The organism is Microbispora rosea (genome assembly GCF_900156315.1).
GTDB lineage: Bacteria > Actinomycetota > Actinomycetes > Streptosporangiales > Streptosporangiaceae > Microbispora > Microbispora rosea.
In genome coordinates this window covers 1-54,662 of the sequence record NZ_FTNI01000020.1, presented here as the reverse complement: position 1 = coordinate 54,662, position 54,662 = coordinate 1, and the positions used below count along the sequence as shown (strand labels likewise).

Genomic DNA, 54,662 nt, shown 5'->3' with positions numbered 1-54,662 from the left:
CGCCGTCCAGGTCCAGGCGCGGGAAGATCTCGTCGGTCGCGGTCGGCGTCCCGCTCCACGTCTCGACGAGCACACCGAACTCGGAGCGGGAGATGCGGCCGTCCCCGTTGAGGTCGACGGCCTCGAACATCGCGTCGGCGGTGGCGGAGACGGCGTCCGCCCGGTCGCCGAGGCCGTCCACGACGAGGAGCACCTCGTCGAGAGTGACGGCGTCGTCGCCGTCGGGGCCGGAGGCGGACCGGAGCACCGGCCACCAGCCGGTCATGACGGAGGCGAGTCGCGCCGGATCGACCGATCCGGCGACGGCCGTCCAGCGACGGGCGAGCGCCTGGAAATCGGCCTCGGTCAGCCGGCCGTCTCCGTCCACGTCCATCGCCCGGAACACTCCGCCGACTTTCTTCCGCTGGAACTCACTGGCCACATCCGTCTCCGCTCTTCGGGAAGACTCCATGCTGCCAAGGGGTCACTTTGGGTGACCATATACAGATGGTGACTACCCTGTTACGGCAACAGCGCCCGCGGCCGAAGCCGCGGGCGCCGTGCGTTCCGCGGTCACCGTCACCGGCGTCCGCGGCCTGAGGATCTAGCCCTTCTGGCCCGGCGCCGGGGAGGCCGGTGACTGCTCGTGGGGCAGCAGGTACCGCCAGGAGAGCACGTAGGTCGTCCCCGAGCCGGTCCTGAAGAGCGGCCGGCCGTACTGCTGGCCGGGGGGAACCGCCTTGGTGATCGCGCTCGCCGCCGCCCCCTCGACATCCTCCTGCCAGACAGGATCCACCACGCCAGAAGGCTCGGGAACGCCCTCGGGCCAGGGCGACGGCTTGCCCTCCGCCGACTCGGCCCCTTCGGCGACCACCCGGACGCGGTCGGAGACGTAGCCGGCGCCCTCCGCGGCGGCCCGGTTCGCCAGGCCCTCCATCAGCTCCTTCGCGTCCACCAGCTGCCTCGGGTAGAAGTCCGCAAGCTGTTGCAAGGCCGGGACCCGGACCTCCAGCATCTTCCCGTCCTTGCCCCGTACGCCGAGGACGGTGTCCGGCAGGTCCGTCACTTGCGGAGCACCCGGCTTCGGCGTCGCGGTCGGCGGTTGCCCGGTCAGGTCCTTCTCCATCCGCGCGACCACCTCGCCCGCCTCGGCATCGCTCAGCGTCAGCTGCCTGCTCGCATCGACGATCACCAGGCCATCGCCGTACAGCACCACCCTCGGCGGACGCAGCACGTTCATGGTCGCGGTCACGAACCCGCCTTCCGCGCCCCACACGGCGACCGGCTGCGCCGGCCCGTCGTCGGCCGCGGCCGCCGACGTGTCCGATTCCCCTCCCCCACAGGCCGCGGTCAGCGCCATCACCGCCATGAGCAGGATCATTCGTAGTCTCATGCTCCCCACCACGTAAGCGCCCTCACCTTGGTTCATCCTCGCGCGGCTCCGTTCGGACATGGGCCTTCGAGGGACGCGTACGGGGTTTCGCGGGGGAGTGGTGCGGGGACGGCGTCGCGGCGTGTAGTGTTCAGAGAAACAGGTTGTGTCGAAGTCCCAGTTTGCCTAACAGCGCCTGCGGAGTTATGACAGCGGGCGTTACCGTGCGGAGCAGAGGCTTTCCCAAGGCGGTCGGTCGCAGCAGCCCGGGGATCACATCCGTGGCCCTCGAGATCGTCTAATCAAGGAGAAAGCATCATGGCTCAGGGAACCGTCAAGTGGTTCAACGCTGAAAAGGGCTTCGGCTTCATCGCCCCCGACGACGGCTCTGCGGACGTCTTCGTCCACTACTCGGCCATCGACGCCGGCGGCTACCGTTCGCTGGACGAGAACCAGCGCGTCGAGTACACCGCGGGCCAGGGCGCCAAGGGCCCGCAGGCCGAGCAGGTCCGCCCGCTCTAAGCAACGCTTCACCGCCGATGCCGGGCACACCGAGAGGTGGCCCGTCATCCGACGGCATTCGGCCCCGGGCTCCTCACGGAGTCCGGGGCTTCGTCATGCGGGCGCACGATCTCCAGCGCCCGAGGCCGGCTGGGGACGATCCGCGCGTCCGCCGGGTCGCGCCGGTCGTCCGGGGCGGCAGACCTCCACTGACGCCTCGCCCCGCCAAGGCCCGGCGGAGCGGGTCAGCGGATGAGGGCGCGGGTGAGGAGCCGCTGCAGGACGTCCCGCTCTTCGGGGGCCAGTGGGGCCAGGGGGGAGTTTTCTGAGAGCAACTCGATGAGGCGTTCGCGGAGCTCGGTGCCCTTGGGGGTCAGGACGAGCTGCTTGGCGCGACGGTCGTCGGGGTGTGGATGGCGTTCGAGGTAGCCCTGATCTTCGAGGCGATCGGCGACGAAGGTGGCGTTGGAGGGCTCGCAGCCCATCCGTTCGGCGAGTTCGCGCAGGGTCATGGGGCGGGTCAGCTCGGACAGCGCGGTGCCCTGTGAGGTGGTCAGGCCGAGCGTGGCCGCCCGGACCCGGATGTTGGCTTCGATCTGATTGGCCAGGCCCTTGACCAGCCCGCACAGCACGCGGTCGGTCTGGACTTGGGTCTCGCGCTCGGTTGCCATCGCACAAGTCTACTAAAACTCAAATAGTTGCAGTTATAGCTATTCTAGCTGTAACTTCTGGTTCGTAGCGCCACCCCGGCGACGCCTCTTCACGCACGAGGTAGGACCACATGGCCACGACGACCGATTTCGACCGCGCACGGCTGACCAGCGCACCGCGCGTTCGTTCGCTCCGCCTGGGCGAACTGAAGATCACCTTTGTTCCGGACGGGCTGTGCCTGTGCAAACCGCGCGGCTGGCTGACCGGCGCCACCGACGCGGACTGGGCGGCCAACCGCGATCATCTCGACGACGGCGGCTTCCTGCCCGCAGCCATCGGCGGGCTGCTGGTCGAGCGCCGCCCGGACGGCCGGTTCACCTGGCTCCCCGTCGCCTGACCGTCCGCCACCCGGTGGTGCGATCCCGGGAACGGGCCGCGCCACCGCGCGCCGAGGCCGTCATGACCACGGCCGGGCACCGCAGCATCCACCTTGTCCTCCGGACTCGCCAAACGCCTGGCCGCGCGGCGGAGCCGTTCGCAGGACCCAGCAAGTCGCACAAACCGCTAGAGAAACAGAGAACTGGCATGAAGCACATCAAGCTGGGAGGCCTGGACGTCTCCCGTATCGGTCTGGGCTTGGTATCGATGTCGTACGCCTACACCGGAGCCGGCACGGACGACGCCGAGTCGATCCGCGCCATCCACCGGGCCCTGGAGCTGGGTGTCACCTTCCTCGACACCGCCGAGGTCTACGGGCCGTACGTCAACGAGGAACTTCTCGGCAGGGCGCTCAAGGGCCGCCGCGACCAGGCCGTGGTGGCGACGAAGTTCGGCATGATCTCCCATGCGCACGGCGGGCCAGGACATCTCGACAGCAGCCCGGCCAACATCCGCACCGCCGTCGAGGGCTCGCTCAAGCGGCTGGGCACCGACTACATCGACCTGTACTACCAGCACCGGGTCGACCCGAACACGCCCATCGAGGACACCGTAGGGACGCTGGCCGAACTGGTCACCGAGGGCAAGGTCCGCCACATCGGCCTGTCCGAGGCCGGGCCGGAGACGATCCGCCGCGCCCACGCCGTGCACCCCATCGCGGCCGTCCAGTCGGAGTACTCCCTGTGGACTCGGGTACCGGAGGCACGGGTGCTGCCGCTGCTGCGCGAGCTGAACATCGGCTTCGTGCCCTACTCGCCGCTGGGCCGCGGCTTCCTCACCGGGAAGATCCGCTCCACCGGCGGCTTCGACGACACCGACATGCGCAGCACAATGCCCCGCTTCACCGGCGAGAACTTCCAGCACAACCTGCGCATCGCCGACGAGGTCCAGGCCATCGCCGCCGACGCGGGTGCCACCGCGGCACAGATCGCCCTGGCCTGGCTGCTGACCCGGGGCGACGACATCGCCCCCATCCCCGGCACCAAGCGCGTGGCACGCGTCGAGGAGAACTCCGCCGCCGACGCCGTGGAGCTGACCGCCGAACAGATCGAGAAGCTCAACGACCTTCCCCCGGCCATCGGCGACACCCACGACGAAGCCGGCATGCGTACGCTGGAGCGTTGACCCGGCCCCGTTGCACGAACACGCCCTTGCCGTTCGCGCACGGACGGCATCACCCCCCACGAACTCCGACCGACACCGTTCCTCCCCGAGCTGAGGATTTCGTCATGCCAACTGATTTCCGCTGTGCCGTGCTGGACGACTACCAGAGGGTGGCACTCGGGCTGGCGGACTGGTCCCGGGTCCGGGCCACCGGCTTCCACGAGCACTTCACGAGCACCGACGAGCTCGTCGCGGCCATCCACGACTGCGAGATCGTGGTCGCCATGCGGGAGCGCACGCCGTTCCCCGCCGAGGTGTTCGACCGCCTGCCCCACCTGCGGCTGCTCGTCACCACCGGCATGCGCAACGCCGCCATCGACCTGGAGGCGGCGCGGGCGCACGGCGTCACGGTGTGCGGCACGGGCGGCGGCTCGACCTCGACGGTCGAGCTGACATGGGCGCTGATCCTCGGCCTGGCCCGCCACCTGCTGCCCGAGGCGACCGCGCTGCGCACCGGCGGCCCCTGGCAGCACACCCTCGGCACCGACCTGCACGGACGCACTCTCGGGCTGCTCGGCCTCGGCCGGATCGGGTCTCAGGTGGCGGCGATCGGGCGGGCGTTCGGCATGGACGTGCTGGCCTGGAGCCAGAACCTGACGCGCGAGCGGGCCGAGGAGTGCGGCGCGCGGCCGGCCCCCGGCCTGGACGCCCTGCTCGCCGGCTCCGACGTCTTCTCCATCCACCTCGTGCTCGGCGACCGGACGCACGGGCTCGTCGGCGCGCGGGAACTGGCGCTGATGAAACCCACCGCCTACCTGGTCAACACCTCGCGGGCGGCGATCGTCGACCAGACCGCCCTGGCGTCCGCGCTGCGCGAGGGGCGCATCGCGGGAGCCGGTCTCGACGTGTTCGAGGAGGAGCCGCTGCCCATGGGACACGAGTTCCGTACGCTGCCGAACGTGCTGGCCACGCCGCACCTCGGCTACGTCAGCGAGCTGAACTACGCGACGTTCTTCCGTGACGCCGTGGACGACATCGGCGCCTACCTCGACGGCACCCCGATCCGGGTGCTGACCTGACCCACTCGGCTGCGCAGGGCCGACACGCTCGTTCAGCCCTGTACGTGCCCGACGGCGTCGAGGACGGCCGCGGCCACCGCGTCGGGCTGGGACGCCCCGACGGCGTGAGAGGCGCCCGCGATCTCACGGGTTCCGCGCGAGCCGGCGCGTTCGGCCATGAACCTCAGTGCCGTGGCCGGGATGTTGAGGTCGCTGTCGCCGTGCACGAACCAGGACGGCGTGGTACGCCAGCCCGGCTCGCTGACCGTCAGCCCCTCGGCGAGCGCCTGCTCGGTGACCGGGCGCTGGGTCGCCGCCATCAGGGCGGCCTCATCGGCGTCGAGGTCGGCGCAGAACTGGTGGTGGAACTTGTCCTCGGCGATCCGGAACTCGTCGCCGCCGGAGGAGACCGGGTAGGCCACCAGCGCACCGCCCAGGGTGCTGCCCTCGAACCTGCCGGTCAGCGCCAGCGCGCTCTCTCCGGGCTCGGGGGCGAAGGCGGCGACGTACACGAGGGCCTGCACGGCGTCGTTGCCGGCCGCCACCTGTGTGATCACCATGCCGCCATAGGAGTGGCCGACCAGGACGACCGGCCGTCCGATGCCGGCGATGACGTCGCGCACGTAGGCGGCGTCGCCCTCCACGCTCCGCAACGGGTTGGCCGCCGCGACGGCGGTCAGCCCGCGGCCGTGCAGGCGCTGGATGACGCGGTTCCAGCTCGCCGACTCGGCGAAGGCGCCGTGGACGAGTACGACGACGGGTTGTTCTGCGGTGGTCATGGATTCGCCTTTCCTGAGATCGGGACGGCCTCGATCACCTCGATGGCCGGGGTGACGGCGGCGTCGCGCGGCACGTCGTTCTCGGCGACGGCGAACGCGGGCGGCAGTCCTTCGAGGGCGTCCAGGGCGGCGGGCAGCGGTGGGACGGTGTCTCCGCGCGGAGCCTCACGGCGCGTGTCCGCCCGCCCACGAGCTCACCGGCGAGGTGACCGCCGCCGTCCGCCCTGGTCACAGAGTATCGATCAGGCCGCCGTCGATGACGAAGTCCGCGCCGGTGACGTTGCCGGCGCGCTCGCCCGCGAGCAGGACGACGAGGTCGGCGACCTCGTCCGGGCGGGTGAACCGGCCGGTGACCGAGTCGGCGGCGGCCTGCTTCGCGACCGCCTGCGACTCGCCGCCGTCGCGGCGGGCGAGCGTGGCGGCGACGCCGTCCGGGCCGAGCCACAGGTCGGTGGAGACCGGCCCGGGGCTGACCGTATTGACCCGGATCCCGTGTGGGCCCAGCTCCTTCGACAGGGACTTGCTGAAACTTGCCAGGGCCGCCTTCGCGGCGCTGTAGTCGATCACCAACGGGTCCGGCAGCGACGCGTTGACCGAGCTGACGGACACGATCGCGCCGCCGCCGCGGCCGAGCATGAGCGGCAGCGCCTCGCGGGTGGTGCGCACCGCGGACAGGAAGTTGACGTTCAGGGTGGCGAGCCAGTCCGCGTCGGTGACGGACGCGAAGCCGCCGGTGCGCGGGCGTACCGCGCCGACGTTGTTGACCAGGATGTCCAGGCCGCCGAAGGCCGCGCCGGCGGCCTCGACCAGTTTGGCCGGGCCGTCCACGGTGGCGAGGTCCACCGCGACCGGGCGTACGCGGCCCTCCGCCGCCAGCGCGGACAGCTCGGCGCTGATGTGCCGCGCTCCGGCGGTCACGCTGACGCCCTCCGCGGCGAGCGCCCGGGTGATCGCCAGCCCGATGCCCTTGCTCGCGCCGGTGACCACGGCGGTCTTGCCTGACAGATGCAGCTCCACGACGGGCCCTTTCTTCGGGACGCGGCCCGCCCCCGGGGGCCGCGCGCGGGTTCAGCGGACGGACCTGGCGGCGGCGACGATGACGTCCACCACGGCCTGCGGCCGGGACAGCATCGACAGGTGCGACGCGGCGACCTCGGTGACATGGCTGTGCGCCCGATTCGCCATGGTGGCCTGCAGAGACGGCGGCAGGATGCCATCCTTCGTGCCGATCAGGTACCAACTCGGCAGCTTCTTCCAGGCGGGCGGCCCGGACGGCTCCTGCAGCGCGCTCAGCGCGATCGGGCGTTGCTCGGCGGCCAGCCGGACGGCCGTGGCGGCCGGCAGATCACCGGCGAACGCCTGCGGGAACACCGCCGGCTTGATGTAGAGGTCGACGTCTCCGGACGGCGCCCCGGGGTAGGCCACGACGTCGAACAGCGCGCTGGGGTCGCCGCCGCCCTGCAGCCCGAGAATCGTCTCGCCCTCGTCGGGCGCGAACGCGTCGACGTAGACGAGCGCCTTCACGTCGGGGTCTGTGCCGGCCGCGTTGGTCACGACCGCGCCGCCGTAGGAGTGGCCGACCAGGACGACCGGGCCGCCGGTCCGCTGCGCGAGGAACGCCGACAGGTAGGCGGCGTCGCCGCCGAGCCCGCGCAGCGGGTTGGGCGCGGCGAGCACGGTGTACCCGAGCCGTTGCAGCCGGCCGGTCACGTCCGACCAGCTCGACGCGTCGGCCCAGGCGCCGTGCACGAGAACGATGGTCGGCTTGGGCTGATCGGGACGGCCGGCGGCCGACGCCGGGGCGGCGAGCGTGAACACGGCGAGGGCGGCCAGCGCGATCATCGCACCGCGCCGGCGGAGGGGTCGGTTCGTCATCGTTGGATACCGCTCTCAGTCGAGGAAGGCGAGCAGGTGGCGAGTGAGTTCGGCCGGATGTCCCGCGAGATCCAGTGGCCGGAGGCCGCGATCACGTCGCCCTGACCGGTCGTCCTCATGGAACCGCGCCGGGGCAGGTCGCCGAATCAGGGAAAAACCCCAGTGTGTCCACAGGCTCGGGGGTCGGATCACCGGCGCAGTCATGATGGTCTCCGTGCCTCCCAGCGCAACACCGTACGGAGGGTTCAGGCTGGTCTGGACGCACCCTGGAGGAGCGGAGCGAGTTTGCGGCGGGAGGTGATGTCGAGCTTTCTGAAGATCTTGTTGAGGTGGTATTCGATGGTCGAGGTGCTGAGGAACAGGCGGGCGGCGATCTCGCTGTTGGTGGCTCCGGACGCGGCGAAGATCGCGATCTGCTTTTCGCGGGGGGTCAGGGCATCGGCGTCGGGGGCGGTTCGCTTGCGGGGGTGCTCGCCGGTCGCCGACAGTTCGGCTCGGGCTCGTTCGGCGAACGCCGCGGCGCCCATTTCTGTGAACATCTCGTAGGCCGTTCGGAGCTCGAAGCGCGCGTCGCTGCGGCGCTTGTGCCGCAGGAGCCATTCGCCGAACAGGAGGTGGCTTCGCGCGACTTCGGTCGTGATCCGCGTGTGGCCCAGCAGCTCGATCGACTCGCGGTAGAGCCGCTCGGCGTGCTCGTCGTCGACCATCAGCGCCCTGCAGCGGGTGAGCAGGCCGAGGCCCCAGGCGGTGCCGGCGGCCAGGGCGCGCTCCTCCAGACGGGTGAGGGCCGCCTTCGCGGCGACGTGGTCGCCGCTCCTTACTCCTGCCTCGACGATCTCGTGCAACGATCTGGTGCCCGTGCCCGGCCTGTCGGCTTCAAACGACGGAAGGACGCAGGCCAGTGCTTCGGCGTAGCGGCCGAGGCTCAGCTCCAGCACCGCCAGGCTGTTCCCGGCGAAGTCGGCGAGGCCGGCGGTCGAGCCGGTCCGCGCGGCGGCCGCCAGCGCCCGTGTCTCGGCCTCTCTTCCGCTCCATGCCAGGAGCTCGATCCGCTGGATGTCTCCGGAGGACGGTTGCCCGATCATGCCGGCCAGATCGGCGAGCTCGTCCTGGAGCGCACCCGCCGCTGAGAACCGGCCCGCGCGCAGTTCCCACATGGATCCGACCATGAGTGTGGTCCGCAGAGCACCCAGCGCGCCGTTCTCGCGGTCGAAGGCTTCGAGCCGCTTCCACGCCCGCCATCCTCCCTCGTCGTCCCACAGGTCTTCGGACGCGAACATGCTGACGACCGCCAGCGGCAGACCGTCCTCGGTGAGGCTTTCGTCCGTGTGCAGGGCCTCCAGCGCGCCGCGCAGCAACGGCACGGCGGGCCGGTGGCCGACGGCGATGCGTGTGGCATAGGCGTTGAGCAGCAGGTCGGAGAAGGTCGGTTCCGTCGACTCCATCGCCGGTGAGGCCAGCACCGCGCGCGCGAGGCCCTGCGGGGTGACTCCGACGGAGCGGTCGTACGTGATCAGAGCCACCTGGAGTGCTTCGAACATCATTTTTCGCGACAGACGGGGATCCTGGTCGGCGATCGACTCAGCGGCCTCCAGGAGAATCGCGGGGGTGGCGGCGACCTGGCCGAGGTACAGCTCGGCCGTCGCCCTTATCTGCCGCGCGCGGGCGCGCAGCACCGGACGGTCCAGGCCGGGCTCGGCACGGCCGAGCATCTTCCGCGCCGCGGCCGAGTCCCCGACCATGACGTAGGCCTGTGCCGCCGCGACGAGCCGTGCGGCCTGATCGCGGACATCGGGAGTGAGCTCCGCCGCCCGGGACAGGAAGGCGGCCTGTTCCGCGTGGCCGCCGCGGGAACGTGCGTGCTCGGAGGCTCTTTCGAGCTCCGCCGCGACCTCTTCGTCGAGGCCGATGGTGGCGTGCGCGCGATGCCACGCGCGGCGGTCCCGGTCGCGATCCGGATCGCTCACGGCGGCGAGGGCGGCGTGGACGCTGCGCAGCTCCACCGCGTCGGCGCCGCGGTAGACGGCGGAGCGGATCAACGGATGCCGGAAGTCCAGGGAGCCATGGTGGGTGAGAACGCCCGCGGACAGCGCGGTGTCCGCCGCGCTCGCGGCGATCCCCAGGTGACCGGCGGCCCGCCAGAGCAGCGACTGGTCTCCTGGCGGCGCGGCGGCGACGACGAGGAGCAGGGTCCGGGTGGCCGCGGGGAGGGCCTGGATCTGCTGCAGGAAATGCGTTTCGAGGAGCCGGCCGACCGGGAGAGGGCTGGGCAGGGGGGCACGGCCCGACAGCTGCTCAGGGGTGAGCGTGCGGGCGAGCTCGATCAACGCCAGCGGGTTGCCGCCGGTGCCCGTGACGATCTTCGCGGCCACCGCGTCGTCGAGACGCCCGGCAGCGCTCGTCGACAGCAGCCTGCCGGCATCGCGCTCGGGCAGCCCGGAGACCGTCATGACGGGCAGCCCGTCGAAGAGGGCCAGACCGTCGGAGCGCGGGCGGGCGGCGAACAGGAGCCCCACGGCTTCGGCATGGAGCCGGCGAGCGACGAACGCCAGGGCTTCGGCCGATTCCCGGTCCAGCCATTGCACGTCCTCCACCACGCACAACAGGGGCTGGACCGAGGCGGCGTCCGCGAGAAGCGTGAGGGCCGCCATGCCGACGAGGTACCGGTCCGGGGCGACTCCGGCCAGCTGGCCGAACGCCGAGCGCAACGCGTCGCGCTGCGGGGCGGGAAGGCTCTCGATACGCGGCGACCACGGGCGCAGCAGGCGGTGCAGCGCGGCGAAGCCGAGATGTGCCTCGGACTCCACACCGACGATCCTGGCGACGCGCACATCCGGGCATCCCGTCGCGGCCTGGGCAAGGAGCCGGGTCTTGCCGGTCCCGGGCTCGCCCACCAGCATCAGCACGCCGCTCAACCCTTCCTGGACGCCGGCCACAAGACCGGCCAGGACGCGTTGTTCCTCGATGCGGCCGATGAGCGGCCGGTCGCCGGCGCGGCCCGACGGGCCCTCCGTGCGAAGCGCGCGCACGTCGCGCGTGACGGCCGTCATCGGACGGCCGCCTGGCGGATGAGCTGGGCGACCGCGGCGGGCTGGGAGACGTGGACGGCGTGGCTGCCGATCGCCTCCACGACGAACGACCCGGCGCGTTCGGCCATGGCACGCTGGGCCGGCGGCGGGATCATCCGGTCCTCGGTGGCGACGAGATACCAGCTGGGCCTGTGCCGCCAGGCCGGCTCGGTGACCGCCCCGGCGAGGGCTCCCACACCCCAGGGGACCTGCGCGTCGGCCATGAACGCCGCCGACCGCGCGGACACGTCGGCGGCGAACGCGCCGTGGAACTTGTCCCGGTCGAGACGGAGGAATCCCTCGTGCGCAGGCAGGATCGGCGGCACCGGCGCCCCGGGCGGCGGATCGGCGATGAGCGTGCCGGCCGACTCGCCTCTGTCGGGGGCGAAAGCGGCGACATACACCAGTGCCGCCGCGTTGGGGTGCGTGCCGATCTCACTGATGACGACCCCGCCATAGGAGTGGCCGACCAGGACGGCCGGACCGTCGAGCGCGTCCAGGACCCGGCGGGTCGCGGCGACGTCGTCGCCGAGCGACACCGTCGGGTTCTGCACGATCCGGACCCGGAAACCGTCCCTCACGAGGTCGTCGTAGACGCCGTGCCAGCCGGATCCGTCCACGAAGGCGCCGTGCACCAGCACGACGTTCTCGGTTGTCGTCATGGTCGCTCCTGACCTGGATGGACGGACAGGCGCGACGCCTGTCCCGTGCCTTCGATCCAAGTCGCGCGGAAGGAACCAGACCACGCACAACAGCACGAAGAAGTTCACGCACAACCCGCTCTCGGCGGCTACGAAGAAGCGGCCGCAAGCTCGCGGCAGCGGCTGCTCGCCTCGGCGTCGCCGATGGCCTCGTACACCTCGGCCGCCCGTGCGAAGGCATTGCGGCTCTCGCCGGTCCGGCCCTCGTCGGCCAGCAGGCCCGCCAGTGTCTTCAGGGAGCGTGCCTGCGGGACGGGCAGCTCTGCCTGCTCCATGAGGCCGATCGCATCGGTGAGCTTGGTGATCGCTTCGGCCCGGTGGCCGAGCAGTCCCAGACATTCGCCGATGCGGGCGAGCGCGATCGGCCGGTTGAACGACGCGACGCTCGGCGTTATCCCCGAGCGGTCGTCGTTCATCAGGTCCAGCACGTCGAGGTACTGCTCCAGTGCCTTGGCGTGTTCTCCGGCGTCGAGGAGGCAGGTGCCGAGGCTGGCGAGACAGTGGCAGTACCGGTCCATGTCGCCGTTGGCCTTGTGGATCCGCGCCGCCTGGGTTTCCGCCGCGATGGCCTCATCGAGCCGCCCGAGCCGCCGGAGCGCCCCTCCCGCGTGGTGGTGGGCCGAGGCGATCTGCGTCGTGGCGCCACTGCGGGTAGCCAGGTCGATCGCCCGGGCTGTGTACCACAGGGCGGCCTCCGGGTCATCTCGCGGCACCAGATGGACCCAGGCCAGCAAGTTCATCTGCGTGGCCTGGCGGGCCGGATCGCCCAGGGTGGCGGCGGCCTCCGCGCCGAGAGTGAACACCTCGTACCAGTGCGGCGCGTGCATCCACCGGTCGGAGAACCAGTACATCGACTCGGCGCAGTCGAGGACGGCCGAGTGCAGGCCGCCGCTCGCCGCGTGGCGCAGCGCGCCCAGCCAGTTGTCCACGTTCACGCGCAGCCAGCGGTCGGCCTGTTCCGGGGAGGACAGGTCGGCGAGGTCGGCGTCGGGCCGGGCCGGACGCCCGAAGGCGGGTTCGAACCACCGCCCGGCAGTGGTGGCCGTCCGCAGCAGCCACGACGTCACCGTCTCGATCCGAGCGTCGCGCTCGGCCGCGGTCTCCTCCGCGTGAAGCCTGTCGCGGGCGAACAGCCGGACCAGGTCGTGGAAGCGGTACCGGCCCGACGCGCCGTCCTGCAGCAGACCGAGGTCGACGAGCTCGTCGAGGGCGTCCCAGGCGTCCTCGACCGAGATCCCGCCGACGACCGCGGCCAGAGCGGCGTCGAAGTCCCGGCCCGGCACCAGGGCGAGCCGCCGGAAGACCCGTCGCGCGGACACCGCGAGCTGCTCATACGACATCCCGAACGCATTGGCGATCTTGAGGTCACCGGCACTGAGCTGCTCAAGCCGGCGTTCCTCGTTCGCCAGCCGGGCGGCGAGCTCGGCGGCGCTCCAGCCGGGACGGCTGACCAACCGGTTCCCGATGATCCGCAACGCGAGAGGCAGGCCGCCGCACAGCCGCGCGAGCTGCGTCAGCGCCGGTTCGCCGTCCGATGCGGAGCGATCGCCCACAATCCCGGTCAGCAGTTCGGTGGCCTCCGCCACGGGCAGGGGTCCCAGGCTGAGCCTGCGCACCCCCTCCAGGCCGGCCAGCAGCCGGCGGCTGGTGATCAGGACCCGGCCGTGGCCACCGCTCGGCAACAACGGCCGGATCTGCTCCTCGGAGGCGGCGTTGTCGAGCACGACCAGAACACGCTTCCCCTCGAGCAACGACCGGTACAAGGAGGCACGATCGGGGACGTCATTGGGTACTTCGTGATCCGCGACGCCGAGCGCACGAAGCAGCAGCGCCAGAGCCTCCCCCGCGGCGACGGGGTGCGGGGACATGCCGAACAGATCGAGGAAGAACACCCCGTCCGGAAAGTCGGCCCGCAGGGCATGGGCGGCGCGAACGGCGAACGTGGTCTTCCCCAGACCGGCGGGGCCGGTGATCAGGCCGATGCCGGCCGCCCCCGGCGAGGCACCGGCGTGCACCAGATCGTTCGTCCAGGCCAGTTCGGCGGCCCGGCCGGTGAAGTCGCCGACGGATCGCGGGAGCGCGCACAGACCGGTCGGGCGGGTCCAGTGATCCCGCAGGCGGCCGTCCCGCGCCAGTTCGACGAGCTGCTTGCGGGCGCTCTCATCGAGAGCGAGCGCGTCCGCGAGGGCGGTGACGGTCCGGTGCTGAGGTCCTCTGCTGCGTCCCCGTTCCATGTTGGACAGGCTTCGGGCGCTCACCCCCGAGGCCTCGGCGAGCTGTTCCAGCGTGAGACGCGCCGCGTGCCGATGGCGGCGCAGCACCTCCGCGAAGCTGAGTGGATCGGCGATGGAGACCACTCCTTCTCAGCGGTGGGTCCACGACCCGCGACGGCCGTCACGGAGGCTCGATCAACCGCGCGCTTGAGGGGCACCACTCTGAGGCCGCTGAGGCGGTGATCTCCTCGACCAAGGGAAGCACTCGGCGCCCGACCGGGACACTGGGGACGGCCCCTAGTCGTCGATCCCAGGGTCGGTCCGGGCGAGGCTCACGCGGAGCGAAGGGCCTCGGCGAGCTGGCGGCGGGAGGAGATGCCGAGCTTGGCGTAGATGCGGGACAGGTGGTATTCGACGGTCTTCTGGCTGACGTAGAGCTCCGCCGCGGCTGCCTGGTTCGTCCGTCCGCTCGCGATGAGGTGTGCCACGGACAGCTCGCGTTCCGTCAGCGCCGACAGCCGGCCGGGATCCTTCTCGAAGGCCGTGAGCCCGCTCGCGGACAGATCGGCCTCGCACCGCCGGGCGAACGGCACGGCGCGCAGCGTGCTGAAACGGCCGTGCGCCTTGTGGAGCCACGCTGCCGCCTCCCGCCGCGACGTGGAACCGGTGGCCAGGAGAAGCCTTCCGTAGGCCTGTTCCACGATGGCCAGGTGAAGGGGCCCGGTGTCACCGTCCGCGTCGGCGGCGACGGCCTGCTCATAGATCGCGAGGGCGTCGTGCGGACGGCCCTGGGCTTCGGCGAGCCGACCGCCGAGTCCGGCGATGACGACCCCGAGATACCCGTTGCCGTCGTAGGCCGAACGCAGTTCACGCAGTGCCACCGCTGCGGCGTCCACCCGTCCGGTGCCGGTCAGCGCCTCGACGAGCAGCGACTGCTGCCACAGCCAGAAGGGCTTGTACAGCAGGCGGAACCGACCGTCTTCGGCCCTCCCGTCGAGCATCGGCCGGAGCGAGCGCAGCATGGCCGTGTGGTCGCCCCTGGCCTGTGCCACGGTCGCGGCCGCCAGGGCCGAGTAGACGATCTCGGCTGCCGAGTCGAGGGACTGCGCGATCCGCGCCAGGTCGTCGAGGTGTCGCTGTGCGATGTCCCACTCGCCCCGGCCGGCCTTGACGCAGATGGCCGCGAAACGGGCCGGGGCCTCACCCGCGAGCTGGTCCTGGGACGACGCGACGGCCAGGGCCCGCTCCGCGGTGGACTCGCTCTCGTCCCAGTCGCCGGCGACGTAGTGGACGACGGACAGAAGGGAGATCGTCAGGGGGCCGAACTTGGATCCGGCCCCCTGCTGGTCGCGTTGCGCCACGATCTGAAGGTCAGTGCGCGCCGCGGAGAGCTCGCCCAGGAACAGACGCAGGACGCCGCGCGTGGCCAGCGTGTCGAGATTGTGGTTGCCCACCATGGTGCCCTGGACCGGCAGATGCGCGACGTCTCGCAAGGCCGCGCGCGGACCTTCGTGCCAGAGCCGGCCGGTCGCCAGGGCCGCGCGGGTGAAGTCGGTCGTCGCCGGGTCGAGATCGCCTATGGCCAGGGTGCGGCGGGCGATCTCCACCGTCTCGGCGCCCCGCCCGCGCCAGAGCATGATGTTGGTCAGGAAGGTGCCGGCCAGTACGGCGACCCAGCCGGGCTTCGGGAGCGACAGGGCCTCCTGCCATGCCTGGGTGAGGTGCGCCTCGGCGGTGGCGAACCGGCCCGCCATCATGTCCAGGGTCCCCAGGACGCAGCTGCGCAGCGGCCCCGGCGAGCAGTCCTCCACCTGCTGCCGCAGGTTCGCGGCCCAGCCGGGCTGCATGGTGAGCAGCGACTGGGCACAGGCGGTGAGGAGCCGTCGTTCGCGATCCGCGCGGTCGGCCGACAGAGACGAGGCCCAGAGGAGGCGGGTGGCGGCCACGGCGTTGCGTCCGCTCGCCGCCTCTTCCATTCCGGACCGGTCGAGCTCGTCGGAGAGCCCGGCGTCGGCGGTCGCGGCAGCGGCGACCCGATGGGCCCAGCCGGCGGCCGTGCCCACGAGCGCAGCCGCGCCGGCGTGCAGGAGGCGACGCCGGTCGGGGGTGAGCGAGTCATAGATCGTGTCGCGCTGGAGCGCGTGCACCAGGGCGACGGGGCTCTGAGGTTCCTTGGGCCACCACAGCGCGAGCCCGGCGGCCAGAGCAGGCCCGAGTGCCCGCGCCGGGTCCGGGAGGCCGGCGAGCCGGCCGGCCGCCGACAGCGGAACCTGCGCGTCCAGCACCGCCATCGCCTCCAGGAGGTCGCGGGACTCCTGTGGGAGACGGTCCAGTTGCGCCCTGATCCCGACCTGAAGCGATCGCGGGACGGGCCAGCGCTCCAACATGCCGTCTCGCAGCACCTCGGCGGGAATCTCCGCCAGCACGGTCCGGACGTACAGCGGGTGGCCCCGGGTGTAGGCGTGCAGCCGGTCGGCCAGGCCCGGCGCCAACCGGCCTTCGATCAGGGCCTGCGCCAGCTGCGCGATCTCGTCACGGCCGAGCCCGCCCAGATCGACCTTCACCGTCCGCTCCGACGACCGCAGCAGCCTCTCCAGCGTTTCGCCGGACGCTTCCGCTTCCGGCCGGGTGACCAGAATCGCCAGGACCCGGTCCGCCCAGAGACGGCGCAGGACGAAGCCCAGCATCTGGACCGACAACCGGTCCGCCCACTGGACGTCGTCCACGATCACGGCGACGGGGTTCCCTGACTCCTGCAACGCGCCCAGCAGGAGCAGCAACTGCCCGCCGACCACGTGCGGATTCGTGCCCGCGGGCGGGCTCTCGGCCAGCAAGGGGAACTGTTTCAGCACCGCTCGGTCCACATGCCGGGCCAGCTGTCCGATCACGCCGTACGGCAGGTCGGCCTCCGACGGGTCGCCGATCGCCCGGAGGACCGTGAAGTCGTCCAGCGACGCGGCGAACCTGCGCACGAGGGCACTCTTGCCGATCCCGGCCTCACCCTCGATGACGGCCAGCCAGGAGTCACCTTCCCTGACCTTGTCCGCACAGTACCGAAGCCGGTCGGACTCACGCGCTCGGCCGACGAACGACTCGTCCGCCACATCAGGGTCCACGTCCCGAACCCTCCCAGTGCCAGTCGTGACGGAGCGCCGCTTATCACCTCCGACATGAACATTGTCGCCGGAAAACGAGCGGAAGGTCTCATGTGCTCCGAAGTCGGGAAAACCACACCGCCTGTGGCATGCGACGCGGGGGGACTGTGGACTTTCCCTGTTACGAAGCCCCCGGTGCCGGTGTTCTCCTGCTGCGCAGACAAGAACACATGTGGAGGCACCGTGACGACACCGATCCCCGTCATCTTCATTCACGGCCTGTGGCTGCACGCCACGTCGTGGACCCCCTGGATCGAGCTGTTCGGCGACGCGGGCTACGCGCCGTCCGCCCCCGGCTGGCCGGGTGACCCCGACACCGTGGCCGAGGCGCGTGAGAACCCCGAAAGCATCGCCGACCATGGCATCGACGACGTCGTGGAGCACTTCGCCGGGATCATCCGCACCCTGGACACCCCGCCGATCCTCGTCGGCCACTCCTTCGGCGGAATGATCGCGCAGAAGCTGCTCGGGCAGGACCTGGCCCGCGCCGCCGTCGCGATCGACGCCGCGCAGATCAAGGGCGTCCTGCCGCTCCCGCTGTCCGCGCTGCGCGCCACGCTGCCGGTGTTCAAGAACCCCGCCAACAAGCACCGTGCGGTCTCGCTGACCGCCGAGCAGTTCCGGTTCGCGTTCGGCAACGCCATCTCCGAGGCCGAGTCGGACGCGCTGTATGAGAGATGGACGATCCCCGCACCTGGCAAGCCGCTGTTCGAGGCGGCCGCCGCCAACTTCAACCCGCACTCACCGGCCAAGGTCGACACCGCCAACCAGGCACGCGGCCCGCTGCTGCTGATGAGCGGCGGCAAGGACCACACCGTCCCGGAGACCGTCGTCCGCGCGACGCTCAAGCAGTACCGGCACTCTGACGCCGTCACCGACATCACCGCGTTCCCCGACCGGGGCCACTCGCTGACCATCGACGCCGGCTGGCGAGAGGTCGCCGACACCGCGCTGACCTGGCTGCGCCGACAGTCCCTGTAGCCACTCTTCACCCTGGAGCCATCAATGCGACCTTCCCTCAGCTTGTCCAAACCGCGGCGTCTGGCGCTGCTCGCCGTAACCGTGGCCGCGGCCGTCGGACTGACGTCCGTCGTCGTCACCGGACCGGTGAGCGCCGCTTCGCCGACGACCGCCCACTCCGTGAAAGAGGAGATGCCCGCCGGATTCTCCGAACACAAGGTGCAGGCCGGCTCGCTCGGCATCAACTACGTGATCGGCGGCCACGGACCGACTCTGGTCCTGATCCACGGATACCCGCAGACCTGGTACGAGTGGCGGCACATCATGCCGGCGCTGGCCGAGCATTACACGGTCATCGCCCCCGACCTGCCCGGCGCCGGACGCAGCGACGCCCCGGCGGCCGGCTACGACAAGAAGACGATGGCCGCGGAGCTGCACGCGCTGCTCGTGCGACTCGGACGCGACAAGGATCTCCGCATCGTCGGGCACGACATCGGCACCATGGTCGCGTACTCGTATGCCGCCGCGCACCCGGCGGACGTGCGGAAACTGGTGCTCAGCGAGGCGCCGATCCCCGACCCCGGCATCTACTCCTACCCGTCACTGACCGCGGACGGTCCCGGCTTGTGGCACTTCGGCTTCTTCGCGCTCACCAACGGCCTGCCCGAAGACCTCATCACCGGTCGCGAGACGTCGTGGACCGGCAAATTCATCGAGAACCTCGAGGTCAAGCGGGGCGCCGTCACTCCGGACGAAATTTCGGTCTTCGCCGGCTACCTGCGGGACAAGGCGCACCTCGAAGCGAGCTTCGCGTGGTTCCGCACACTGCCGCAGGACATTAAGGACAACGCCGTCTACCGCAAGCACAAGCTCACCATGCCCGTCCTCGCGATCGGCGCTTCCGCGAGCCTCGGCTCCGCCGTGGCGGACCAGGTGAAGCGGTACGCGAAGAACGTCACCGGCGTCGTCGTCCCCGATTCCGGCCACTGGATCTACGAAGAGCATCCCGACGAGATGACCCAGCGCCTGCTCGCCTTCTTGAAGTAGCCGCCGATCGCCAGTCGTCGAAAGAGGCGCGATCAGCCGGGCGCGACGGTCCGGCGGTCCGGCACCACCCAGAAAGGCCACTCTCCTATGAGTACGCAATTGTCCATTGGCGACCTTCGAGCGAAGGTGACCGGCCTCGTCCTCCTGCCGGAGGACGAGGGCTATGCGGAGGAGCTCCGCACCTACAACCTGACGGTGGTGCACGCGCCGTCCGTCGTGGTCGGCGCCGAGAACGCGGCCGACGTTCAGGCCGCGGTGGAGTTCGCCGCGGCTCGTGACCTGCCGGTCGCGGTGCTGGGCGCGGGTCACGGCAGTTCCGTGCCGTCGACGGGCTCGGTCCTGATCACGACGCGGCGCCTGACCGGGCTGGCGATCGACGAGGGCGCCCGCACGGCCCGGGTCGAGGCGGGCGTCCGGTGGGCCGACTTCATCGAGCAGGCGGCCACGGTGGGTCTCGCGGGTCTGAACGGCTCGTCGCCCACGGTGACGGTCGTCTCCTACACACTGGGCGGAGGTCTCGGGCCGTTCGGCCGCAAACACGGGTACGCCGCCGACCACGTCACCGCTGTGGAAGTGGTGACCGCGGACGGGCGGTTGCGACGCGTCACCGCGGAATCCGAGCCCGACCTGTTCTGGGCGCTGCGCGGCGGGAAAGGCAACTTCGGGGTCGTGGTGGCGATCGAGTTCGGCCTGTTCCCGATCCGCGGCTTCTACGGCGGCGGCATCTTCTTCCCGGGCGAGCTGTCCGGGAAGGTGCTGCACCTGTTCCGCGAGTGGACGGCCGGCGTGCCGGAGGAGATGTCAGGCTCGGTCGGGTTGTTGCACCTCCCCGCGTTGCCGTTCGTGCCGGAACCGCTGCGCGACCGGCTGGTGGCCCATCTGCGCATCACGTACCTCGGAGACCCGGCCGAAGGCGAACGGCTGGTCGCGCCGTTCCGGGCGCTGGGCGAGCCGATCATCGACGCGGTCGGTGAGATGCCGTACTCGGCGGTCGCGGAGGTGCACAACGACCCGATCGACCCGCTGCCGTTGTTCGAGCACGGTGCCCTCCTGAGCGAGTTGCCGTCCAAGGCGGTGGACGAGTTCCTCCGGCTGGCCGGCCCGGACGCGGCCTCGCCGCTGGTTCTGGCGGAGATCCGGCACATGGGCGGGGCGCTGGCCCGGCCGCCGGCGGTGCCGAACGCGGTCGGAAACCGCGACGCGACGCTCTACAACGTCTTCCTCGTGGCGGCGGGCGGCCCGCCCGACGCCAAGGCCCTGCACGACTACGAGCAGACGCTGATCGACGCCCTGGCACCGTGGTCGACCGGCCGCCGGTATCTGAACTTCATGTTCGGAGGGGACGCGGACCCGCAGACCGCCGCGCTGGCCTGGTCGGAGGAGGCGTACCCGCGGCTACGCGAGATCAAGCGGCGGTACGACCCGGCGAACCTGTTCCGGATCAACCACAACATCCCGCCCATGAACTGACGAGAGCTACGGATGTAGCGGCGGGAAGGCGGTGCCGGTTGCCCGCCTTCGAGGCCGCCTGTCCTCCACGACGGTACGCCTGAACTGATCCTCCGGCATCGTCCCCGTCTCACGGTCCCATGGGCGGGGACGGGGCCGGTGATCAGTTGTGCAGCGGAGGGCGGCTTGGAATCACTTCTTACCCACGACCCGAAGGGTCGCGGACGCACTGCGCGTCTCGTAGACCTTGCCGTCGATCGTGTTGGAGTAGACCGCGCGGTACTGCGTCCCGTCGACGGACTTCGACGCGGCGACCTCGAGGACGTCGGAGGCCGCGCCGCGGATCGGCGTCCACTTGTCGTTGCCCGGGGCCCGCTTGCGCATCTCCCAGGTCACCGTCGCGGCGGGCATGCCGTGTCCGCTCACGTCGAAGGTCGCAGTCTCGCCCGCGAATGCGATCAGCGCGACCGGGGACTGGTCGATGCGCGGCGCCTGCTGACGGCCTACGGCGATCAGCGCGGCGGCGTCGGTCGCCGCGGACGCGGGCCCGGCCGCCTCGATCGGCGTCAGGGCGACGGCGATGGTCGCCGCGGCGGCGGTCGCGTATCCCGGATGAAGACGCGATCTCGTACGGGGATTACCCAACCGACCGTCAGCGAGCATGCGGAGACGCATGGGGTCGCTGATGCCCATGTGACGCACGTACCTAATCAGCGCAGGGAGAATGGGCCGCACCGGGTACGCGAACCCGGCATGAATCCTCAAAGTCCAACAAATCGCCCTCAGTTGGGCATATAGGGTCGATCGGGTGTCGGGCCCTGGTCCCTCGTTGCCGACGGCCGTCAGCGGACGCCAGGCCCCGGGCGGTGATCGCTACGTGGCGTCCTGCTGTTCAACGCCGGCGGTCAGGAGCAGGGTCGAACTGCCGGCCTTCCGCTTTCCCGGGGGTAGCGGTCGAGGGGTAGCAGTCGTCCTGTCGGCCCTCGAAGACCCGGAGGTCGATCGTGGTCGACTGGAGACTCTCGCCGACCGAGGTCTGCTGATATACTGATCTGGATTTATATATATGAGCGAGGCGGCGCCCATGACCAAGACCCTGATCGACCTTGATGACGAGGCCCTGGCCGAGGCCGCGAAGCTGCTCGGCACTTCTTCCAAGAAAGACACGGTCAACGCCGCTCTACGAGAGATCGTCGACCGGCGCAGACGTGCAGCCGCCATAGCTCGCATGCGGGAGATGGTGGCCGAGGGAGAAATCGATTTCTCGGCCATCGAGAAGGGCGATGGCGCGCAACAGGCTGTGGCGTGACAGAGCTCTACCTCATCGATACCAGTGCGTTGGTCCGCTTCTACCGTGGTCGAGTAGGAGCGGAATGGGATCACACGGTTTCCGCCGGGCTTGTCGGCATCTGTGAGCCGATCAGGCAGGAGTACCTCAGAGCAGTCGGCGGCCGACCGGCCTTCTACGAAGCCGACAGCCTGCTCCGGGAGACCTTTCCGTACTACTTCATCCCCGAATCCGCTTGGGACGAGACAAGCCGGCTGCAACGCGAGCTCGCTGACAGGGGATGGCACCAATGCGCCTCTCCGGTCGATCTCCTCATGGCGGTAACGGCTCGCCATCACAAGCTCACCGTGTTGCACGCAGACGCCGATTTCGACGCCATCGCCCGCCTGACCGGACAACCGGTGCGCTGGATCAGCTAACGGAACCGGCAGTAGGACACCCGGGCCCGCTCACCAGATCACCTCAACACCACGGCCACGTCGTGGTCATGAAAGATGGAAAGGATGACGTCGTAATAGGTGAATGGCTCGTCCGGCTGCCTCGTGGCGTGATCGGCAGGCCGCGGCCACGGTCATTGGCCCACGGCGGTCACCGCGGCTGCTGTTCCGCGATGACCGCCCAGTCGTCCGCCCCGCGACCGTCGGCGACGGCCTGATCGAAGACAGTCCGCAGGAGTTCACCGATCGGGAGCGGGATGTCATGGTCGTTCGCCGCATCGAGCGCGAGGTGGAGGTCCTTGCGGCCCAGGACCGTAGTGAATCCGGGCGGCTGGTAGCGCCGGTCGGCAATCATCGACCCGTAGCCGGCGTAGACGGTTCCCGGGAAGAGTGTTGAGGTCAGCAGTTCGACGAACTGCCCCGACTCGACACCGGCGCCTTCTGCGAGGCTGACAGCCTCGCCCAGCGACTGGATCGCGCAGGCGATCAGGTAGTTCCCAAGGATCTTCACGATGTTGGCCTGCTCCGGACGATCGCCGAGTCGCCAGGTCCGCGAGCCGATCACGTCGAAGAGCGGCTGCACGCGGTCGATCAGCCCCTGCTCGCCCGCCGCGAGGATGTTGAGTGCTCCGGCTTCGGCGACTGGAACACGGCCGAAGACCGGTGCAGCGACGTACCCGACACCATGCTCGGCGTGCGCTGCGCCGGCCCGGCGAGCCAGGCCGGCGCTCACCGTCGCGAGGTTGACGTGAACGGTCCCGCCCGGGGCCCTAGCGAGAACACCGGAGTCGATGAACGTCTCGGCGACGGCCCGGTCATCGGCCAGGACCGAGAAGACCACCGGCGAGTGCATGGCCTCTGCGACCGAGGCGGCTCGACGGGCACCCGCCGCGACAATCTCGTCCGCGGGCCTGTCGGAGCGGTTCCACACCACGACGTCGTATCCGGCCCTCAAGAGGTTGCGTGCGATGGGCCGCCCCATCGCTCCCAGTCCGATGACCGCGATGTCACTCATTGGAGAACCCTCTCTATGAACCGTCTGAGGCGGTTCCACGATGTCACGCGGGATACGATCGTGTCGAACCGGCTAAGACGGTTCGATAGGTGTGGTCGCTCACTGCGGAGGCCGGGATGACCGAGGACGTACGTCGTGTGTTCCGAATGGACAACGAGGTCCTGGCGTTCCGGTTCACCGCCACCCTCAGCGATCGAGCCGGCATGGCGCCGCGAGAGCGGCTGACCGACCCTGCCCGGCTGAAGATGTGGCTGCAGGCGACAGGGCTTGACGCCACGGACGTGTCGCCGACCGATCTGAAGGACGCCGTCGAGCTGCGCGAGGCGATCTACCGCATCGGGTCGGCGATCGCCGCAGGTGAACAGCCCGATTCGAAGGATGTGCGCACTCTCAACACGGTCGCGGCCGCTGGGCACGCGAAGGCCGCGCTCGAACGCGATCTCGCAGGATGGCGCCTGACCGAGACGACGCCTGTCGGTGACGCCCTCGGAGTCCTGGCCACAGATGCCATCCTCATCCTCGGGGGCCCCCACCGAAGCCGCATCAAGAACTGCGAAGGCCCCGGATGCGCGGGGCTCTTCCTTGACACCAGCCGCGGAGCCAACCGCCGTTGGTGTTCCATGAACACCTGCGGCAACAAGGTCAAGAAGGCACGACTCGCCGGCAGCTGACCTGACAGCCGTGATCAGGCCCGGCGAGCCCGGCCACTTGAGGCACCGCTTTCTCGTCCGCGCCTCCGTACCGCCGGCCCGTACTCAGATGCGGCTCAGTTGAGCACGTGAATCCGCGGCGCTTCGGCGCTGACAGCCAGCGTTCGTTCACAGTGTTCGCAGACCAGCCCCGCCGGACGCACCAGGTTGGTCTGGACCGAGTTCTGCCCGGCCTGCTCAGCTTCAGGACAAAAGGAGCCCAGATGCAGACGTACCCACGGGATCGCGCTCGGCGCCATCGCCCTCTGATCCCGCTTCGCATCGTGGAAGGGCGCCAACCGTTTGGGCTGTTCAGAGATGGCGGGCAGGGTCGAACTGCCGACCTTCCGCTTTTCAGGCCGACCAATCACTCTGCCGAGACAGCGATAACCGTCGTCAGAGGGCTGCCGACGACAGCCGGCGTGTGCTCTCGCGTGGGGAGCTTGCTGTCACCTCGGCCATTGTCACCCGATGGCAAGGCCCGACGGGGATGTCCGCGGCAGCGCTTGACCGCCAAGACCGGCCTGGACTCCCACCCGCCCTGACCCCAGCCATAAAGCCTCTCTAGTTGATCCGGAAGACGGGGAAGTCCGGAGCGATCGCCTGCACCTGTTCCTCGGACGCGCTCGCGTCGACTCCCTCGAAGAACCTTCCGACCTCCCAGCCCCAGCGCTTCAGGTACGCCCGGAGAATGGCCGGCTTCTCGTCGTCGGAGAGCTCGCTGGCGGTGAACGTTTCGATGCGGCGGCCCACGTGTAGCTCGCCGTTTCCGGCGACTCGCAGGTTGCGGACCCACTGAGTGACGCCTCGGGGTGCGACCAGGTAGCGAGAGCCGTTCAGGGTCAGCACGTTCACCGGCGTGGTGCGCCATTCGCCGCTGGACCGGCCGCGGACGTACAGGATGCGAGAACCCCAGATGCTGATCCCGATACGGGTCAGCCCGGCAACCGTACGGTTGAACAGGTGATCCATGCGGGTCGGTTCGATGTAGCGGGTCATGGCCAGCTCCTCAGCACATTCCTCCGAGAGCACTGCTCTCGCCCGAGAACAAGAATGCTTGAGAAGACGCTCACAGTCAAGAGCGGCGCTCTCTGATCTGTGCGCCGATCTCGCCGCGGAACGCACCCGGATGGATCACTTCGGGGGCTACCGCACCTGGCATGGCCTACGCGGCGAACAAAAAGCCGAGCCATCCGTAAGGGGGCCAGCGGGGATGGCCATGAGAGAGCGGCTCTGGGGGCGCGCAGTGCGCTACCCCATAGCTGACTGCTGATGACGCCGTTGCGGAGGGCATGCCCTAGCCGTAGCGCCTCTCGCCGTTGCCCTCATTGAAAATCAAAAACGCCCCGGAGCGTGATCGCTCGGGGCGTTTGGACTGTTCAAGGATGGTGGTCAGGGGCAGGGTCGAACTGCCGACCTTCCGCTTTTCAGGCTGAGCAATCACCCTGCTCCGTCCCCGGGACGCGAGGTCAGCGTGGCTGTACAGGTGTCGTCGGGCGCTCATGGTGGCTGACGTTGTCGTCAGTGCTGTCGTCAACTGGCCCACCGCAAGCTAACAAGCGCCTCCCTGAGGACTGTCACGACCGCTACGGCCCAGATCCGGCCCGCATTCTTCAGGCATTGGCCGACACCGCGGCCGTAACTATATCGCCTCAGCTGGCCGACTCGCTACCAGCTGACCTTGTTTCTACCGACCCGCGTTCATTTTCGAAAGATTTCTCGTAGCGATCGATAATATCTTTGGCGTTCTCTAGAATAGAAGAATCCATCCGGCCAGAAGTGACCGTCAATAGCAAGAATAGGGACGCTTCACCTTCACGTTTAATCCCACTTATCAGTATTGATAAAGCAACCAAAGCGATTGTAATACCGGCTGCTGCATTGACCTGCAAGTAGACCCCGACAGCTACGGCACCTAACGGGAAGGCACACCCCGTCCTAAACTCCGCCTCAGAATTAGTTCGATCATAGGCATTGTATAGTTCCTGGTCGTGACCTATTAGGCGCACCGGAATTTGCCCAATGTCATTCGAAAGCTCGCGCATGAACTCCCAGATTGCTCGCATGCGTGGGGGAGTTGAAGGTGACAGCATTGACGCCATCAATTTAACTCCATTAGCGATGCGAATGGGTAGAATGCCGCGCAAGCCAAACTGATACGTCTCCTGGTAGGTAACTAGACCTCGGCTACGCAAGATACTGCGCAAAGTTACACGAGAAGCCTTTCCCCCAATGAATATAGAAAGGAATCCGTTGATACGCCTAGAGATCGATGTCGAAATGATCCCGATCATGTAAGCTAAAAAGCTGAGCCCGATCCCTACTCCCGACTCTCCCATGCTGTCTGCTAGCCTGTAGACGTCGACTAAGAGTCCAGCTGCATGGGCCGGTTCGGGAAGATGGCGAGCCCAAATCAGCCAAGCAAAGAATAGCCAGATATAGCCAGCGGAAATCGGTGCCCGAATCTCGCGAATACCTGGTAACAGGTTAGCCAGCATGCTGAATTATCGGATGCCGTGCACCTTTCGTTACATGCCTATCGGCGCCGAATCCCATACCAATAAAAAAGCACTTCACTTCTGTGATTCGCATTGCCCTGGTCTCGGCATGCAGCAGAGGTGCCTCCCCTCGCAGCTGATCGCTAAAGACTCCCTCATCCGCCTCGCCGAATGTCAGGTCCTGCCTCTTGGGGTTCAGCAGGGCGCGGCAGGCAGGCCGCTGGAACTCCTTGAGATGGCTGCACGGCTCGGGCTGGTACAGCCAGGCGGGGCCTGGTCGGCGGCTGCTCGTGTCGTCACCGACTACGTGATCGGCATCGCGCTCGTGCCAGGCGCCCCAGTCGATCCAGATTGTACGGAGACCGGCGGCGCGTCCGCCGGCTATGTCAGCGGTCAGGTCGCCACCGATCCTCGGCAGGGCGCTTTATTCACCATCGAGCAATCACCCATCGTCATCGGATGACGAGCGCGGTCCTTATACCAGCCCCTTGAGGGGGCAGGAGAGCCGTTGAGCTTGTGAGGCCAGCAAACGGGATCACCCGCCTGCACTGCGCCAGGGCTCCGCACTCTCCACCCTGAGCTGTAAGCAGAGGTGTTAGCAAGAGGCTCTCCCGAGATGTCGGGCCTCTGACGTCGAGCCGCCTAAGGGAATCGACCCCTTGCCCCTTCATTACGAGTTAGGTCAAGACCGTCCAGGACCGTCCGCGGTTGTCTTCTGGGCCTGGTGGGGCGGTCTCTGCAGGATCCCTCAGTCCACGGTCGTCCAGGTCCGTCTAGACCTGTTGTTAGCACTCGGGTTAGCAAGATCATCGGATTGGGTGCTCGTGAGGGAGGGGGTCACGTACCTTGTCGACGCACCGCTTACTGCTTGCGCCGAACTTGGCGAAGTTTCGCCGTCCCTGGGTGAGGCTCAGTCCGTAGTTGGGACCACCGCGAACCTCGTCGGCGTCATGCTCATCCTGGCCGTCGTCCTCCCAGAAGCACACCGGGCAGATCTCGTGCATGCCCCGCTCCTCAAGAGTGAGGAACCCGCAGCACGGACACGGATACAGCTCGTCGCCCTTACGACGCACGATGTTCATGAACGTCACCACCGCACGGTAACGCACCTGTCCATCTGCCCCTGGATCCGCACTGAGCGGACTACATTGCAGATCACCTCGCGGCAGTCCGGTCAGCCTTCGCCGTGCATGATCTCCATCGCTTGGAGCACGTCCGTGACGACGTGGTCCGCCTCGTGCTCCTGATTGGGCCCGTTCCCCGGTCGACCCAGAGCGTACGCACGCCGGCGGCCCGTCCCCCACCGATGTCCTTGATGAGATCGTCACCACCCATCCATCCACCGGCGGCCAGGGTCGAAGAGCGCGAGCCTCTGCACGACCACCACCCCACGGGCAGAGCGTCTTCTCAGCCGGTGACGGATGGATACCGGGCCGCCGCGAGGTCGTCGGCGAGATCCTTGATGGTGAGGTCGACATTCAGTGTGGTGACCACCGCCTGTGTCAGCGGGCGGAGCGCGCAGACGTGCCGCACCGCGTCCAGGTCCACCGGAATCTCGTAGTAGTCCTCGGCGAACCGCCGGAACGCCTCCGGAGACGGATCGGTGAGCCGCGCGAATAGGTATGACGCCCCGTCGGGGTCGCTCGCGCCGTCAGGGTAGTCGATCTCTCCCAGCCGCCAGCAGTCGTCACCGGTCCCGCGCCACAGGCAGGCAGTCAGGACCGGCATCCCGTCCTCGTCGCAGAACGCGGGCTCGGCCACGCAGTGCCGAAAGACCTCGGGAACCGAGTCGAGCACCCCCGGCCACGGCCCGTCGTTGTCGTACGGGCTCATCGCCGCCTCGTGGTCGAAGCCGCGGATGTAGGCACCCGCTGCCGAGAAGACGATGGAGTACTCATCTCCGGAACCGTTGCGCATCGAGGCCATCTCCTCCCCGGGACCCCACCCTGCGTCGAAGCAGTGGTAGCGGCTCTCCCACCCCGGGCTGAGGATGGCCTCCAGCACCGCCATGGACCGGCACAGGTCACGGAGCACCGGCACATCGGGCAACAGCCGGGCCACGTCGTGAGCGGACATGCTCTCCATCCAACCGCGCACGGTAGCGTGATCCGGCGCTTCTCCGACCGACCGGAACAACCGGCTTCCAAGTCAGGACGGACCTTCCGCTTTTCAGGCGGAGCAATCACCCTGCTCCCCCGGCCCGTGCCGAGGTCAGCGGTGCTGCTCGGATGCCGACGTGCGCCCATGGTGGCCGAAGTGTCGTCAGCATTGTCGTCAACTCTCGTATTACCTCAGGCATGGCCACCCAGTGCCGGTTCCCCACGAGGGAGGGACTTGGCGTCGATCGCCCCTACCACGACCGGCGCACGCCGAGTACGCGATCGTCACGGCCTGGGCCACTACGCAACGTTCCGATCCGTAGGCCGCACGGTGCCGCGTCAATCCGAGTAGTACTCCGCGTACCGCCGAGACCCTCGCCGAGTACGTCCGGCCGGTCCGCTGAACCGGGGGCGGCTCACGCTCGGGCGAGCAGACCGGCGAGGGTGGTCTGCAGGATCTCGCCGTACATGGTGGCGAAGTCCACCCGGGAGCCCGCGAGCCGGGGGTCGGACGTGGCCTCGACGATGGTCGGGGTCGGGTTGCTGAACGACCACAGGCCCACCAGCGCGACGACGGCGTACTCCGTCAGCGTGAGAGCGTCACCCGCGCCGAGGGCCGGCACCCGCTCCCTGACCAGCCCCGCCAGCCGGGTGCGGTGCTCCAGGTCGATGAACTTGTAGGCGCGCACGGTGCCGGCGGAGACGTTCCGCTCCAGGACGGTCGGCAGCAGGCTCCACAGCTGGCACAGGACCGGCCGGGCGGCGAGCGAATCGGCCCAGGCCCGCATCACCTGGTCGGGCTCGCACGGCGCGGCCGGCCACTCGTCCGCCAGCGCGTCGAGCCAGGCCAGCCGGAGCCTGGCGAGCAGCCCTAGGAAGACGCCCTCCCGGCTCTCGAAATAGCGCACCACATGCGTCTTGGACACCCCGAGCCGGCGCCCCAGCTCCCGGAGGCTGATCTCGTCGGCGGGCATCTCGGCCAGCAGCGCCTCCGCGGCGTCCAGGATCTCCTGCTTGCGGAGCTCCCGGTGCTCGGGCCGCCTGGCCCGCTGGAAGGACGGCGCCTCCACCTCGTCCATCGAACCTCCTCGCGCACCGCGGATCATGGCAGCTCCCCACATTAGCGGTCCATCGGACACTTGATACGTGTCCACTGGACCGCTATAGTCATAAAGGTCCGATGGACACCTATATGAGGAGTATTTCCGTGATCACTTACCCGAACCTGTACGTCGGCGGCCAGTGGGTCGCCCCGGCCACCGCGGACGTCCTGGAGGTGCGTTCCCCGCACGACCGCTCGCTGGTCGGGACCGCGCCGCACGCCGCCCCCGCCGACGTCGACCGGGCGGTCGCCGCCGCCCGCCGGGCGTTCGACGAGGGCCCCTGGCCCCGGATGAGCCCGCAGGAACGGAGCGCCGTCGTGGAGCGGTTCTCCAAGCTCTACGCGGTCCGCGCCGAGGAGTTCGCGGCCCTGGTCACCGCCGAGAACGGCTCGCCGCTGTGGTTCACCCGCTGGACGCACCTGCAGTCCCTCCCGGAGATGACGGAGGCGTACGTGCGCGCCGCCGCCGCTCTCGGCTGGGAGGAGGAGGTGGGCGCCGTCGGCGACGCCACGACGCGGCTGCGCCGGGAACCCGTCGGCGTGGTGGCGGCGGTGATCCCGTGGAACGCTCCACACCAGTCGGCCCTGGTCAAGCTGGTTCCCGCGCTGCTCGCCGGCTGCACGGTCGTCCTGAAGGCCTCCCCGGAGACGGCGCTGGACGCCCTGGCGCTCGCCGAGGTCTTCGACGCGGCCGGGCTGCCCGAGGGAGTGGTGAGCATCCTGCCAGCGGGCCGCGAGACCAGCGAGTACCTGGTCGCCCACCCCGGCGTCGACAAGATCGCCTTCACCGGCTCCACCGCGGCCGGCCGGCGCATCGCCTCCGTCGCCGGGGAGCAGCTCAAGCGGGTCAGCCTGGAGCTGGGCGGCAAGTCCGCCTCGATCATCCTTGAGGACGCCGACCTGACGGCGGTCGTGGCAGGCCTTAGGGCCCTGTCGCTGGGCAACAACGCCGAGAACTGCGTGGCCCACACCCGCATCCTCGCCCCGCGCAGCCGCTACGAGGAGGTCGTCGCGGCGCTGGCCGCCATGATGGAGGACGTCCGGGTCGGCGACCCCTCCGACCCCGAGACCTTCATCGGGCCGATGGTCCGCGCCGACCAGCAGCAGCGGGTGCGCTCCTACATCGAACTCGGCGTCGCCGAAGGCGCCCGGATGGTGACCGGCGGACTCGAGACCCCTGACGGGCTGGAGGGCGGGTACTACGTCCGTCCGACGCTGTTCGCCGATGTCGACAGCGACATGCGGATCGCCCGCGAGGAGATCTTCGGCCCCGTCCTGGTCGTCATCCCGTTCGACGACGAGGACGACGCCGTCCGCATCGCCAACGACTCCGAGTACGGCCTCGGCGGTGGCGTGTGGGCCGCCGACCGGGAGCACGGCATCGAGGTCGCCCGCAGGATCCGTACCGGGTGGATGACCGTCAACGGCGCCGCCCCGACCTACGACGGCGCCTTCGGCGGCTACAAGAGCAGCGGCATCGGCCGCGAGTTCGGCGTCGCCGGCCTCGCCCAGTACGTCGAGTACAAGACCATCGCCGCCTGAGGACCAGGAGGACCATCATGCGCGAAGCCCGTGTCACCCTCGGGCACACCGACATCTCCGTCCGGCCGATCGGCCTGGGCTGCATGGGGATGTCCCAGTTCTACGGCGACGCCGACGAGGCGGAGTCCGTCGCCACGATCCACGCCGCCGTCAAGGCCGGCATCGACTTCTTCGACACCTCCGACATCTACGGCGCCGCCGGCGCGGCCACCGGCCAGTCCCAGAAGGGCTTCGGCCACAACGAGGAACTGCTCGGCCGCGCCGTGCGCGGCCTGCGCGACCGGGTGGTCCTGGCGACCAAGTTCGGGGCGCGGCCCTCGGAGGAGGGCGGGGTGGTCTACGACGGCCGCCCGGAGTACGTGGCCGCCGCCTGCGAGGCCAGCCTGCGCCGCCTCGGCGTCGACCACATCGACCTCTACTACCTCCATCGCCACGACACCGCCGTGCCGATCGAGGACACCGTCGGCGCGATGGCCGAGCTGGTGACCGCGGGCATGGTGCGCGCGATCGGGCTCAGCGCGGTCGGTCCGGACATCCTGCACCGGGCATCCGCCGTGGCGCCGATCTCGGCCCTCCAGAGCGAGTACTCGCTCTGGGCCCGCGAGGTGGAGCAGGAGGTGCTGCCCGCCTGCCGCGAACTGGGCATCACCTTCGTCCCGTACAGCCCGCTGGGGCGGGCCGCGCTCGCCGGCCGCTTCACCAGCGAGACCTCGTTCGAGGGTGACGACTTCCGCTCGACCCTGCCCAAGTTCCAGGAGGAGAACTTCGCCGGCAACCTCCGCCTCGTCGAGGGGCTGAAGGCGTTCGCCGCCGAGCGCGGGCACGCCCCGGGCCAGGTGGCCCTGGCCTGGCTGCTCGCCCAGCCGTACGACATCGCGCCCATCCCCGGCACCAAGCGGCCGGAGTACGCGCGCCAGAACGCCGCCGCGACGGCCGTTCCGCTGAGCGCGGACGACGTCGCCCACCTGTCGGGCCTGTTCGACCCCGCGCGGGTGCGCGGCGGCCAGTACGGCGCGCTCAACGCGCGCCCCCAGCACTGATCCGGAAGGAACCACATGACCGACACCCAGCGGGAACCCGGCTACGAGGCCGCGCTCGACACCGCCGCGCACCTGCTCGGCAGGAGGCTGGAGCCGTTCCTGGAACCCGGCCCGGGCGAGCCGGCCAACGCCGCCGACTTCATGCGCCTGGCCACCCGGCACACCTTCGGCGACGCGTGGCCGCGCACCGACGTCCTCGACACCCGCACCCGCGCCCTCGTCTCCGTGACGATCGCCGCGACCCTGGGCACGCTCGAACCGCTGCGCGGGCAGCTGCGCATCGCGCTCAACAACGGCGTCACCCCGGAGGAGATCGTGGAGGCGTTCGTGCACATCGAGGCGTACGCCGGCGCGGCCCGGGCCTTCGACGGTTACCGCGTCGCCCGGGAGGTCTTCCAGGAGGTTCACCAAGCGTAAGCCCGTTGACGGGGCGGCCTCATGATCGACGCCGACAGGGACCAGAAGAATGTTCTCTTCGGCTGGAGGAGCTCCGGATGAGGATACGCGGGGTCGTCGCCTGGCTGGCGGCGTTGTCGGCGGTCGTGGCGGCCTGCGTCCTGTGGGCGCCCGCCTCGTGGGCGGGGACGCACAAGTACCGGCCCGTGATCTTCGTGCACGGTTTCAGCGGGTCGGGCGCCCAGTTCGAGACGCAGGCCAGGCGGCTGACCGGCAACGGCTACCCCATCGGCCTGATCGAGTCCCACGACTACGACTCCCTGTTCCAGATCAACACGCGCGAGCAGGTGTACGCGGGCCTGGACGCGCGGATCGACCGGCTGCTGGCCGCGTCCAGGGCCGACAAGGTCGATCTGCTGGCCCACTCGCTGGGGACCGGCCTCATGCAGGAGTACCTCCGCAGCAGCCCGCAACGGGCGGCGAAGGTCGCCCACTACGTCAACCTCGACGGCTCCAGCTCGGCCGACCAGCCCGGCGGGGTGCCCACGCTCGCGGTGTGGGGCGAGGGCTCGCCGGACCGGCAGGTCGGCGGTGCCGTGAACGTCAGGTTCCCCGACCAGTCGCACACGCAGGTCGTGTCGTCGGAGGAGACGTTCGCGAAGTTCTTCGAGTTCTTCACCCGGCGGCGGCCCCGCACGACCGACGTCCAGGAGGAGCGCGGCAACATCCGGCTGTCCGGGCGCGCGGTGCTGTTCCCGAGCAACGCCGGGGCCGACGGCACGCGGGTCGAGATCTACCGGGTCGACCCGCGTGACGGCGAGCGCCTGACGCGCAGGCCCGCCGCGGTGTTCCGGATCGGCCCGGACGGCTCGTGGGGCCCGTTCAAGGCGCGGGGTGACGCGCACTACGAGTTCGCCGTCGTGTGGCCCACCTCGGTGCACCACCTGTACTTCCAGCCCTTCCGGCGCTCGGATGCGCTGGTGCGACTGCTGACGAGCCCGCCCGGGGAGGGCGCGGCGGCGTTGATGGAGTCGGGCCCTCATCACGCCAACCTGGTCATCAGCCGGCAGAAGGAGTGGTGGGGCGACCAGGGCGTGGCCGGCGACTCGCTCAAGGTCAACGGGACCGAACTGCTCAACCCCGCCAACACGCCGCGCAGCAAGCGGGCGATCGGGCTGTTCGCCTACGACGCCGGCGTCGACCGCGTCACCGACCTCGGCGCGCCCATCCCACAGTTCTTCGCCCAGCCGTTCCTCAGCGGCATGGACGTCTTCCTGCCCGCGGGCCGCCGGCCGATCAGCGTGGTCGCCACGCCGCGCGGCGGGGGCGGCGAGCGCGACGTGCTGACGGTGCCCGCGCTGCCGTCCGACCGGCACCGGATCTCCATCACGTTCGACGACTACACCGGCTGACGGCCGGTCCGGCCGTTCCCCGGCGAGGCGCCGGGGAGCGTCACGTCCGTATGCCCGCCAGGAGGTTGCGGACCAGGGCCGTCGCGTACTCCTCGGTGATCGGCATGTTCGGGAACAGCAGCAGCCGGTGGTAGAAGGGGCCCCAGAGCTGGTCGACGGTCACGTCGAGATCGAGGTCGGGGCGCAGCTGACCGCATTCCTGGGCCTGCCTCAGCACCTCGACGGCCAGATCTCGCCGCGGGCCCGAGTAATGGCGGAGCAGCACGTCGGCGAGGTCGGGATCGGTCTGCGCCTGGCCGATGATCCCGGCGATGACCCGGCCGGCCGGCGTGCCGGTGAGGAGCCGGGCGAGCGAGCGGAGCTGGGCGACGAGGTCGACCTCGACGTCGCCGCCGTCGGGGAAGGCCAGCGCCGACTCGACCGCGTGGAAGTATCCGTCGAGGGCCAGGGCGCCCTTCGACGGCCACCACTTGTAGACCGTCGTCTTGCTCGCCCCGGACAGCTCGGCGACCCGTTCGATCGTGACGCCCGCCATGCCCTCGTCGAGCAGCAGCGCCCCCGTCGCCGCGAGGATCCGCGCGCGCACCTCGGCGGCCGGCCGCCGCCCGCGCCCTCATAGAACGGTCCGATCGTTTCCCGGACTGGGAGGATCACGGGCTCGTCTTCCCCTCACGCCGCGGCACACCCATGGAGCCGGCCAACCTACGACGTAGCTGGAGCGAGATCCGGAAAGCGGCTGGACTGGGCTCGGTCCGTCTCCACGACCTTCGTCACACCTGTGTGAGCCTCCTGCTCGACATGGGCATACCGCCTCACATCGTTCGAGAGATCGTCGGACATTCCGACATCGAGGTCACCATGACGATCTACGCGCACGCCTCCCTCGACGAGAAGCGCAGGGCCCTCGGCAAGCTAGGCGAAGCACTGAGCTGACGCGACCACTCCACACGGTGAAGCGCTCCAGGAGGTCCTGAAGCGCTTTTCCACGTTCCCTAATAAAGCCACTTCTCGCTGTGGCGATGCCTCGTAGGCTCCGGTTCCTCGACCCGTAGCAGGGTCAACCGAACGCGTTGCCGAGCCTTCCGTTCAGCGATGCTCGTGTCTCCGCCGATGCCCTTGTAGGACCCGCCCACGTCATGCCTGTAACGACGGCCGTCCTGCTCTTGTATGCGCAGCGGCATCGTGTTGTCAGTCCGGCTCACAGCATGGATTCTCCAGCCCTTGCAACCTGACCGCCCTGACTACTGTCGTCAGCGTTGTCGTCAGAACAACAAAAACGCCCCGGAGCGATCTTCGCTACGGGGCATCTTGGCTGTTCGAAACTGGTGGTCAGGGGCAGGGTCGAACTGCCGACCTTCCGCTTTTCAGGTGTGGCGATCAGGCTGATGGGCCGCCTCGACCAGGTGCCGACGGGTGGCCAAGAGTGCCCTAGGTGTGGTCTTGGTGGCCGACGTTGCCGTCAGGGTTGCCGTCGTCACTCAGCGAGGAACCACCCGCGCACGGACGCCTGGAAGATCATCGAAGGCGGCCGAGGCGTCCATTGTGATCACTGTTCTCGCAGTGGCCGCGGCCGTCGCTGCGATCAGCAGATCGTACGCTCCCCGAGATTTACCTTCTCGTCGGACATGCGCCATGAGACGAGCATGGACTCTGGCGACGTCCGTTGTGTACTCCTCGACGGGAATCAACGCCAGGACTTCGTCCACGAAGGCCTGCCGATTCGGTCGTCGGGCTGCATCGGCCATCTCCACGCCGACGAGCAGTTCGGCCACAGTGATCGCCGCAATGGCCACGTCATCGGCGTCCTCGATCACGGCGTCCACGGATGCCTTGCCTCGCTCGGCGGCGATGAGCACGCCCGTGTCCAGGATCAGGCGTCGGGCCACGTGCCCCTCATCTCATCGTCGACCGCCTCACGGGCCGCCGCGACATCAGCCTCGAAGTCCGCGTCCAGTCTCCCCGCGCTTCTGGCCAGAAACGCCTTGACCATACGCCCTGGCGCGGTGGGCGCGGGGCCGATCACGGCGATTTGCTTCCCGCCACGGGTCACCACGATCGTCTCCCCGCGCTCGGCCTCGTCGAGGACGGTCGCGAAGCTGCGAGACGCTTCGGTGGCAGTCATCACCTTCATGAAATCAGATTATCTGATCCAGCCTCATCTGGATGACCGTCCGCCGCGTTTGTTGCCGTCAACGGACACGAAAACTCCCCGGAGCGATCTTCGCCTCGGGGAGTTCGGCTGTTCAGCGCTGGTGGTCAGGGGCAGGTGAACTGCCGACCTTCCGCTTTTCAGGCCGCACAACCACCCTGATCACGCACGGCAAGCCCAAGTCAGACGGTGGTCGACGGTGCCCGGGGGAAGCCTCTGGTGCCCGACGTTGCTGTCACCGCTGCTGTCACGTCGGAAACGGTCAGCGATGGGCGAATTTGCACTTCAATGCTGTAGAGCCACGAACGACGTGAGAAGCGCCAAGGGCATCGGCTCTTACCTGGCGCATCCCCTCATGGTCAGCCGTTGCGGCATCCACAGCCGGCGGCCGGTCGTGGCCTCGGCGGCGGTCTGAACGGGGGGGCGGCGCTGATCACCGCGGCTCAGTTTTCGGCGGGCTGCCGGTTTTCCTCGGCCTTGCGTTCCTCCCAGGTCGGGTCATCCATGGGGTTGCACGGGCGCACCTCGCCGACGATGAGACGTGTGCCCAGCGTCACGCTGTCCCCCTCCTCGCTCACTTCCATCACCAGCGTCTGCCCGCTACTGATGTGCCTCGGATCGATGTCCATGCCACGGCCGTTCGGCCGGGCCACATTGCGGACAGCGGTCTTTTCCCACTCCTCGGGAGTCTTACCGATGGGAGAATCGACGTTCTGGCCCCTGTCCCGCGCACAGATCTGCCTCGAATTGAGGTAGGTGATATCGGCGTTGACACCCAGGTCTTTGAGGTCCTGCTCCAACTTGTCGGCGTCCCGAAACTCGTGCAGCTCCACCCGGATCGTGCCGTCGTCGTTCTTGGAGATGGCGTAAGCGGCCGATTCGGAACCGGTAAGTAGCGGAACGGCGATCGCGGCCACCGCGGCCAGCCCGGCGGCCGCCGTGACCATCATGAGGCGGCGGGTGCGTCGGCGTCGCTCGACCCGGGCACCGTACTCGGCCTTGAGTTCCATGAGTATCTGCTCCTCGAAGTTCATCCACTGATTCCTTCCATCGAGAAGGGGAGTGCCTTGAGCGCCCGCCGAGCTCGGTGCAGCCGCACCTTGGCGGCCCCCGGCTGGATCCCGAGAACTGCCGCCGCTTCGGTAACACTGAGTTGGTCGATGACGACCAACTCGAGCATGGCCCGTTCCCCGTCGGGCAGTCCGGCCATGGCCTGGAGGGCCTGCCTGGAGTGCCGGGCGGCGTCGATGCGTTCCTCCAATCGCGCTATGTCGTCCTCGTTCAACTGCCGTCGGCCGCTCGCGCGTGCCGTCAGCTGCGACTCCCTGAACGCCCGCCGCCGCTCGGCAGACAGCGTGTTACGTGCCACGCCGTACAACCAGGCCACCTCGCTACCCAGCTTCGGCCGATACGTATGTGCGGAATCGAGCACCGCCATGAACACCTCGGCCACCAAGTCGGCAACAGTGTGCGGATCGTCCACGCGGCGGGCGAGAAAACGAGTGACCGCGTCAACGTGCCGCCGGTAGAAGGCTTCGAAAGCCGCGAAATCTGGAGCGATCTTTGCCTGCTGGCGACGCACCGGCCCGGCTCCCTTCGTCGATTACATCCCTACTTGGTGACTTGCGATGGCTGGGTTACGCCCAGATCGTCAGAAAATTGGGAGAAGCCGCGCCCTTTGCCCGATTTCGTCGACGCTGGCGCCCCTACGCACTCCTGGCTGGTGAAAGTCTTTGGACCTGGGCACCGCGTCGAAGAACCCGAGAACATCCGCCCCACGGTTCAAACGCCTGATCAGCTGCGGCAGCCTCCCCCAGTCTGCGAGTTCACTCACCGCGTGCGACCTCCTGTCGCACCACCTCGTACGCTGTCGACCCGCCGCGAAGCGGCAGCGGGCCGGTGATGGAGCGTCAAGCTCGGCTTCGCGTGTACGTTCACCTGGCCGGCGGTTCCTCGGCCATTGGACGCCAACGGTCACAGCCGGGCTTGATGCGGAGTCTCCGGTACCGGTCTGCTGGGCTTGCCCGGGTCGATGGCGTGCGAGGTGATCAGCCTTCCACCCCAGCCGCTTACGGACCTCGCCCTGAGCTCGTTGATCACCTCGGGGCTGGAGATCCCCGCCGGATCCCGCCCCTGCTCTCTCCTTCGATCAGCTCGATAGCCTGCCGTAGTGAACCTTAGGCAGCGTGCCGTTGGTGCGGTCGTCGGCTCTGCTGTAGGCGACGCGCTGGGTGCGCCATTCGAGTTCGGGCCGGCGGGCGCGTTCTCCTCCCGCTTCCCGGTACCGGGTGCTGGCGGCGAAATGAGCGGAGGCGGCGGCTGGGATGCCGGGGAAGCCACTGACGATACTCAGATGGCCATACATGTAGCCGAGTCACTGCTGGAGCACGGCGGCCTAGACCTACCGGACATCTTCGCCCGCTTCCAGCGGTGGGCGGCCGATGACCCCAAAGACATCGGACTACAGACCGAAGACGTACTGACCCGCGGACTGCCCTGGGACCAAGCCGCCACCGCCCACTACCGAAGCAGCCACCGAGCCGCCGGCAACGGCGCACTGATGCGGGCCAACCCATCGGCGGTGTACTTCGCCCGCGACGGCCAGCAGGTCACCATGGATGCCGCCCGGCATATCGCCGCCCTCGCCCACGGCGATCCGGCGGCATGGGAAGGCACCGCGATCTTTCACGACCTGATAAGTGTCGCCATGGACGGGGCGAACCCCTTGGACGAGCTCCCACAGATCCTCGCCGCTGTCCAACCCGGCCCCGTATTCGCGCGGAGTGCCAGTGCTTTCGGAATGGCTGGGACGCCTCGCGCGAGGTTCCGAAGTGCTGCGCAGCCAAGGGCGGCAAGTGCTGCGAATCTCGCCTGTCCACGCGCATGGTTCAGTCGGTGCATGCCGTACTGCGGAACGCGCTGGAATGCGCCGTACGGGAAGAGATCATCCCGCGTAACGCGGCCAAGCTCGTCAAGGTGCCCGTCCCGAAGTACAAGGTGAACCGCGGCCTCACTGTGCCCCAGGCGCGGGCGACGCTCAAGGCCGCCGCCGAACATCGGCTCTCTACGCGCTCTACGTCCTGGCGCTCTGCTTCGGCCTGCGGCGCGGGGAGCTGCTCGGGCTCCGGTGGGAGGACGTCGACCTCGTCGGAGCGAAGCTCGAAGTGGTCCAGACCCTCCAGCGAGTCGCGGGCCGTCTCCAGTTCGTCCGGCCCAAAACGGAAGACTCGGCCCGTACGGTCCTGCTACCGCCGATCTGCGTTGAGGCGCTGCGCGAGCACCGGCGCCGGCAGTTCGCCGAGCGCTCCGACCGCTGGCCGGACTGGGAGGATCACGGCCTCGTCTTCCCCTCCCTGCGCGGCACGCCGATGGAGCCGGACAACCGGAAGGCGATCAAGCAACGACTCGTCACGTTGAGCGGCTGATCCTGCAGCTCCATGCGCTTGACCCAACAGCGCAGGAAGCTCGCTACCCATCACAACGCAGGGTTCTCCCACCCTCGACAACGTCCACTGCATCGACCTGCGGGCCTTCCACCTCGCGATGGAAGGCGTAGCCAACTACTTCACTGGCTCGGATGTAGGGCTCACCGACTACTTCGAAACGCGCGACGAGATCGCCCGGGAGATGTACTGGCACTACGGCGATTGGTGACGTTGCTGTCAGCGTTGCTGTCACTGGGAATCAAAAACGCCCCGGCCATGATCGGCTCGGGGCTTTTGGGCTGTTCAAGAGTGGTGGTCAGGGGCAGGGTCGAACTGCCGACCTTCCGCTTTTCAGGCGGACGCTCGTACCAACTGAGCTACCTGACCTCGGCGGCTGCCGCCGTACGCGGTCCTGACGGGACTTGAACCCGCGACCTCCACCTTGACAGGGTGGCGAGCACTCCAAACTGCTCTACAGGACCTTTATGTCCGGGGGGCTTTCGCTTCCCCGTGTTGTTCGGCTCGCCTAGCTTACCAGCTTCCGGTAGGTCTTCGACCTTCCGTCATCCGGCGCGCCCGACGCGCTCCACGTGCCCCCAACGGGATTCGAACCCGTGCCGCCGCCTTGAAAGGGCGGTGTCCTAGGCCGCTAGACGATGGGGGCTCAAGGCTTTCGCCCTGTTCCGTGACGCCTTCCGTCGGAGACCTCTGAAGCATAGGGGACGTTTGCCCCTGATGCCAAAGCGGCCGGCGACGGCGAGCCGCTGCCGGTTGCCGTCGGCGACGGCGGCGCCTGCGGCGACTCGGGAGAAATTGTACGACCAGGGTCCGGCTCGATATGACGCTCACACTGGATCCACTGCTCGCCGAGGCCGCCGACGGTGATGTCGTCCCAGGCCTCCAGGCGGTGGCTGCTCTTGCCGAAGTAGAGCACCGAGGCGGTCAGCGGGGTCGGCTCGTCGTGTTCCAGGCCGCGCAGGCCGGCGCCTCCGGTGGAGCCCTGGATCATCAACCGGGTGCCGGAGGGCAGCAGCTCGGTGGACCGCGCGTGGACGTGCCCGCTCAACACGAGCGGCACATACCCGGACAGGCCGCGCCCCACGGTCGGATCGTGGACGGCCACGATGTCGGCGGCGATCCTGTCCGGGGCCGAGGTGGAGGCGGACCGGGGCCACTCGCGCGGCGCCAGCTTGGCCGCGTTGGCCCGGCCGAGGTCGAGAAGGCTCTTGCTCTCGTCGCCCGCCGCCTGCACGGACTTGTCCGGGGTGAACCTCGGGTCGCCGATGCCGTAGATGTTCAGCCCCTTGACCGTGGCCGCGGCGCCGTCCAGCACGATGGCGTTCTTCTGCTTCTCGACCGCCCGCTGGGTCGTCATGGAGTCGTGGTTGCCGCGCACGAAGACGTACGGCACGCCGAGCGAGCCGATCTCCTTGACGAACTCGTTCTCGGCCTTGGTCCCGTGGTCGCTGATGTCGCCGGTGTCGACGATGAGGTCGACCTTGAACTGGTCCTTCAGCGACTTGATCATGTTCCAGCCCAGCGGGTTGATGTGCAGGTCGGAGACGTGCAGCACGCGGATGGTGCCCGGATCGGGGTCGAAGATCGGCAGGTTCGACCCCGCCTCGTACAGCTGGGAGACGTTGGTCACCAGCTTGGCGAGCTGGCCGCGATATTCGGAGAACTTGGTCACGATCGACTGGGCGCTGCCGACCAGGGACGGCACACCCGTGAGCAGCCCGGTGTACCGGGGCTCGGCGATCGAGCGGGGGTTGAACGTCAGCGCGGAGACGCCGCCGAGAACGACGACCATCGCCAGCGAGCCCGCCGCGGTCCAGACCGCCCGCGACAGCCGCCGGAAGGCCACCAGGCCGGTGATGAACCCGGCGGCGACGGCGAACAGCACCGCGCGCAGGACGAGGCTCCGCAGACCGGAGATGACATCGGCCTCGATGGTCGTCGGCAACCGGTCGGCCCACCGGGGATTCTTGAGAATCTCCTCCGCGACCTCCGGGTGGACCGCCTCGATCGTCAGGTCGAGGCGCAGCGGGCCGTTGTGGCTGTTGAAGCTGAGCGTCCCGAGGGGCCGTACGTCGATGACGGTCTCCCCGCTCCATGACGGGGCCAGGGACATCCCGATGTCGGCAGGCCCGACCGGTGTGTCCACTTTGGCGCCGAACGCCATGCCGAGCCATCCGCCGACCACCGCCGCGAGCACGACCGCGAGCACGCGGACGGACACACGGGCGAGCCTGCTGCCGGCCGTCTTATGGGCGAACGCCCTCAACCACGAGTTCTCCATCCCTTCCTGACTACCCGAAGATGCGCCCTCTTTGGTTACCGGGCCACGGTCTTCCGGTTACCTACCGTCGGGCTGGGCCTCCAGACGCGCCCGCATTCCGGACAAAATCAGCGCAATGCCATGCTCGAAGGACGCATCCGTCTGCGGGCCCTTGGTCTCGGCCATGACCGCGCGCACGTTCGGGTACGGCGCGAGGCTCTCCAGCGCCTCCTCGAACAGAGCCGGGTCGCTCGTTCCCCGCTCCTGGTCGGACTGCTCCTCCAGGACGAATCCGCCGAGGAAGCTCGCGAGCGTGCCGAGACCCCACATCGCGTCCGTACGGGGGAATCCCGCGCGCTGCAGCGACTCCAGGATGGTCTCGACGGTCTGCAGCGTGGCCGTTCCGGGGTGGGTGCCGGCGGCGAGGCGCGCCGTGTCGCGGTGCGACTTGAAGGCGCGGCGCTGGCCCCTGCACCACTCCGCCAGCCACTCCTCCCACGACTCCCCCTCGCCGAGCGGCCGCAACGGCTCCTGCACGGAGATCGCCTCGGCCATCTCGTCGAGGAGTTCCTGTTTGTTCCTGAAGTGCCAATAGAGGGCTGGGGCCTGCACGCCCAGCTCGGTCGCAAGCCTGCGCAGGGTCAGCTTCTCTAGCCCCACCTCGTCCAGGAGCCGGATGGCGGTCCTGACGATCGTGTCGCGTTCGAGTGCCACGGTTGACAGCTTAACGGTGTTCAATGCATCCTTAACGTTGTTAAATTTAACCGCGTTAAGGAGATGCCGTGATCCATGCGGAAGGAGTACGCAAGCGTTTCGGCACGACCGAGGCGCTGCGGGGCGTCGACCTCGACGTGCCGCGCGGCTCCGTGTGCGGCCTGCTCGGGCCCAACGGCGCCGGCAAGACGACGATGGTGCGCGTCCTCACGACGCTGCTGCGCCCCGACGGCGGCTCGGCCCGGGTGGCCGGCTGCGACGTGGCCGGGGACTCCGAACGGCTCCGCTACCGCATCGGCCTCGCCGGCCAGCACGCGGCACTGGACGAGCTGCTGACCGGACGCCGCAACCTGGAGCTGTTCGGCCGGCTCTATCACCTGCCCCGCCGTACGGCCCGCCGCAGGGCCGAGGAGCTGCTGGAGCGGTTCGGCCTGACCGAGGCGGCGAACCGTCCGGTGCGGACGTATTCGGGCGGCATGCGGCGCAGGCTCGACCTGGCCGCCAGCCTGATCGTCTCCCCGCCGGTGCTGTTCATGGACGAGCCGACCACCGGCCTCGACCCCCGCAGCCGTCTCGCGCTGTGGGACGAGCTGCGCGCGCTCGTCGCCGAGGGAACGACCCTCCTGCTCACCACGCAGTACCTCGACGAGGCCGACCACCTGGCCGACCGCATCGCCGTCATGGACGCCGGGCGGGTGGTCGCGGCCGGGTCGCCGTCCGCCCTGAAGGCGAAGGTGGGCGGCGACCGGGTGAGCATCGCGTTCCGCGACACCGCGGACCTGGCTCCCGGCGTCGCGGCGGTGCGCGGCGTGCTTGCCGGCGAGCCCGAGATCGACACCGCAGAACGGCGGCTCGTCGTGCCCGTCTCGGACGGCGCCGCCTCCCTGGTCAGGGTCGCCGCGGCCCTCGGCGCCGCCGGGGTCGGCGTGGAGGACCTGGGGCTGCGCCGCCCGACGCTGGACGAGGTCTTCCTGGCGCTCACGGACGCGCCGGGCAGAGAGAAGGAGGCGGCATGATCACGGTGGAACCCCCCGCGACGAGGGGGCAACGGCTGCGCTGGGCCCTGAGCGACACGTACGTCATCGCGGGGCGCAGTTTCTCCCAGCTGCGCGCCCAGCCGGGCCAGATCGCGGCCGAGCTGATCGCCCCGGTCATCATGACCATCCTGTTCGGGTACGTCTTCGGCAGCGCGATCAGCCTGCCCGGCGGGGGCGACTACCGGAACTACCTGATGCCCGGGATATTCATGCAGGTCATGGCGCTGTCCGCGGTCGCCGCCGCCACGTCGGTCGCCGAGGACATGGCGCGCGGCATCATCGACCGCTTCCGCGTCCAGCCCATCGCGCGCGGGGCCCTGCTGGCCGGGCGGAGCCTCGCGGACCTGTCCAAGGACTGGCTGTCGCTCGCGATGATGGCCGTCTGCGGCCTGCTGATCGCGGGATGGCGCCCGCACGGTACCCCTCTGGAGACGCTCGCCGGCTTCGCGCTGCTCGCCCTGTTCGGGTACGCGATGATCTGGGTGGGCACGTACATCGGGCTGTTCGTGAGGAACGGCGCGTCGGCGGACGCCGCCACGTTCGGCTGGCTGTTCCCGATGACGTTCCTCGCCAACGCGTTCGTGCCGCTTGAGAGGCTGCCCGGATGGCTGCGGGCGATCGCGGACTGGAATCCGATGAGCGCCGTCGTCTCGGCCGCCCGGGAGCTGTTCGGCAACCCCGGTTCGGCCGCCGCCTCCTGGCCTCTCCAGCATCCGGTGACGGCGTCGCTGTCCTGGTCGCTGCTGATCATCGCGGTCTTCGCACCGCTCGCCGTACGGCGCTACCGCACGGCAGCCTCGCGATGACACGATGAGACCGTGATCGACGTCCCGCTGAAGAGGTTCGAGGAGCTCGTGGCCGAGGCGCTCGACACGATCCCCCCGGATCTGGCCAAGGTCATGGACAACGTCGTCGTCGTGGTGGTGGACGACCCGCCCGAGCCCGGCCTGCTCGGGCTCTACACCGGCATTCCGCTGACCGAGCGGGGCGACTGGTATTCGGGGGTTCTCCCGGATCGCATCGAGATCTACCGGAACCCCACGCTGGAGATCTGCGAGACCGAGGACGACGTGGTCGAGGATGTCCGCGTCACCGTCGTCCACGAGATCGCCCACCACTTCGGCATCGACGACGAACGGCTGCACGAGCTCGGCTGGTGACGGCCCCTTTCCTCGGGCGTTTTGCCTCGTCAGGGCGGCGATCGCCGTTCGCGGCCTGCGAAACGGGACTGTCAGCGGGTTGCAAAAGTCGCTTCCGACGGGCACTGTAAGTGACATGTTGACCACGGGCTGTAAGATCCAGTCGCCGCGGCGGACACCGGCGGACATGGCCGGCGGAGCGACCTCTGCGGAGTGAGATGGCGGCCACCAAGCCCGGCAGGCTGTCCGGCCGGCACCGCCGTCCCCCCGAGGTGCGGGCCACCTATCGGGAGGTCGCCGCGATCCCCGAGTTCCGGGCCCTGTGGCTCGGACAGGGCATGTCGCTCCTCGGCGACCAGCTCGCGCAGGTGGCGCTCGCGGTGCTGGTCTACAGCCGGACCGCTTCGCCGCTGGCAACGGCCGCCGTCTACGCCCTGACCTACCTGCCGCCCATCGTCGGCGGGCCCCTGCTGTCCGGGCTCGCCGACCGGTACCCGCGCAGGCGGGTCATGCTCTGGTGCGACATGCTGCGCGCCCTGATGCTCGCCGTGATGGCCCTGCCCGCGACACCGTTTCCGGTGCTGTGCGCGCTGGTCTTCTTCGTCGTGCTGCTCGGCGCGCCGTTCTCCGCCGCCCGCGCGGCGCTGCTCCCCGAGGTGCTGGAAGGCGACAGGTACGTCGTGGGCTCGGCCCTGCAGAACGTGACCAACCAGGCCGTGCAGATGCTGGGATTCGCCGCCGGGGGCGCGGCGATCGCGGTGCTCGGGCCCTATCGGGCGCTGGCGCTGGACTGTGCGACGTTCCTCGGATCGGCCCTGGTGATCGTCGCGGGGGTGCGGCACCGCCCGGCCCCCCTGCGGGAGGACGGCGACCGGCCGTCCATATGGCGGATGACGATGTCCGGCGCGCGCCTGGTGTTCGGCGAACGGCGGCTGCGCACGCTCGTTCTGTTCGCCTGGCTGTGCGGGTTCTACGTGATCCCCGAGGGCATCGCGGTGCCGTACGCCGCTGCGCTCGCCGACGGGAGGCTGCCCGTCCCGGTGATCACGGGTCTGCTGATGGCGGCGATGCCGACGGGCACGGTCATCGGCGCGTTCTTCTTCGGGCGGTTCGTCACGCCCTCGGGACGGCTGCGGGGCATGGGATGGCTCGCCATGCTGACCTGCGCGCCGCTCGTGCTGTGCGCGATCCGGCCACCGCTGGAGGGCGTGCTCGCCCTGTGGGTGCTGTCCGGAATCGGTGGGGCCTACCAGCTCGCGGCCAACGCGGCCTTCGTCCAGTGCGTGCCCGCTTCGGGGCGGGCCGCGGCGTTCGGGCTGGTGCAGTCGGGCCTGCTGGCCGCCCAAGGCGTCGGCATCCTCATCGGAGGCGCCGCCGCGCAGCGACTCGGCCCAGAGGCCGTCGTGACGCTGGCGGGCGTTGCCGGGCTGTGCACCGCGGCCATGCTCGCCATGCTCTGGACCGAGTCGCGCAGGGAGATCATCGCCAAGGTCCGGGCCGCCGCTACCTGAGTCAGGCCTGCGGACCCTGGTTCTGGGAGTCGCCGGCGGAGGGCCGGCCGTACGGGTGCTGCTCGTAGCCGGGGGCCTGCGGGGCCTGCGGGGGGTAGGGGGTGCCGGTGGGGCGGCCGCCCTGGTTCCAGCCCTGCTGGACGTTGTCCCACTTGGCCTTGGCGTCCTGCCAGACCCGGCCGTCCTTGTTCTTGTCGATGAGGTCCTGGACGATGGAGGAGTTCTTGCCCTCCTCGGGGAGGAGGAGCCAGGCGACGGCGTAGACGCCGACGCCGAGGCCGCCGAAGAAGCTCGCGACGGCGAGCCCGAGGCGCAGGATGTTGGCGTCGATGCCGGTGTACTCGGAGACGCCCGAGCACACTCCGGCGACGATCCTGCCGTTCCGAGTGCGGTGGAGCTGCTTGACCGAACCGTTGGAGTTCATCTCGTTCATACCTCCACAGTGCCTTTCGGGGGGGTGGACGCACATCGGGATTCCCCCTGGCCCTACCCCGAGGAGGCCCGGATACCCTGACGCCATGGACGACCTTCTCGAGCTCGACGACCAACTCGACCCCGAGCACCGCATGATCAGGGATTCCGTAAGGGAACTCGTCTCCGGCAAGGTCCTTCCCCACGTCGGCGAGTGGTTCGAGCAGGGCACGTTCCCCGCCCGCGAGCTCGCCCCGGCCCTGGGCTCGCTCGGCCTCCTCGGCATGCACCTGGAGGGGTACGGCTGCGCCGGGCTCGACGCCGTCTCGTACGGCGTGGCCTGCCGGGAGCTGGAGGCGGGCGACTCGGGGCTGCGGTCGTTCGTGTCCGTGCAGGGGTCGCTGGCGATGTTCCCCATCTGGAAGTACGGCTCGGACGAGCAGAAGGAGGAGTGGCTGCCCCGGCTGGCGTCAGGGGAGGCCATCGGGTGCTTCGGCCTGACCGAGCCCGACCACGGGTCCGACCCCGCCGGTATGCGCACCACCGCCAAGCAGGACCCGTCCGGCGACTGGATCCTGAACGGCGCCAAGATGTGGATCACCAACGGCTCGATCGCCGACGTGGCCGTGGTGTGGGCGCAGACCGACGAGGGCATCCGGGGGTTCGTCGTCCCCACCTCGACCCCCGGCTTCTCCGCCCCTGAGATCCACCGGAAGCTGTCCCTGAGGGCCTCGGTCACCTCCTCTCTGTACTTCGACGACGTACGGCTGCCCGCTTCCGCGGTGCTGCCGGGCGTCACCGGGCTGAAGGGCCCGCTGTCGTGCCTCACCGAGGCGCGGTACGGCATCCTGTGGGGCGTGGTCGGAGCCGGCCGGGCCTGCCTGGAGGCGGCCGTGGACTACGCCACCACGCGCGTGCAGTTCGGCAAGCCGATCGGCGCCTTCCAGCTCACGCAGGAGAAGCTGGCCTGGATGGCCGTCGCGCTCGGCCAGGCCGGGCTCACCGCCCTCCACCTCGGCCGTCTCAAGGACGCCGGGAAGCTGAAGCCCACCCAGGTCAGCTTCGGCAAGCTGGCCAACGTCCGGGCCGCGCTCGACATCGCCCGCGAGGCGCGTACGGTGCTGGGGGCCAACGGCGTCACGCTGGAGTATCCGGTCATCAGGCACATGAACAACCTGGAGTCCGTGCTCACGTACGAGGGCACCCAGGAGGTGCACCTGCTCACTCTGGGCAAGGCGCTCACGGGCCTCGACGCCTTCCGCTGACGCCGCTGTTCACCGCGATCAGGGACAATCGCGTCGCCGAAGACGCGGTACTCTCTGTACCCTGCATCATGGGGAGTGTTCCACGGATCACAGCGCGACACGGGCCGGGGTCCGCGGGGCACGACCAAGGGGTGCTAGCTCAATGGCAGAGCTGCGGACTTTTAATCCGTCGGTTCAGGGTTCGAGTCCCTGGCGCCCCACCCTCAATGAGCTGGGCAGACTCCCGAATCGTGATCGATCGGAAGCCTGCCCGGTTGCATTTCTGGTTGCAGTTGTGCACTCGCCGGTTCAGTCGTCCCACAGCGCCCGGCCCATCCGCGCCATGGCGTCGCCGGCCAGATTCTCCGTGACGTGGGTGTAGCGCTTCGTCGTAGTGAGCTGGGAGTGCCCGAGGATCACCTGAACGACCCGCATGTCTATCCCCTGCTCCAGGAGCAGCGTCGCCGCCGTGTGCCGGGCGTCGTGGACCCTGGCGTCCTTCTCGACCTCCGCCAGGCGGAGCAGTTCCTTCCACTCCTCCCAGTCCTGCCGAGAGTCGATCGGGCTGCCGTCACGCTCGCACCAGACGAGATCCCAGTCCTGCCACCTCTCCCCCGCCGCCGCGCGCTCGGCCTCCTGGGCTTCACGGTGCAGCTTCAGGAGTGGGATCAACGGCGGAGGAAGCGGAACCACTCGCCTGCTCTTGCCCTTGCCGCCTCGCGGCCCTGCGCCCGCTCGGCGGCCGGGCATGCGGCCTGGGGGCCGGTCACGGCCGCCGGCGGCTCGGGCCGCCCGCTGCAAACGTCCGCATACCTTAGCAATCCGAAAACAGCAACCGCTGACGCGGACGATCAGGTGAGAGGCTCGCTCCTCCCGCCCGTTTCCATTTCGGGGAACCCCAAGGCTGCCAAGCCGGAATGCACCGCTTCAGCTTCCCGATCGAGCAGGCTTCGATCCCTGGTGCCCCAGTTGGCCTCTATCCGGAAGGCATCCCCCACAAACCGAGGGAACACGTGCAGATGGAAGTGAAAGACCTCCTGAAAAGCGGCTTCGCCGTCCGCCAGGAAGATGTTCACACCCTCGCAGCGAAGACCTGAGCGCCGCAGAGCCCGCCCCATACGGTGGCCGATCCTCCACACATGTGCGCTTGTTTCCTCATCTAGGTCCTCCAGTCCAACAGCATGTATGCGGGGAATCACAAGAAGATGGCCAGGCGTGATCGCCCCAAGATCCATGATCACCACTACGCGATCGTCTGCGTAGGGGATACTCGCCTCAGCCTCACCGTGGAGGATGGCGCAGAAGATGCAGCTCGGGCTCTTAAGATCTCCCATGTACAGCATGGTGGTGCAATGCAGCGCGTATGACGATTGCTTTCGCCGGTAAGCAGGTCACAGGACTGTCCATCGCAGGTCCGGTCTGCTCAAAAGGCTAGGCCGGAAGCGGCCCCTCCCTTTCTGCCTCCGGCGGGGGCGCTCCGGCTCCAGGATGATCAGCCGCGCATTGCCGAAGGCCGTAGATGGCTGAGGTAGGGGCCTGATCATCCCGCCGCCATCGACCCGGGACAAGCCGAGCGGACCAGGGCCCGCTTCCTCTTCGGGCGGGTCGACGGCGACGGGATGATCAGGCAGGCAGGGCGTGCGCGCCGCGCGGGGAAAGACCAGGTCACGGGCTGATCGCCGTGCCATTAGCGTGCCATTAACCAGGGTGACGAGGGGTCAACCACGGTCACTCATGGCCCGCCCGACGCCCAGGTCAGCCGCCCTGCGAGGCATGATCCATGCGATTCCCAAGCTGACAGCGCGGGGATTGACGCGGGCCCGGCGGTCTATAGCTTCCTGTCACTGCCGGACTACCATCGTCCGATGAGTAATGATGTTGGACAGCTTCCCGAAGGGTGGACCTTGGCGCGTGTCGCCGAGGTGGCCGTTACCGATTCCGCCGAATTATTGCCACTTGATAGGCCAGTGTTCATCGACGCCCGTCCGGGTGATAAAGAGGAAGTCCCCGTCTCCCTGATCATTCAGGTCGGAGGCCTGTGTCTGGCCCGTGACGCCCGCGATGGCGAGTACCTCATGGGACAGATCGACGACTCGGGGGCCGTCTCTTGTTGGGCCTCATACGGTGACGATCTAGCAGAGGCATTGAGAGCGCTCTAGTCGCCGAGTTGCATTTCTGGTTGCAGTTCAAGGTGATCCAGGACGGTTCAGAGCGGATCAGGTAGGAGCCCTGACCTGCATTGAACTGTTCGGAACCGTGATCGGCCGAGCTTTTAATCCGTCGGTTCAGGGTTCGAGTCCCTGGCGCCCCACCACTCCACACCCAATCTGAACTGGGATTTCTCGGCCAGATGGGTCTCGCGGGAGCAGTTGATCTCGTTTGGTTGAGATACTCACGATGAAAAGGGCTCAACGAGTGATAGCCCTTGTCGGCGAAGGTCATCACGTTGTTGCTGGTCAACGCATCGATGAGGCCGACCGTCCGGGTGGCGGTCAGGTCGTGCATCGCGCTGGGAAGGGCAGGAGAGGCCCAGACCAGGCGGCCGGCGGAATCGGCGAGGAACTGGACGTTCATCCCGTGGCGCTTGTGCTTGCCAGAGCCGCGTTCGTGGCCGAGCAGGGCCCTTCGCAATGGCTCAGAAGCTGCTGATCCGTGTCGTGGTGTACGGGGCGAGCCGAGCCGCCACCACATGCCTGAAGTTGACCACGTAGGTGAATGGGCCCGGCTCTCCCTCGTGGGAAATTTGGAGGGACACCACAGTGCCCTGCTCCATCCAACTGACGAGTTTCTCGGCTGTGGGCATCGTGCCCTGCATGCGGAGAATCAGTTCCTTTTCCTTGCCAACGCTGAGTAAGTAGAGCAGCCCCGAGGGGGCGTCCGTGGCCATACGATTCTCCTCGCATCAGGGACGGTGGCCCGGTCCACATCGGTATCCCCCGCGATCCTCGGGGGTAGCCGGATCTCAGCGGTGATGTCTACGGCGGGAATCCGCGTCGCCGCCGCCGAGGCTTCTGGAGCCGTGCCGTCGCAGGTTCGGGCACCGGGACCCGCCTTCTACCAGTCCGTTACCGGTCCTGGATCGCTTCCTGTGCCCATCATGGCCCCGGCCTGCGGCTGCCGGACGCGGGCACCGGGTACACATCCGTACGGATGGCCGTTCGTGGCCTGGGTCTTCGGTGGTTGCCGCTCCCTCGGAAGGCTCTGTCTGTGATCCTTATGCGTGCGTCCGCATCCCCTGGATCTTGGCTGCGGCCTGAGACCATCCCACTTCCGTTATCCACGCATGCACTTCAGACACCAGCCCGTGGATCCAGGCTCAGCGAGCGCGCGGTTCCGAGCCAGTCGAGCCGGCGGGCAACTTGCCGGGCGGTGTCGATGACGGCGTTGACGTATGGGGACGGGTCGCCTGAGCGCCACAGGAGCGACCAAGGGTAGTGGTGGTTTGGTTCGATCAGTGGCCGCCAGACGGTGCCTGAACGGTTGGATGTGCGGGCGGAGGAGGGGACGCAGAGCACGCAGCGGTGCTGGAGGACGAGATCTTCAGCTGCGTGGTTACTCTCGACGGTTCCCTTGTAGACGGTGGGCTCGAAGCCGGCTGAGCGGCACAGTTCGCGGACAAATTGGTTGGACTCCGGCGTTTGGGCCTCCTCGCCGAGCAGGAGGAGTTCCTCGGCCAGGGATGCGACGGGCACCCCGTCCAGCGCAGCGAAGCGGTGGGTATCAGGAACCAGCACGCCCAGCGGATCGAGCCGAATGAGTTCGGAGGCCACGTCGGGGGGGAGGTGGGAGGAGAGGCCGATCCCGATCTCCAGGCGCCCGTCGGCCAGTTTGCGGTACTGCGTGGGGGTGCTCGCCTCGACCTGGTGAATTGTCAGCTCCGGATGGCGCTGCTGTACGGCTCGCAGGATCTGGGGCATGGAGTCGTAGCCCGCGTCGACGATGCCCGCCCGGAGTGTGGGCGGAGAACCGACGGCGTTCCTGGCCGCGTACGCCGCCCTGCTGACATGGTCGAGGATCTGCCGGGCCTCGATGAGGAAGGCGGTGCCGGCCGGGGTCAGTTCGACGTGGTGGGTGCTGCGATTCAGCAACCGCACACCTAGTTCGCGTTCGAGACGTTGCACCTGTTGGCTCAGCGCGGACTGCACGATGTGCTCGCGAAGCGCCGCCCGGCCGAAGTGCAGCTCCTCGGCCAGGGTCACGAAGTAGCGGAGCTGACGTAGCTCCATAGGCCATCCCCTCCGGCCTGCGGCGTCGACGCGGACCCGCGTTCTTCCACCTTAGGTCCTCGCGCAGGCGGCCGCCCCGGCGCGAACCGGAAGATCGACTCGAGGACGACCACCACGGCCACCGCTGACCAGGGGTTCCGTGCCGCTACGGCGCTGCCCTCAGGGTCCGGCGGATGTGCGGGCTTCCTCGGCCAGGCCTGTGCGGCGGCGCTCGATACGGCCGGGATCGGGCCAGCGCACGTCGGTGACCCAGCCCAGACGCTCGAAGAGCCGGATCAGCCCGGCGGCAGGGTCGATCTGGCGCCGGTCCAGGCCGTGCACTGCACAGGTGGGCTCACTGTGGTGGCCGTTGTGCCAGCTCTCCCCGAACGACAGCACCGCCAGCGGCCACAAGTTGGTCGAGCGGTCATGACGGCGAGTGGCGAAAGGCCTGCTGCCGACCACGTGGCAGAGGGAGTTGACGCTCCAGGTGACGTGCTGCAGGAGGGCGATGCGAACAAGCCCGGCCCACAGGAACGCGGTCAGCCCGCCGTACAGGCTGCCGCTGATCGCCCAGCCGGCCAGGAACGGCAGCCCCAGCGACAAGGCGCACAGGGCGGGAAACGCACGCGCGACTCTCACCATCGCCGGATCGGCGAGCAGGTCGGGCGCGTAGCGGGAGGCCGGCGTGGGATCGTCGGCGAACAACCAGCCCAGATGCGCGTGGGCAAGCCCACGGAGCTGGCCGTACAGGCTGGTGCCGTACCGGTAAGGAGAATGCGGATCGCCGGGACGATCGGTGAAGGCGTGATGGCGTCGGTGGACCGTCACCCAGTCGATGACGTTGCCCTGGAAGCTCATCGACGCGGCGACCGCCAAGGCGACCCGAAGCCACGGGCGGGCGGTGAAGGACCCATGGGTCAGCAGCCGGTGGAATCCAACGGTCACCCCGAACCCTGTCACAACGTACAGTGCCCCGGCCAGCACCAGGTCGGTGGGCGCCACTCCACGCCCCCACGCCAGCCAGAGCCCGAGCACCAGGGCGACGAACGGCAGCACCACGATGATCGTGGTCAGGCCTATCTGTGCTCTGCCCGCCGGAACCTGCTCGGCGGCCCCAGGAAACGGTGACGTGCCGTCGTAGTCCTCCCGATGTTTCAGGATCTGTCCGGATGTAGTCATGAACCTCTTTCCTCTAGCTTCGCAGGGCTCGTCCGTGCACGTGACACCATCGCCAGGGCGTCTCCGAATCCAACTCGGCGCCCACCGGATGGCCGGCCTCGTACACGGCCGGCACTCGGGAGGCCGTGACGCGAGGTACGCCAGCCGACCTGCGTCCAGTCAACGTGGCCGGCGGGACGGCGGAAACGTCCAATCAGAGCAAGAGTCATCTCCGGCTGAGATAGCCCGCGGGAGACGCCGGTCGAGACTGCCTTCAACGGGCTCCTGGGCAGTTGGATCTATGATCTGCGCAGACGATGAGCATTGCTCACAACGCGTCTATCCGTTCGCCCGCGTATGACATTGACTCGAAGTGTTTCGGGTCCCCCTCCAGGCGTGTAGTAGAGCTACCGAGGCCTCGTGACCGGCTCCGGCATCCATAGCCATGTGTTCTCAGGCGACGGAGATTGTCGTGCCGACCGATCACGCACTCGGCCGTGGCCATCGGCCGATCGACGCGAGCCGTGGCCCGCCTTTCCGCCCATCGGAGTGCCGGTTCGACAGGTTGCACCCCACCTACTCAGCGGAGTGGCCGCCCTTCTCGCCGTGGCCGAAGGAGTCGGCATGAACACCACTGGCATAGCAGGCGCACCGGACCCCACCGTCAGCGAACGCATCGGCAAGCCGGTCAGCGGTCCCATCACGGCTTCCAACGGCCGCCTCCGGATAAGTCCATCCCTCGATCCGCCAGGACTGAGAATCGATGGTGATCTCGACCGCGCCACCCTGCCCGCCCTGACCGAAGCACTGGCCTCTCTGGCGGACGGCGGCAGCCCAGTCGTTGATCTGAGCGGTCTGGTGTTCGTCGACATCGGCGGCCTGCGCGCCCTGGTCATGGCTGCCGCGCGGCTCGAGGACGCCCACGTTCTGACGTTGTGCTCCGTATCTCCACACGTGCGGCGTCTGCTCGACCTCACCGGCTGGAGCGACGCACCCCGCCTGAGACTGGGCGATGGTCCATCAGACGCACCAGGCCACCGGCATGACCTCGGTGCAGTTAGGTAAATGAACCTCTATGAGGACAACGTCACTAGAGGTCCCTTATGGGAGGCAGTCGTGACGCGGGAACGCCAACTGACCGACGCGTTCGTCGAGTTGACGGACACCCTGGTCGGAGACTTCGACGTCGTCGACCTGTTACATCAGCTCACCATGCGCTGCGTGCGACTGCTGGACGTCGATGCGGCCGGGCTGCTGCTGGCCGATCGGCAAGGGCGGCTGCGCCCGATGGCGGCCTCCACGGAGCAGGCCCGCATGTTGAAACTCCTCGCCCTCCACGACGTGGACGGCCCCGGCCTGGACTGCTACCGCACGGGCGAGCCGGTGACGAGTGCCGATCTGGTCGCCGAGGGAGGGCGCTGGCCCCGCTTCGCCGCAGCGGCGCAGCTCACCGGCTTCGTCGCGGTCCAGGCACTGCCGATGCGCCACCACGACAGGGTCATCGGCGCACTCACCCTGCT

Annotated in this window: 57 protein-coding genes, 5 tRNA genes and 1 pseudogene (1 of these 63 running past the window's edge); 27 read left to right on the top strand and 36 right to left on the bottom strand. The window is 68.8% G+C overall.

Annotated features, from left to right (window positions below; all coding sequences use genetic code 11):
- Together BXA11_RS25860 and BXA11_RS25855 are read right to left on the bottom strand one after the other, a co-directional pair.
- Window positions 1-421 carry the 5' portion of an EF-hand domain-containing protein gene (locus tag BXA11_RS25860; protein ID WP_204053716.1) on the bottom strand. The gene continues 107 nt to the left of window position 1, outside the view, so 421 of the gene's 528 nt are visible here — the first part of the coding sequence; its start codon is at window positions 419-421; the stop codon falls past the left edge of the window.
- 162 nt (window positions 422-583) lie between these two features.
- Window positions 584-1,372: a hypothetical protein gene (locus tag BXA11_RS25855; RefSeq protein WP_143734518.1), complete on the bottom strand. Its 789-nt coding sequence runs from the start codon at window positions 1,370-1,372 to the stop codon at window positions 584-586.
- A gap of 297 nt (window positions 1,373-1,669) precedes the next feature.
- Between BXA11_RS25855 and BXA11_RS25850 the strand changes: the two genes are divergently transcribed.
- Complete coding sequence (locus BXA11_RS25850; RefSeq protein ID WP_030508742.1) at window positions 1,670-1,873, top strand: cold-shock protein; 204 nt, start codon at window positions 1,670-1,672, stop codon at window positions 1,871-1,873.
- 224 nt (window positions 1,874-2,097) lie between these two features.
- Here BXA11_RS25850 and BXA11_RS25845 read toward each other — a convergent pair whose 3' ends face one another.
- A complete protein-coding gene (locus BXA11_RS25845; protein WP_076438639.1) occupies window positions 2,098-2,523 on the bottom strand; it encodes a MarR family winged helix-turn-helix transcriptional regulator in 426 nt (141 codons plus the stop codon).
- A gap of 110 nt (window positions 2,524-2,633) precedes the next feature.
- Here BXA11_RS25845 and BXA11_RS25840 point away from each other — a divergent pair, with 110 nt between their 5' ends.
- The 3 genes from BXA11_RS25840 to BXA11_RS25830 all read left to right on the top strand — a co-directional run bounded on the left by BXA11_RS25840 (window position 2,634) and on the right by BXA11_RS25830 (window position 5,124).
- Window positions 2,634-2,900 carry a hypothetical protein gene (locus BXA11_RS25840; protein ID WP_076438637.1) on the top strand — a complete coding sequence of 89 codons (267 nt, stop codon included), beginning with the start codon at window positions 2,634-2,636 and terminating at the stop codon, window positions 2,898-2,900.
- 188 nt (window positions 2,901-3,088) lie between these two features.
- Complete coding sequence (locus tag BXA11_RS25835; RefSeq protein WP_030508739.1) at window positions 3,089-4,066, top strand: aldo/keto reductase; 978 nt, start codon at window positions 3,089-3,091, stop codon at window positions 4,064-4,066.
- A gap of 104 nt (window positions 4,067-4,170) precedes the next feature.
- Window positions 4,171-5,124 (top strand): D-2-hydroxyacid dehydrogenase family protein, encoded by a 954-nt coding sequence (locus tag BXA11_RS25830; protein ID WP_076438635.1) that lies wholly within the window; start codon window positions 4,171-4,173, stop codon window positions 5,122-5,124.
- A gap of 32 nt (window positions 5,125-5,156) precedes the next feature.
- On the opposite strand, the gene BXA11_RS25825 is transcribed toward BXA11_RS25830, so the two are convergent.
- From BXA11_RS25825 to BXA11_RS25795, 7 genes are all read right to left on the bottom strand, one after another.
- Complete coding sequence (locus BXA11_RS25825) at window positions 5,157-5,882, bottom strand: alpha/beta fold hydrolase (RefSeq protein ID WP_076438633.1); 726 nt, start codon at window positions 5,880-5,882, stop codon at window positions 5,157-5,159.
- A 228-nt stretch (window positions 5,883-6,110) separates the two neighbouring features.
- The gene (locus BXA11_RS25820) at window positions 6,111-6,899 is read right to left on the bottom strand and encodes an oxidoreductase (protein ID WP_076438632.1); all 789 of its coding nucleotides are present in this window, start codon (window positions 6,897-6,899) and stop codon (window positions 6,111-6,113) included.
- Between the two features lie 51 nt (window positions 6,900-6,950).
- On the bottom strand, window positions 6,951-7,757 hold the full coding sequence (locus tag BXA11_RS25815) for an alpha/beta fold hydrolase (RefSeq protein WP_083744582.1): 807 nt from the start codon (window positions 7,755-7,757) through the stop codon (window positions 6,951-6,953).
- Window positions 7,758-8,002: 245 nt separating this feature from the next.
- The gene (locus BXA11_RS25810; protein WP_083744581.1) at window positions 8,003-10,807 is read right to left on the bottom strand and encodes a helix-turn-helix transcriptional regulator; all 2,805 of its coding nucleotides are present in this window, start codon (window positions 10,805-10,807) and stop codon (window positions 8,003-8,005) included.
- Window positions 10,804-11,487 carry an alpha/beta fold hydrolase gene (locus BXA11_RS25805; RefSeq protein ID WP_076438630.1) on the bottom strand — a complete coding sequence of 228 codons (684 nt, stop codon included), beginning with the start codon at window positions 11,485-11,487 and terminating at the stop codon, window positions 10,804-10,806. The genes BXA11_RS25810 and BXA11_RS25805 overlap by 4 nt, the downstream gene beginning before the upstream one ends.
- Before the next feature lie 128 nt (window positions 11,488-11,615).
- Window positions 11,616-13,883, bottom strand: a complete 2,268-nt coding sequence (locus BXA11_RS25800) for an ATP-binding protein (protein ID WP_083744580.1) — start codon at window positions 13,881-13,883, stop codon at window positions 11,616-11,618.
- Window positions 13,884-14,071: 188 nt separating this feature from the next.
- Window positions 14,072-16,855 carry a helix-turn-helix transcriptional regulator gene (locus BXA11_RS25795; protein WP_076438628.1) on the bottom strand — a complete coding sequence of 928 codons (2,784 nt, stop codon included), beginning with the start codon at window positions 16,853-16,855 and terminating at the stop codon, window positions 14,072-14,074.
- A gap of 222 nt (window positions 16,856-17,077) precedes the next feature.
- Here BXA11_RS25795 and BXA11_RS25790 point away from each other — a divergent pair, with 222 nt between their 5' ends.
- From BXA11_RS25790 to BXA11_RS25780, 3 genes are all read left to right on the top strand, one after another.
- Window positions 17,078-17,875 carry an alpha/beta hydrolase gene (locus BXA11_RS25790; protein WP_076438627.1) on the top strand — a complete coding sequence of 266 codons (798 nt, stop codon included), beginning with the start codon at window positions 17,078-17,080 and terminating at the stop codon, window positions 17,873-17,875.
- 24 nt (window positions 17,876-17,899) lie between these two features.
- On the top strand, window positions 17,900-18,901 hold the full coding sequence (locus tag BXA11_RS25785; RefSeq protein WP_076438625.1) for an alpha/beta fold hydrolase: 1,002 nt from the start codon (window positions 17,900-17,902) through the stop codon (window positions 18,899-18,901).
- A gap of 126 nt (window positions 18,902-19,027) precedes the next feature.
- Window positions 19,028-20,371 carry an FAD-binding oxidoreductase gene (locus BXA11_RS25780; protein ID WP_239105033.1) on the top strand — a complete coding sequence of 448 codons (1,344 nt, stop codon included), beginning with the start codon at window positions 19,028-19,030 and terminating at the stop codon, window positions 20,369-20,371.
- A 171-nt stretch (window positions 20,372-20,542) separates the two neighbouring features.
- On the opposite strand, the gene BXA11_RS25775 is transcribed toward BXA11_RS25780, so the two are convergent.
- A complete protein-coding gene (locus BXA11_RS25775) occupies window positions 20,543-21,013 on the bottom strand; it encodes an immunoglobulin domain-containing protein (protein WP_143734517.1) in 471 nt (156 codons plus the stop codon).
- A gap of 421 nt (window positions 21,014-21,434) precedes the next feature.
- Between BXA11_RS25775 and BXA11_RS25770 the strand changes: the two genes are divergently transcribed.
- Both BXA11_RS25770 and BXA11_RS25765 read left to right on the top strand, forming a co-directional pair.
- The gene (locus BXA11_RS25770; protein WP_030508726.1) at window positions 21,435-21,659 is read left to right on the top strand and encodes a type II toxin-antitoxin system VapB family antitoxin; all 225 of its coding nucleotides are present in this window, start codon (window positions 21,435-21,437) and stop codon (window positions 21,657-21,659) included.
- Window positions 21,656-22,057, top strand: a complete 402-nt coding sequence (locus BXA11_RS25765; RefSeq protein ID WP_076438619.1) for a PIN domain nuclease — start codon at window positions 21,656-21,658, stop codon at window positions 22,055-22,057. The genes BXA11_RS25770 and BXA11_RS25765 overlap by 4 nt, the downstream gene beginning before the upstream one ends.
- Before the next feature lie 169 nt (window positions 22,058-22,226).
- Here the strand turns inward: BXA11_RS25765 and BXA11_RS25760 are convergent, their stop codons facing one another.
- Window positions 22,227-23,090 carry an NAD(P)-dependent oxidoreductase gene (locus BXA11_RS25760; protein WP_076438617.1) on the bottom strand — a complete coding sequence of 288 codons (864 nt, stop codon included), beginning with the start codon at window positions 23,088-23,090 and terminating at the stop codon, window positions 22,227-22,229.
- Between the two features lie 116 nt (window positions 23,091-23,206).
- Here BXA11_RS25760 and BXA11_RS25755 point away from each other — a divergent pair, with 116 nt between their 5' ends.
- Window positions 23,207-23,761, top strand: coding sequence for a CGNR zinc finger domain-containing protein (locus BXA11_RS25755; RefSeq protein ID WP_076438615.1), 555 nt, complete (start codon window positions 23,207-23,209; stop codon window positions 23,759-23,761).
- 582 nt (window positions 23,762-24,343) lie between these two features.
- On the opposite strand, the gene BXA11_RS25750 is transcribed toward BXA11_RS25755, so the two are convergent.
- From BXA11_RS25750 to BXA11_RS42400, 3 genes are all read right to left on the bottom strand, one after another.
- Window positions 24,344-24,778: a nitroreductase/quinone reductase family protein gene (locus BXA11_RS25750; RefSeq protein WP_076438612.1), complete on the bottom strand. Its 435-nt coding sequence runs from the start codon at window positions 24,776-24,778 to the stop codon at window positions 24,344-24,346.
- A 387-nt stretch (window positions 24,779-25,165) separates the two neighbouring features.
- Window positions 25,166-25,231 (bottom strand) — tRNA-Phe (locus BXA11_RS25745).
- 200 nt (window positions 25,232-25,431) lie between these two features.
- Window positions 25,432-26,277, bottom strand: coding sequence for a hypothetical protein (locus tag BXA11_RS42400; RefSeq protein WP_143734516.1), 846 nt, complete (start codon window positions 26,275-26,277; stop codon window positions 25,432-25,434).
- On the opposite strand from BXA11_RS42400, the gene BXA11_RS25740 reads away from it, so the two are divergent.
- On the top strand, window positions 26,276-26,740 hold the full coding sequence (locus BXA11_RS25740) for a hypothetical protein (protein ID WP_143734515.1): 465 nt from the start codon (window positions 26,276-26,278) through the stop codon (window positions 26,738-26,740). The two genes, BXA11_RS42400 and BXA11_RS25740, sit on opposite strands and share 2 nt — an antisense overlap.
- A 343-nt stretch (window positions 26,741-27,083) precedes the next feature.
- On the opposite strand, the gene BXA11_RS25735 is transcribed toward BXA11_RS25740, so the two are convergent.
- The 4 genes from BXA11_RS25735 to BXA11_RS25725 all read right to left on the bottom strand — a co-directional run bounded on the left by BXA11_RS25735 (window position 27,084) and on the right by BXA11_RS25725 (window position 29,455).
- A complete protein-coding gene (locus BXA11_RS25735) occupies window positions 27,084-27,359 on the bottom strand; it encodes a CPCC family cysteine-rich protein (RefSeq protein ID WP_076438780.1) in 276 nt (91 codons plus the stop codon).
- A 73-nt stretch (window positions 27,360-27,432) separates the two neighbouring features.
- Window positions 27,433-27,612, bottom strand: a complete 180-nt coding sequence (locus BXA11_RS45665; RefSeq protein WP_342202872.1) for an HAD hydrolase-like protein — start codon at window positions 27,610-27,612, stop codon at window positions 27,433-27,435.
- 72 nt (window positions 27,613-27,684) lie between these two features.
- Complete coding sequence (locus BXA11_RS25730; protein WP_076438778.1) at window positions 27,685-28,353, bottom strand: hypothetical protein; 669 nt, start codon at window positions 28,351-28,353, stop codon at window positions 27,685-27,687.
- Window positions 28,354-28,792: 439 nt separating this feature from the next.
- Entirely contained in the window at window positions 28,793-29,455 is a 663-nt protein-coding gene (locus BXA11_RS25725) for a TetR/AcrR family transcriptional regulator (protein WP_076438609.1), read from the bottom strand.
- A gap of 128 nt (window positions 29,456-29,583) precedes the next feature.
- On the opposite strand from BXA11_RS25725, the gene BXA11_RS25720 reads away from it, so the two are divergent.
- From BXA11_RS25720 to BXA11_RS25705, 4 genes are all read left to right on the top strand, one after another.
- Complete coding sequence (locus BXA11_RS25720) at window positions 29,584-31,020, top strand: aldehyde dehydrogenase (RefSeq protein ID WP_076438608.1); 1,437 nt, start codon at window positions 29,584-29,586, stop codon at window positions 31,018-31,020.
- 17 nt (window positions 31,021-31,037) lie between these two features.
- Complete coding sequence (locus BXA11_RS25715; RefSeq protein WP_076438606.1) at window positions 31,038-32,060, top strand: aldo/keto reductase; 1,023 nt, start codon at window positions 31,038-31,040, stop codon at window positions 32,058-32,060.
- 15 nt (window positions 32,061-32,075) lie between these two features.
- Window positions 32,076-32,477: a carboxymuconolactone decarboxylase family protein gene (locus BXA11_RS25710; RefSeq protein WP_076438604.1), complete on the top strand. Its 402-nt coding sequence runs from the start codon at window positions 32,076-32,078 to the stop codon at window positions 32,475-32,477.
- 77 nt (window positions 32,478-32,554) lie between these two features.
- A complete protein-coding gene (locus BXA11_RS25705) occupies window positions 32,555-33,868 on the top strand; it encodes a lipase/acyltransferase domain-containing protein (RefSeq protein WP_076438603.1) in 1,314 nt (437 codons plus the stop codon).
- Window positions 33,869-33,908: 40 nt separating this feature from the next.
- Here the strand turns inward: BXA11_RS25705 and BXA11_RS25700 are convergent, their stop codons facing one another.
- A complete protein-coding gene (locus tag BXA11_RS25700) occupies window positions 33,909-34,454 on the bottom strand; it encodes a TetR/AcrR family transcriptional regulator (protein WP_076438601.1) in 546 nt (181 codons plus the stop codon).
- A gap of 29 nt (window positions 34,455-34,483) precedes the next feature.
- Here BXA11_RS25700 and BXA11_RS25695 point away from each other — a divergent pair, with 29 nt between their 5' ends.
- A complete protein-coding gene (locus tag BXA11_RS25695; RefSeq protein ID WP_275409714.1) occupies window positions 34,484-34,801 on the top strand; it encodes a tyrosine-type recombinase/integrase in 318 nt (105 codons plus the stop codon).
- A gap of 545 nt (window positions 34,802-35,346) precedes the next feature.
- Here the strand turns inward: BXA11_RS25695 and BXA11_RS25690 are convergent.
- The 4 genes from BXA11_RS25690 to BXA11_RS25675 form a co-directional block, all read right to left on the bottom strand.
- Window positions 35,347-35,754, bottom strand: coding sequence for a PIN domain-containing protein (locus tag BXA11_RS25690; RefSeq protein ID WP_076438599.1), 408 nt, complete (start codon window positions 35,752-35,754; stop codon window positions 35,347-35,349).
- Complete coding sequence (locus BXA11_RS25685) at window positions 35,739-35,990, bottom strand: type II toxin-antitoxin system Phd/YefM family antitoxin (protein WP_239105034.1); 252 nt, start codon at window positions 35,988-35,990, stop codon at window positions 35,739-35,741. Before BXA11_RS25685 ends, BXA11_RS25690 begins: the two co-directional genes overlap by 16 nt.
- 470 nt (window positions 35,991-36,460) lie before the next feature.
- The gene (locus tag BXA11_RS25680) at window positions 36,461-37,051 is read right to left on the bottom strand and encodes a hypothetical protein (protein ID WP_076438594.1); all 591 of its coding nucleotides are present in this window, start codon (window positions 37,049-37,051) and stop codon (window positions 36,461-36,463) included.
- Entirely contained in the window at window positions 37,048-37,599 is a 552-nt protein-coding gene (locus BXA11_RS25675; RefSeq protein ID WP_204053720.1) for an RNA polymerase sigma factor, read from the bottom strand. The genes BXA11_RS25680 and BXA11_RS25675 overlap by 4 nt, the downstream gene beginning before the upstream one ends.
- A gap of 588 nt (window positions 37,600-38,187) precedes the next feature.
- Here BXA11_RS25675 and BXA11_RS45790 point away from each other — a divergent pair.
- Both BXA11_RS45790 and BXA11_RS25665 read left to right on the top strand, forming a co-directional pair.
- Entirely contained in the window at window positions 38,188-39,018 is an 831-nt protein-coding gene (locus BXA11_RS45790) for an ADP-ribosylglycohydrolase family protein (protein ID WP_083744577.1), read from the top strand.
- Window positions 39,019-39,181: 163 nt separating this feature from the next.
- Window positions 39,182-39,442, top strand: coding sequence for a site-specific integrase (locus BXA11_RS25665; RefSeq protein ID WP_076438591.1), 261 nt, complete (start codon window positions 39,182-39,184; stop codon window positions 39,440-39,442).
- Between the two features lie 310 nt (window positions 39,443-39,752).
- Here BXA11_RS25665 and BXA11_RS25660 read toward each other — a convergent pair.
- The 5 genes from BXA11_RS25660 to BXA11_RS25640 form a co-directional block, all read right to left on the bottom strand.
- Window positions 39,753-39,829 (bottom strand) — tRNA-Phe (locus tag BXA11_RS25660).
- Window positions 39,830-39,849: 20 nt separating this feature from the next.
- Window positions 39,850-39,924 (bottom strand) — tRNA-Asp (locus tag BXA11_RS25655).
- A 109-nt stretch (window positions 39,925-40,033) separates the two neighbouring features.
- A tRNA-Glu gene (locus BXA11_RS25650) sits at window positions 40,034-40,106 on the bottom strand.
- Window positions 40,107-41,681, bottom strand: coding sequence for a metallophosphoesterase family protein (locus BXA11_RS25645; protein ID WP_239105035.1), 1,575 nt, complete (start codon window positions 41,679-41,681; stop codon window positions 40,107-40,109).
- Between the two features lie 117 nt (window positions 41,682-41,798).
- Window positions 41,799-42,434: a TetR/AcrR family transcriptional regulator C-terminal domain-containing protein gene (locus BXA11_RS25640; protein ID WP_159454841.1), complete on the bottom strand. Its 636-nt coding sequence runs from the start codon at window positions 42,432-42,434 to the stop codon at window positions 41,799-41,801.
- Window positions 42,435-42,502: 68 nt separating this feature from the next.
- On the opposite strand from BXA11_RS25640, the gene BXA11_RS25635 reads away from it, so the two are divergent.
- The 4 genes from BXA11_RS25635 (at window position 42,503) to BXA11_RS25620 (ending at window position 46,121) form a co-directional block, all read left to right on the top strand.
- The gene (locus BXA11_RS25635; protein WP_076438583.1) at window positions 42,503-43,450 is read left to right on the top strand and encodes an ATP-binding cassette domain-containing protein; all 948 of its coding nucleotides are present in this window, start codon (window positions 42,503-42,505) and stop codon (window positions 43,448-43,450) included.
- On the top strand, window positions 43,447-44,277 hold the full coding sequence (locus BXA11_RS25630; protein ID WP_076438581.1) for an ABC transporter permease: 831 nt from the start codon (window positions 43,447-43,449) through the stop codon (window positions 44,275-44,277). Before BXA11_RS25635 ends, BXA11_RS25630 begins: the two co-directional genes overlap by 4 nt.
- Before the next feature lie 12 nt (window positions 44,278-44,289).
- A complete protein-coding gene (locus tag BXA11_RS25625) occupies window positions 44,290-44,631 on the top strand; it encodes a metallopeptidase family protein (protein ID WP_076438579.1) in 342 nt (113 codons plus the stop codon).
- A 197-nt stretch (window positions 44,632-44,828) separates the two neighbouring features.
- Window positions 44,829-46,121 (top strand): MFS transporter, encoded by a 1,293-nt coding sequence (locus BXA11_RS25620; RefSeq protein WP_076438577.1) that lies wholly within the window; start codon window positions 44,829-44,831, stop codon window positions 46,119-46,121.
- A 1-nt stretch (window position 46,122) separates the two neighbouring features.
- On the opposite strand, the gene BXA11_RS25615 is transcribed toward BXA11_RS25620, so the two are convergent.
- Window positions 46,123-46,554 carry a PspC domain-containing protein gene (locus tag BXA11_RS25615; protein ID WP_051762736.1) on the bottom strand — a complete coding sequence of 144 codons (432 nt, stop codon included), beginning with the start codon at window positions 46,552-46,554 and terminating at the stop codon, window positions 46,123-46,125.
- A gap of 85 nt (window positions 46,555-46,639) precedes the next feature.
- Here BXA11_RS25615 and BXA11_RS25610 point away from each other — a divergent pair, with 85 nt between their 5' ends.
- On the top strand, window positions 46,640-47,797 hold the full coding sequence (locus tag BXA11_RS25610) for an acyl-CoA dehydrogenase family protein (protein WP_076438575.1): 1,158 nt from the start codon (window positions 46,640-46,642) through the stop codon (window positions 47,795-47,797).
- Window positions 47,798-47,925: 128 nt separating this feature from the next.
- Window positions 47,926-47,997, top strand: a tRNA-Lys gene (locus tag BXA11_RS25605).
- Window positions 47,998-48,085: 88 nt separating this feature from the next.
- Here the strand turns inward: BXA11_RS25605 and BXA11_RS25600 are convergent.
- Both BXA11_RS25600 and BXA11_RS25595 read right to left on the bottom strand, forming a co-directional pair.
- Window positions 48,086-48,526, bottom strand: a complete 441-nt coding sequence (locus BXA11_RS25600; RefSeq protein WP_076438573.1) for a tyrosine-type recombinase/integrase — start codon at window positions 48,524-48,526, stop codon at window positions 48,086-48,088.
- A 101-nt stretch (window positions 48,527-48,627) separates the two neighbouring features.
- Entirely contained in the window at window positions 48,628-49,110 is a 483-nt protein-coding gene (locus tag BXA11_RS25595; RefSeq protein ID WP_076438775.1) for an HIT family protein, read from the bottom strand.
- 531 nt (window positions 49,111-49,641) lie between these two features.
- Here BXA11_RS25595 and BXA11_RS25590 point away from each other — a divergent pair.
- Window positions 49,642-49,935, top strand: a complete 294-nt coding sequence (locus BXA11_RS25590) for a hypothetical protein (RefSeq protein WP_076438571.1) — start codon at window positions 49,642-49,644, stop codon at window positions 49,933-49,935.
- Window positions 49,936-50,155: 220 nt separating this feature from the next.
- Here the strand turns inward: BXA11_RS25590 and BXA11_RS25585 are convergent.
- From BXA11_RS25585 to BXA11_RS25570, 4 genes and pseudogenes are all read right to left on the bottom strand, one after another.
- Window positions 50,156-50,374 (bottom strand): annotated as a pseudogene (locus BXA11_RS25585) (transposase family protein); the annotation flags it as partial.
- Between the two features lie 37 nt (window positions 50,375-50,411).
- Window positions 50,412-50,663: a hypothetical protein gene (locus BXA11_RS25580; RefSeq protein ID WP_030512071.1), complete on the bottom strand. Its 252-nt coding sequence runs from the start codon at window positions 50,661-50,663 to the stop codon at window positions 50,412-50,414.
- A gap of 403 nt (window positions 50,664-51,066) precedes the next feature.
- Window positions 51,067-52,002, bottom strand: coding sequence for a LysR family transcriptional regulator (locus BXA11_RS25575; protein ID WP_076438569.1), 936 nt, complete (start codon window positions 52,000-52,002; stop codon window positions 51,067-51,069).
- Window positions 52,003-52,161: 159 nt separating this feature from the next.
- A complete protein-coding gene (locus tag BXA11_RS25570) occupies window positions 52,162-53,163 on the bottom strand; it encodes an acyl-CoA desaturase (protein ID WP_076438567.1) in 1,002 nt (333 codons plus the stop codon).
- A gap of 603 nt (window positions 53,164-53,766) precedes the next feature.
- On the opposite strand from BXA11_RS25570, the gene BXA11_RS25565 reads away from it, so the two are divergent.
- Both BXA11_RS25565 and BXA11_RS25560 read left to right on the top strand, forming a co-directional pair.
- Entirely contained in the window at window positions 53,767-54,207 is a 441-nt protein-coding gene (locus tag BXA11_RS25565) for an STAS domain-containing protein (protein WP_076438565.1), read from the top strand.
- Window positions 54,208-54,258: 51 nt separating this feature from the next.
- On the top strand, window positions 54,259-54,662 hold a 404-nt coding region (locus BXA11_RS25560; protein ID WP_208865577.1), incomplete at its 3' end, for a GAF domain-containing protein.

What these genes read in the sequence shown, in the direction of transcription:
- BXA11_RS25855 (WP_143734518.1), bottom strand. Translation starts at nt 1,372, where the DNA reads ATGAGACTACGAATGATCCTGCTCATGGCGGTGATGGCGCTGACCGCG.
- BXA11_RS25850 (WP_030508742.1), top strand. Translation starts at nt 1,670, where the DNA reads ATGGCTCAGGGAACCGTCAAGTGGTTCAACGCTGAAAAGGGCTTCGGC.
- BXA11_RS25845 (WP_076438639.1), bottom strand. Translation starts at nt 2,523, where the DNA reads ATGGCAACCGAGCGCGAGACCCAAGTCCAGACCGACCGCGTGCTGTGC.
- BXA11_RS25840 (WP_076438637.1), top strand. Translation starts at nt 2,634, where the DNA reads ATGGCCACGACGACCGATTTCGACCGCGCACGGCTGACCAGCGCACCG.
- BXA11_RS25835 (WP_030508739.1), top strand. Translation starts at nt 3,089, where the DNA reads ATGAAGCACATCAAGCTGGGAGGCCTGGACGTCTCCCGTATCGGTCTG.
- BXA11_RS25830 (WP_076438635.1), top strand. Translation starts at nt 4,171, where the DNA reads ATGCCAACTGATTTCCGCTGTGCCGTGCTGGACGACTACCAGAGGGTG.
- BXA11_RS25825 (WP_076438633.1), bottom strand. Translation starts at nt 5,882, where the DNA reads ATGACCACCGCAGAACAACCCGTCGTCGTACTCGTCCACGGCGCCTTC.
- BXA11_RS25815 (WP_083744582.1), bottom strand. Translation starts at nt 7,757, where the DNA reads ATGACGAACCGACCCCTCCGCCGGCGCGGTGCGATGATCGCGCTGGCC.
- BXA11_RS25810 (WP_083744581.1), bottom strand. Translation starts at nt 10,807, where the DNA reads ATGACGGCCGTCACGCGCGACGTGCGCGCGCTTCGCACGGAGGGCCCG.
- BXA11_RS25805 (WP_076438630.1), bottom strand. Translation starts at nt 11,487, where the DNA reads ATGACGACAACCGAGAACGTCGTGCTGGTGCACGGCGCCTTCGTGGAC.
- BXA11_RS25785 (WP_076438625.1), top strand. Translation starts at nt 17,900, where the DNA reads ATGCGACCTTCCCTCAGCTTGTCCAAACCGCGGCGTCTGGCGCTGCTC.
- BXA11_RS25775 (WP_143734517.1), bottom strand. Translation starts at nt 21,013, where the DNA reads ATGCTCGCTGACGGTCGGTTGGGTAATCCCCGTACGAGATCGCGTCTT.
- BXA11_RS25770 (WP_030508726.1), top strand. Translation starts at nt 21,435, where the DNA reads ATGACCAAGACCCTGATCGACCTTGATGACGAGGCCCTGGCCGAGGCC.
- BXA11_RS25760 (WP_076438617.1), bottom strand. Translation starts at nt 23,090, where the DNA reads ATGAGTGACATCGCGGTCATCGGACTGGGAGCGATGGGGCGGCCCATC.
- BXA11_RS25755 (WP_076438615.1), top strand. Translation starts at nt 23,207, where the DNA reads ATGACCGAGGACGTACGTCGTGTGTTCCGAATGGACAACGAGGTCCTG.
- BXA11_RS25750 (WP_076438612.1), bottom strand. Translation starts at nt 24,778, where the DNA reads ATGACCCGCTACATCGAACCGACCCGCATGGATCACCTGTTCAACCGT.
- BXA11_RS25740 (WP_143734515.1), top strand. Translation starts at nt 26,276, where the DNA reads ATGCTGAATTATCGGATGCCGTGCACCTTTCGTTACATGCCTATCGGC.
- BXA11_RS42400 (WP_143734516.1), bottom strand. Translation starts at nt 26,277, where the DNA reads ATGCTGGCTAACCTGTTACCAGGTATTCGCGAGATTCGGGCACCGATT.
- BXA11_RS25735 (WP_076438780.1), bottom strand. Translation starts at nt 27,359, where the DNA reads ATGAACATCGTGCGTCGTAAGGGCGACGAGCTGTATCCGTGTCCGTGC.
- BXA11_RS45665 (WP_342202872.1), bottom strand. Translation starts at nt 27,612, where the DNA reads ATGGGTGGTGACGATCTCATCAAGGACATCGGTGGGGGACGGGCCGCC.
- BXA11_RS25730 (WP_076438778.1), bottom strand. Translation starts at nt 28,353, where the DNA reads ATGTCCGCTCACGACGTGGCCCGGCTGTTGCCCGATGTGCCGGTGCTC.
- BXA11_RS25725 (WP_076438609.1), bottom strand. Translation starts at nt 29,455, where the DNA reads ATGGACGAGGTGGAGGCGCCGTCCTTCCAGCGGGCCAGGCGGCCCGAG.
- BXA11_RS25715 (WP_076438606.1), top strand. Translation starts at nt 31,038, where the DNA reads ATGCGCGAAGCCCGTGTCACCCTCGGGCACACCGACATCTCCGTCCGG.
- BXA11_RS25710 (WP_076438604.1), top strand. Translation starts at nt 32,076, where the DNA reads ATGACCGACACCCAGCGGGAACCCGGCTACGAGGCCGCGCTCGACACC.
- BXA11_RS25705 (WP_076438603.1), top strand. Translation starts at nt 32,555, where the DNA reads ATGAGGATACGCGGGGTCGTCGCCTGGCTGGCGGCGTTGTCGGCGGTC.
- BXA11_RS25685 (WP_239105034.1), bottom strand. Translation starts at nt 35,990, where the DNA reads ATGACTGCCACCGAAGCGTCTCGCAGCTTCGCGACCGTCCTCGACGAG.
- BXA11_RS25680 (WP_076438594.1), bottom strand. Translation starts at nt 37,051, where the DNA reads ATGAACTTCGAGGAGCAGATACTCATGGAACTCAAGGCCGAGTACGGT.
- BXA11_RS25630 (WP_076438581.1), top strand. Translation starts at nt 43,447, where the DNA reads ATGATCACGGTGGAACCCCCCGCGACGAGGGGGCAACGGCTGCGCTGG.
- BXA11_RS25620 (WP_076438577.1), top strand. Translation starts at nt 44,829, where the DNA reads ATGGCGGCCACCAAGCCCGGCAGGCTGTCCGGCCGGCACCGCCGTCCC.
- BXA11_RS25615 (WP_051762736.1), bottom strand. Translation starts at nt 46,554, where the DNA reads ATGAACGAGATGAACTCCAACGGTTCGGTCAAGCAGCTCCACCGCACT.
- BXA11_RS25610 (WP_076438575.1), top strand. Translation starts at nt 46,640, where the DNA reads ATGGACGACCTTCTCGAGCTCGACGACCAACTCGACCCCGAGCACCGC.
- BXA11_RS25600 (WP_076438573.1), bottom strand. Translation starts at nt 48,526, where the DNA reads ATGCCCGGCCGCCGAGCGGGCGCAGGGCCGCGAGGCGGCAAGGGCAAG.
- BXA11_RS25595 (WP_076438775.1), bottom strand. Translation starts at nt 49,110, where the DNA reads ATGGGAGATCTTAAGAGCCCGAGCTGCATCTTCTGCGCCATCCTCCAC.
- BXA11_RS25590 (WP_076438571.1), top strand. Translation starts at nt 49,642, where the DNA reads ATGAGTAATGATGTTGGACAGCTTCCCGAAGGGTGGACCTTGGCGCGT.
- BXA11_RS25580 (WP_030512071.1), bottom strand. Translation starts at nt 50,663, where the DNA reads ATGGCCACGGACGCCCCCTCGGGGCTGCTCTACTTACTCAGCGTTGGC.
- BXA11_RS25575 (WP_076438569.1), bottom strand. Translation starts at nt 52,002, where the DNA reads ATGGAGCTACGTCAGCTCCGCTACTTCGTGACCCTGGCCGAGGAGCTG.
- BXA11_RS25570 (WP_076438567.1), bottom strand. Translation starts at nt 53,163, where the DNA reads ATGACTACATCCGGACAGATCCTGAAACATCGGGAGGACTACGACGGC.
- BXA11_RS25565 (WP_076438565.1), top strand. Translation starts at nt 53,767, where the DNA reads ATGAACACCACTGGCATAGCAGGCGCACCGGACCCCACCGTCAGCGAA.